The 48,144-nt window shown below is 69.8% G+C and carries 40 protein-coding genes; 26 read left to right on the forward strand and 14 right to left on the reverse strand.

Features of this window, described 5'->3' with window-relative positions; all coding sequences use genetic code 11:
* Positions 1–655 (reverse strand): haloacid dehalogenase-like hydrolase (locus ABZS66_RS31390; protein ID WP_354763971.1); only part of this gene is annotated, 655 nt, incomplete at its 3' end.
* Here ABZS66_RS31390 and ABZS66_RS31395 point away from each other — a divergent pair.
* The 7 genes from ABZS66_RS31395 (at position 621) to ABZS66_RS31425 (ending at position 6,947) form a co-directional block, all read left to right on the forward strand.
* Positions 621–1,829 carry a helix-turn-helix transcriptional regulator gene (locus ABZS66_RS31395; RefSeq protein WP_354763973.1) on the forward strand — a complete coding sequence of 403 codons (1,209 nt, stop codon included), beginning with the start codon at positions 621–623 and terminating at the stop codon, positions 1,827–1,829. The two genes, ABZS66_RS31390 and ABZS66_RS31395, sit on opposite strands and share 35 nt — an antisense overlap.
* Before the next feature lie 820 nt (positions 1,830–2,649).
* A complete protein-coding gene (locus ABZS66_RS31400) occupies positions 2,650–2,880 on the forward strand; it encodes a hypothetical protein (RefSeq protein ID WP_354763975.1) in 231 nt (76 codons plus the stop codon).
* Positions 2,877–3,539 carry a GPP34 family phosphoprotein gene (locus ABZS66_RS31405; protein WP_354763977.1) on the forward strand — a complete coding sequence of 221 codons (663 nt, stop codon included), beginning with the start codon at positions 2,877–2,879 and terminating at the stop codon, positions 3,537–3,539. The genes ABZS66_RS31400 and ABZS66_RS31405 overlap by 4 nt, the downstream gene beginning before the upstream one ends.
* A gap of 75 nt (positions 3,540–3,614) precedes the next feature.
* The gene (locus tag ABZS66_RS31410; protein ID WP_354763979.1) at positions 3,615–5,132 is read left to right on the forward strand and encodes an APC family permease; all 1,518 of its coding nucleotides are present in this window, start codon (positions 3,615–3,617) and stop codon (positions 5,130–5,132) included.
* On the forward strand, positions 5,129–5,764 hold the full coding sequence (locus ABZS66_RS31415; RefSeq protein ID WP_354763981.1) for a GNAT family N-acetyltransferase: 636 nt from the start codon (positions 5,129–5,131) through the stop codon (positions 5,762–5,764). The genes ABZS66_RS31410 and ABZS66_RS31415 overlap by 4 nt, the downstream gene beginning before the upstream one ends.
* Positions 5,765–6,068: 304 nt before the next feature.
* Positions 6,069–6,455: a winged helix-turn-helix domain-containing protein gene (locus tag ABZS66_RS31420; RefSeq protein WP_354763983.1), complete on the forward strand. Its 387-nt coding sequence runs from the start codon at positions 6,069–6,071 to the stop codon at positions 6,453–6,455.
* 150 nt (positions 6,456–6,605) lie between these two features.
* Positions 6,606–6,947 carry a hypothetical protein gene (locus tag ABZS66_RS31425; RefSeq protein ID WP_354763985.1) on the forward strand — a complete coding sequence of 114 codons (342 nt, stop codon included), beginning with the start codon at positions 6,606–6,608 and terminating at the stop codon, positions 6,945–6,947.
* A 325-nt stretch (positions 6,948–7,272) separates the two neighbouring features.
* On the opposite strand, the gene ABZS66_RS31430 is transcribed toward ABZS66_RS31425, so the two are convergent.
* The 4 genes from ABZS66_RS31430 to ABZS66_RS31445 form a co-directional block, all read right to left on the reverse strand.
* On the reverse strand, positions 7,273–8,850 hold the full coding sequence (locus tag ABZS66_RS31430) for a tyrosine-type recombinase/integrase (protein ID WP_354763987.1): 1,578 nt from the start codon (positions 8,848–8,850) through the stop codon (positions 7,273–7,275).
* Between the two features lie 61 nt (positions 8,851–8,911).
* Positions 8,912–9,229 carry a helix-turn-helix domain-containing protein gene (locus ABZS66_RS31435; protein ID WP_354763989.1) on the reverse strand — a complete coding sequence of 106 codons (318 nt, stop codon included), beginning with the start codon at positions 9,227–9,229 and terminating at the stop codon, positions 8,912–8,914.
* 593 nt (positions 9,230–9,822) lie between these two features.
* Positions 9,823–10,095: a hypothetical protein gene (locus ABZS66_RS31440; protein ID WP_354763993.1), complete on the reverse strand. Its 273-nt coding sequence runs from the start codon at positions 10,093–10,095 to the stop codon at positions 9,823–9,825.
* Positions 10,096–10,261: 166 nt separating this feature from the next.
* Entirely contained in the window at positions 10,262–11,425 is a 1,164-nt protein-coding gene (locus ABZS66_RS31445; protein ID WP_354763995.1) for a hypothetical protein, read from the reverse strand.
* 72 nt (positions 11,426–11,497) lie between these two features.
* Between ABZS66_RS31445 and ABZS66_RS31450 the strand changes: the two genes are divergently transcribed.
* A complete protein-coding gene (locus ABZS66_RS31450) occupies positions 11,498–12,826 on the forward strand; it encodes a hypothetical protein (RefSeq protein WP_354763997.1) in 1,329 nt (442 codons plus the stop codon).
* 662 nt (positions 12,827–13,488) lie between these two features.
* Here the strand turns inward: ABZS66_RS31450 and ABZS66_RS31455 are convergent.
* Positions 13,489–14,574, reverse strand: a complete 1,086-nt coding sequence (locus ABZS66_RS31455) for a DNA methyltransferase (RefSeq protein WP_354763999.1) — start codon at positions 14,572–14,574, stop codon at positions 13,489–13,491.
* The gene (locus ABZS66_RS31460) at positions 14,567–15,592 is read right to left on the reverse strand and encodes a hypothetical protein (protein ID WP_354764001.1); all 1,026 of its coding nucleotides are present in this window, start codon (positions 15,590–15,592) and stop codon (positions 14,567–14,569) included. The genes ABZS66_RS31455 and ABZS66_RS31460 overlap by 8 nt, the downstream gene beginning before the upstream one ends.
* A gap of 994 nt (positions 15,593–16,586) precedes the next feature.
* Here ABZS66_RS31460 and ABZS66_RS31465 point away from each other — a divergent pair.
* The 7 genes from ABZS66_RS31465 (at position 16,587) to ABZS66_RS31495 (ending at position 26,421) form a co-directional block, all read left to right on the forward strand.
* Complete coding sequence (locus ABZS66_RS31465) at positions 16,587–17,612, forward strand: hypothetical protein (protein ID WP_354764003.1); 1,026 nt, start codon at positions 16,587–16,589, stop codon at positions 17,610–17,612.
* An 850-nt stretch (positions 17,613–18,462) separates the two neighbouring features.
* On the forward strand, positions 18,463–18,786 hold the full coding sequence (locus ABZS66_RS31470; RefSeq protein WP_354764039.1) for a pilin: 324 nt from the start codon (positions 18,463–18,465) through the stop codon (positions 18,784–18,786).
* 7 nt (positions 18,787–18,793) lie between these two features.
* Positions 18,794–19,732, forward strand: a complete 939-nt coding sequence (locus ABZS66_RS31475) for a hypothetical protein (RefSeq protein ID WP_354764005.1) — start codon at positions 18,794–18,796, stop codon at positions 19,730–19,732.
* 65 nt (positions 19,733–19,797) lie between these two features.
* Complete coding sequence (locus ABZS66_RS31480; protein WP_354764040.1) at positions 19,798–20,748, forward strand: PrgI family protein; 951 nt, start codon at positions 19,798–19,800, stop codon at positions 20,746–20,748.
* Positions 20,749–20,873: 125 nt separating this feature from the next.
* Positions 20,874–22,601: a DUF87 domain-containing protein gene (locus ABZS66_RS31485; RefSeq protein ID WP_354764042.1), complete on the forward strand. Its 1,728-nt coding sequence runs from the start codon at positions 20,874–20,876 to the stop codon at positions 22,599–22,601.
* A gap of 119 nt (positions 22,602–22,720) precedes the next feature.
* Positions 22,721–25,147 carry a type VI secretion protein gene (locus tag ABZS66_RS31490; RefSeq protein WP_354764044.1) on the forward strand — a complete coding sequence of 809 codons (2,427 nt, stop codon included), beginning with the start codon at positions 22,721–22,723 and terminating at the stop codon, positions 25,145–25,147.
* A gap of 380 nt (positions 25,148–25,527) precedes the next feature.
* Entirely contained in the window at positions 25,528–26,421 is an 894-nt protein-coding gene (locus tag ABZS66_RS31495; RefSeq protein WP_354764006.1) for a replication-relaxation family protein, read from the forward strand.
* 512 nt (positions 26,422–26,933) lie between these two features.
* Here ABZS66_RS31495 and ABZS66_RS31500 read toward each other — a convergent pair.
* From ABZS66_RS31500 to ABZS66_RS31520, 5 genes are all read right to left on the reverse strand, one after another.
* Positions 26,934–27,338, reverse strand: coding sequence for a hypothetical protein (locus ABZS66_RS31500; protein ID WP_354764008.1), 405 nt, complete (start codon positions 27,336–27,338; stop codon positions 26,934–26,936).
* A gap of 377 nt (positions 27,339–27,715) precedes the next feature.
* Positions 27,716–28,111 (reverse strand): hypothetical protein, encoded by a 396-nt coding sequence (locus ABZS66_RS31505; RefSeq protein WP_354764010.1) that lies wholly within the window; start codon positions 28,109–28,111, stop codon positions 27,716–27,718.
* A gap of 32 nt (positions 28,112–28,143) precedes the next feature.
* Positions 28,144–30,153 carry a hypothetical protein gene (locus ABZS66_RS31510; protein WP_354764046.1) on the reverse strand — a complete coding sequence of 670 codons (2,010 nt, stop codon included), beginning with the start codon at positions 30,151–30,153 and terminating at the stop codon, positions 28,144–28,146.
* A gap of 605 nt (positions 30,154–30,758) precedes the next feature.
* Positions 30,759–32,012: a hypothetical protein gene (locus ABZS66_RS31515; RefSeq protein WP_354764012.1), complete on the reverse strand. Its 1,254-nt coding sequence runs from the start codon at positions 32,010–32,012 to the stop codon at positions 30,759–30,761.
* 683 nt (positions 32,013–32,695) lie between these two features.
* The gene (locus ABZS66_RS31520; RefSeq protein ID WP_354764014.1) at positions 32,696–33,832 is read right to left on the reverse strand and encodes an NAD(P)/FAD-dependent oxidoreductase; all 1,137 of its coding nucleotides are present in this window, start codon (positions 33,830–33,832) and stop codon (positions 32,696–32,698) included.
* Positions 33,833–33,913: 81 nt separating this feature from the next.
* Between ABZS66_RS31520 and ABZS66_RS31525 the strand changes: the two genes are divergently transcribed.
* The gene (locus ABZS66_RS31525) at positions 33,914–34,579 is read left to right on the forward strand and encodes a TetR/AcrR family transcriptional regulator (RefSeq protein ID WP_354764016.1); all 666 of its coding nucleotides are present in this window, start codon (positions 33,914–33,916) and stop codon (positions 34,577–34,579) included.
* Between the two features lie 153 nt (positions 34,580–34,732).
* On the opposite strand, the gene ABZS66_RS31530 is transcribed toward ABZS66_RS31525, so the two are convergent.
* Complete coding sequence (locus ABZS66_RS31530) at positions 34,733–35,092, reverse strand: MTH938/NDUFAF3 family protein (protein ID WP_354764018.1); 360 nt, start codon at positions 35,090–35,092, stop codon at positions 34,733–34,735.
* Positions 35,093–35,926: 834 nt separating this feature from the next.
* On the opposite strand from ABZS66_RS31530, the gene ABZS66_RS31535 reads away from it, so the two are divergent.
* The 9 genes from ABZS66_RS31535 (at position 35,927) to ABZS66_RS31575 (ending at position 45,592) form a co-directional block, all read left to right on the forward strand.
* Positions 35,927–36,565, forward strand: a complete 639-nt coding sequence (locus ABZS66_RS31535) for a hypothetical protein (RefSeq protein WP_354764020.1) — start codon at positions 35,927–35,929, stop codon at positions 36,563–36,565.
* A gap of 701 nt (positions 36,566–37,266) precedes the next feature.
* Positions 37,267–38,640: a hypothetical protein gene (locus ABZS66_RS31540; RefSeq protein WP_354764022.1), complete on the forward strand. Its 1,374-nt coding sequence runs from the start codon at positions 37,267–37,269 to the stop codon at positions 38,638–38,640.
* 151 nt (positions 38,641–38,791) lie between these two features.
* On the forward strand, positions 38,792–39,088 hold the full coding sequence (locus tag ABZS66_RS31545) for a hypothetical protein (RefSeq protein ID WP_354764024.1): 297 nt from the start codon (positions 38,792–38,794) through the stop codon (positions 39,086–39,088).
* An 886-nt stretch (positions 39,089–39,974) separates the two neighbouring features.
* Positions 39,975–40,340 carry an Lsr2 family protein gene (locus tag ABZS66_RS31550; protein ID WP_354764026.1) on the forward strand — a complete coding sequence of 122 codons (366 nt, stop codon included), beginning with the start codon at positions 39,975–39,977 and terminating at the stop codon, positions 40,338–40,340.
* A gap of 226 nt (positions 40,341–40,566) precedes the next feature.
* Positions 40,567–41,226, forward strand: a complete 660-nt coding sequence (locus ABZS66_RS31555) for a hypothetical protein (protein ID WP_354764028.1) — start codon at positions 40,567–40,569, stop codon at positions 41,224–41,226.
* A 245-nt stretch (positions 41,227–41,471) separates the two neighbouring features.
* A complete protein-coding gene (locus ABZS66_RS31560; protein WP_354764029.1) occupies positions 41,472–42,455 on the forward strand; it encodes a MarR family winged helix-turn-helix transcriptional regulator in 984 nt (327 codons plus the stop codon).
* Between the two features lie 112 nt (positions 42,456–42,567).
* The gene (locus tag ABZS66_RS31565) at positions 42,568–43,206 is read left to right on the forward strand and encodes a GGDEF domain-containing protein (RefSeq protein ID WP_354764031.1); all 639 of its coding nucleotides are present in this window, start codon (positions 42,568–42,570) and stop codon (positions 43,204–43,206) included.
* 115 nt (positions 43,207–43,321) lie between these two features.
* Positions 43,322–44,224: a hypothetical protein gene (locus ABZS66_RS31570; RefSeq protein WP_354764033.1), complete on the forward strand. Its 903-nt coding sequence runs from the start codon at positions 43,322–43,324 to the stop codon at positions 44,222–44,224.
* Positions 44,225–44,446: 222 nt separating this feature from the next.
* Positions 44,447–45,592, forward strand: coding sequence for a M23 family metallopeptidase (locus ABZS66_RS31575; RefSeq protein ID WP_354764035.1), 1,146 nt, complete (start codon positions 44,447–44,449; stop codon positions 45,590–45,592).
* Between the two features lie 365 nt (positions 45,593–45,957).
* On the opposite strand, the gene ABZS66_RS31580 is transcribed toward ABZS66_RS31575, so the two are convergent.
* Positions 45,958–46,539 carry a hypothetical protein gene (locus ABZS66_RS31580; protein WP_354764037.1) on the reverse strand — a complete coding sequence of 194 codons (582 nt, stop codon included), beginning with the start codon at positions 46,537–46,539 and terminating at the stop codon, positions 45,958–45,960.
* A gap of 326 nt (positions 46,540–46,865) precedes the next feature.
* Here ABZS66_RS31580 and ABZS66_RS31585 point away from each other — a divergent pair, with 326 nt between their 5' ends.
* Positions 46,866–47,918, forward strand: coding sequence for an IS110 family transposase (locus ABZS66_RS31585; RefSeq protein WP_354764038.1), 1,053 nt, complete (start codon positions 46,866–46,868; stop codon positions 47,916–47,918).
* The last annotated feature ends 226 nt before the right edge of the window (positions 47,919–48,144 follow it).

Here is a 48,144-nt window from a genome sequence, read left to right on the forward strand (position 1 = left end):
TGTCACCGATCACGATGGTGTTGTCACGGTCGAAGACCGTGCCGTACTTGGCCGCCGCCCGTTGCTGGGCGATGGCGACGAGTTTGGGCCGGTCGGTGTCGTCGTCGCCGTACGCGCCGACGTCGAGCTCGAGGTAACGGTCCAGGTCGAAGACTTCGAGCTTGATCTGGGCGACTTGGCGGAGGTTGCCGGTGAGCACTGATTGGACGATCTGCGGGTGGTTGGCGACCGCGGCGAGTGTTTCGATTGCACCGGGTAAGACCCTGCCGCGGCGGGCGAGTTCGTCGCGGTGCCGGTCATATTCGGCGGGCAGTTCGGCCTTGTACCGCGATAGGTACGGCTCGTCGGTGTCGATGCCGTGCAGCCGCAGCGTCGCGGTGAGGATCGACGGTTCGGTCTGCCCGGTCACATCGGCTTTGTGGACCATCTGGACCCCGGTGGCCGTGTGGAACGCGTTCGCGTACAGGTCGCCGCCCATCCCGCGCGTTTCGATGAGCGTATGGTCGACGTCCCACAGGACCAACCGGCGGATGGATCGAGGCAGGATCATCGTCTGAGTCTGCCAGGCGGAGCGTAGCCTGCTGAGAACAACCGGTCCCGATGCGTGCGGGGGTGACGGTATGGATTTTGACGAGTGGGCGATCGGGCAGCGCATCGCCCAGTACCGCCAGCGGCGCGGCCTCACTCAGGACGAGCTCGCCGGCCTTGTCGGGATCTCGCTGTCGATGATGAAGAAGATCGAAGCGGGTACCCGGACGGTGACCCGCTTCTCGCAGTTGGTGCTGTTCGCGCAGATCCTGCGCGTGTCCGACCTGCGCGACCTGACGGGGGTGCCGATGTCGCTGATGCCGGACGGCCGACGCGGTCATCCGGCGGCAGACGCTGTGCGCATGACGGTACTGGAACGCGGCCACGGCGCGGAACCGGTAGGTCTGGAGCGGCTACGGCGCCTGGCCCAACGCGCGTGGGGCACCTGGCAGGAGCCGTCGACCTTCCGCTACGACGCAGTCGGGCAATACCTCACCGAGGTGATCGGCCTGGCGCAAGCGCAGGTGGAGACGTCAACCGGTGAGGAGCGGCGGCAGGCGCTCGCCGTCGCCAGTTCGGTGTACCAGCTGGCCCGGACCTGGACCAAGCGGGTCGGCGAGTACGACTTGTCCTGGGTCGTCGCCGACCGGGCCGTCGCCTGCGCCATCGACGCCGACGATCCCGACCTGACTGCGGCGGCAGCATGGAATCTCGCCATGATCCTCTCGGCGCAAGGGAAGACGACGCAGGCCCGCAGTGTGGTCCGCCAAGCAATCAGCGAGCTCGGCCAGCTCCTCGGCGACCAGCCTGCGCCGGCGCGGCTAGCGGCCTACGGCGGCTTGCATCTGCTCGGGGCGACCGAGGCGGCTCGTGAAGACGACGCCCGGGACGCGTGGAACCTGCTCGACACGGCGGCGACGATCGCGGCGCGTACGGGCGAGACCAACCACCATCGGATGGTCTTCGGGCCAACCAACGTAGTTCTGCACCGCATCTCCACAGCGATCGAGCTCGGCCGCACCCGTGAGGCCGTCGAGCTCATCGAGCGCACCGACGCCCGTGACGCCGCGTCGGTGGAACGACGGCTGACCTTCCACATCGATGCGGCTCGGTGCTATACGCGACGGGACAACGTCGTGGCCGCCGTCCACATGATGGGGCGGGTGTTGCACGACTCGCGCGACGAGCTGCGTTACAACCTGATCGCCCGGGAGACCTTACGGCAGCTCGGCGCCCGCTGCACGCCGTCGATCCGGGCCGACCTTGACCCGCTGCTTGAAGCAGCCGGTCTGACACCGTAACTCCCTACACCGGGGCGCAGGGACACCGACAGTGTCCCTCCCCCGCAGTGCCTCCTCCGATCCGTCACCGCGCATACGGTCGTGTTCGTTCCGCGCAACAATCCCCGCCTGACAGTCGGCGGGGTCTGCCGCGGATCAACGGTCGTGAGGAGGCGGATGTCTTGAGCTCGACGGACTGCGCGGACCGGCCCGCCGGTCAGCCGGGAGCGACGTCGGTGCAGCCCGCCCGGGTGTTCATGCATTCGCGATCGCTGGCCAACACCCAGCGTCCGGCCGGATCGCACCTCCGAGACGGCAGAGGGCGGGTGCCGCCAATGTTGCCGCCCGCCCTCCGCCTGCACCTCACTGCCGGCGCCTGCGATCTCGGGCGAGAGGTCAACGGGCCCGGCCGAGTTGGCCTGCGGTACCAGTCGGGCGATTCCAAGTGGTTATCCTGCCGAGGAACGACCCTCTGGTCGATCTCCCGTCGCCCGATCGCGCCGCTGGCGCGCACCCCCGCGAGTGTCCGGGCTGGCGACCGCAGGTACCGCGGTGGCGTGCCGGTGGGCAGCCGGCACGCCACCGCCCCGCCGAGCCTCCACGTCCATCCGGAAAATGATGTGCTCATGCGCACGGCGGGTCCGACGCACCATCTGCAGGTCCACCCCCCACTGTCGCCGATGTGGCGTTGCGCTTCCACGGCACCGCGCAGACCGTGCGTCGTGTGCGGGCCGCTGCGGTGCGCGTCCTGTCTGGAGGCGTTCGACCGATTAGTGCGGGATGGTGGCCGTGTGTTACTCCAGCACCACTGGCTGTTGCCGGCGGTTCGGGGTGGTGGGTGATGCGGCCGGTGCAGGTTGGTGACCTTCTGCACTTGAAGGAGCCGGATTACTGCTACGGCACAGGGAACTTGACGCTGCGCGTGACCTCTGAGCCGGCAGCGCTGCCCGATCCGGAGTGGGTCGACGTCACCGGGGTCGAGATCTTCTGGAACGGTCAGCGCGGCACCGAACGACAAGTCCGCGTCCGCAGGAGCGCGCTGGATCATGCCCGCACGCGGAACGCCCCGTGAGGACGACGACGATGAGCCCGCTACGTCTGAAGATGCCGGTGGCCGACAGCTACTACTTTGTCGCCCACGACTACATGGCCGGTCGTCGCCGGCTTGACCGCCGTGTACTCGGGATCGGGTTGGCCGCTGCGTTGCTCGGCGAGCTGGTGGTTACCGGGGTCGTCGCGGTCAGCGGCGAGCGCCTGTATGTCCTGCACGAGTCACCGCCGGACAGGTTGCTGTACGACATCAACGTGCAGCTGCTTGGCCAGCCGCAGCACCGTGACCTACCGACCTGGCTGGCCTTCCTCGCAGTGACCGCCGAAGCCAAGGTGACCGAACGGATGCAGGCCAGTCGGAGGCTCGACGAGGTTGAGCTGCGCCGAGTGATCGGCAAGCGGCGGGCGCTAATGCCGGCCGACGTGAACGAGGCCGCCTGGCAGGCCCTCCGGCTGGAACGGGCACTCACCACAGCAGCCGACATGACCCACGCCGACCTGTTCCTGGCCGGCATCGTCCAGGCCACCGGCCTGCTGCCGCACGTGTTGTGGAACCCGGACACCAGCAACATCGGCAACCTTGTCCTGTCCCGCGTGCTGCCACTCATCGACCCCAGCCTGCTCGCCATCGTCCGGCAAACCGAAGCCGCCGTCGGCCGATCCGTGCTCGCCCCAAGGTAGGCGCCCCCTCGATCCCCTGCCACCGCACCAGTGCGCCTAAATAAATCGACAACTATCGATATAGGAGATCCTGAGATGCCTCGATCCAGACCGGGCACCCGACACGACATCATCGCCGCGACGCTCGCACAGAACCGGCTGGGCGTGCTCGCCGTCGTGTTCTTCGTCCTGGCCGCGGCCGCCCCGATGACCGTGGTGGCCGGCGGCGCGACCACCGGCTGGGCCGTCACCGGCGTGCTCGGCATCCCCATCGCCTACCTCGCCGTCGCGGTGGTCCTCGCGATCTTCTCCGTCGGCTACACCGCCATGAGCCGCAAGATCGTCAACGCCGGCGCGTTCTACTCCTACATTGCTCGCGGCCTCGGCCGGGTGGCCGGGGTGGCGGCGGCGTTCGTGGCCATGCTCGGCTACAACGCCATGCAGTTCGGCCTCTACGGCGGATTCGGCGCCGTCACCACCGGACTCATCGGCGAACGGCTCGGCTTCGACGCGCCGTGGTGGCTGTACGCGGTCATCGCCTGGGCCGTGATCGGCGTCCTCGGCGTGCTGCGCGTCGACGTCAACGGCAAAGTCCTCGCCGTCCTCCTGCTCGCCGAGATCGCCATCGCGCTCATCTACGGCGCCGTGGAAGTGACACACCCGGCCGGCGGCACCGTCACATACGACTCCCTCGCAATCTCGTGGCTGTGGAACGACACCATTGGCGCCGGCTTCGCCACCGCCATCGCAGGCTTCGTCGGCTTCGAAGCAACCGCCGTGTATGCCGAGGAAACCAAGGACCCGCGCCGCACGGTGCCTCGCGCCACCTATCTGGCACTCGTCACGATCGGCCTGCTGTACGCCGCGAGCAGCTGGGCAATGTCGGTCGCGGCCGGGCCGCACCAGATCATCGACCGGGCGAAGACCGACAGCACGGAGCTGATGTTCAATCTCGTCAGCCCATACCTGCACCGCGTGTGGCTGGACATCGGGCACATCCTGTTCGTCACGAGCCTGTTCGCCGCACTGCTCGCCTTCCACAACACCGTCGCCCGCTACTTCTTCGCCCTCGGCCGCGAACACGTCCTCCCGACATGGCTCGGAACAACCGGGGCCAACAACGCGCCGAAGTGGGGCTCGATCGCCCAGACGGTGCTCGCCGGCTTGGTGCTCGTCGTCTACGCCGCCGCCGGCCTCGACCCGATCGTGCACCTGTTCTTCTGGCTCACCGTCCTCGGCGGGCTCGGCGTCCTCATCCTCATGACCGCAACGTCGGTCGCCGTCATCGCCTACTTCGCACAGGCCGACAACCGGGGCGGCGTCGGCATCTGGAGCACCGCGTTCGCGCCAGCCCTCGCGGCCATCGGGCTCGGCTACATGCTCTGGCTAACCCTCACCCAGTTCGACGTGCTCCTCGGCGTCACCGACCCCCACTCGATCGTGCCGGTGATGCTGCCGTCGCTGTTCGGCATCGCCGCCATCGCCGGCGTCATCTGGGCGATCGTCCTCAAGATGACCCGCCCGGTCACGTATGAGCTCATCGGCATGGGCGCCACCAGCGCCACCGCCGAAGCACGCATCACCGCCGCGATCGCCTCGGAGCGTGTCAGATGATCGCCAGCCGCGCAGACTTCACCGTCCACGAGGCCCGACTCAAGAACATCGGCCCAGTGACAGGCACGCTGGCCGAAGCCTTCCTCGGCGGCGACCTCGCGCACTGGCTCATCGAAGACCGCGAGACGCGCCGGGCGGCATACGCCGACTACTTCTGGATGCTCGCCGAATTCTTCCTCCGCCACGGCCAGGTCGACGTCACCGCCGACATGGACGCCGTCGCCCTCTGGCTACCGGTGGAAAACCACGTCGACATCAATATCCCCGACTACGACGAGCGGCTCGCGAAGATCACCGGCGACGCGGTCGGACGCTTCGTGCTGCTCGACATGACGACACAGTCGCATCATCCCCAGTACCGGCCGCACCACTACCTGTCGCACATCGCCGTCCACCCCGACCGCCATGGCCAAGGACTCGCCAGCGCACTGCTGCGCCACCGGCTGGCACAACTCGACCAAGACGGCGTCCCGGCCTACCTCGAAGCCACCGGCATCCAGACCCGAGCGATCTACGAACACTTCGGGTTCCGCCTGATCTTCCCCGTCGACATCCCCAGCGGCCCGACCCTCTTCCCGATGTGGCGGGCGGCCGGAGGAGCGGCGCCACACCCGCAACACTCGGCGAGGTAATCCAACGGCCCTCCGCGGGAAGAGGCAGCCTGTTTACGGCTGGCTGCCTGCAGGGCCCCGCAGCCGGACCGTGTGGGAGCCGGAGCGGGAAGGGGGCGCCCGGTATATAGACCGGGCGCCCCGCCTCTGCCCAGCGTTAACCTTCGGCGCGGTCGCTTGTTGGAGGTCTTGGATTCGCTGCGAGAGGCGACCGTAGTAGCGGATGCAGGCACTCCGCGGAAGGGTCGCCTCAGGATACCGCCAGATGGCCTTGTGGCCGTATGATGAGAGGATGAGGCTCCGAGGTTTGGGTGAGGTGCGGTACTTGGCGGTCGCCGACGCCGTCCGGAAGGCGATCCTCTCCGGGGTTTACGCGCCTGGTTCGCCGCTGCCGTCCGAGCAGCGCCTGCTGGCCGAGTACAGGTGCGGCCGGGACACGGTTCGCGACGCGCTCGACGTCCTCCGCGGCGAGGGATTGATCATCAAGGAGCGCGGCTTCCCCACGCGAGTCACGCCGCTCACCGATCGGATTGTCGTGCCACTGCAGGCGGGGGCGGTAGTCGGCGCGCGGATGCCGCTGCGGTCGGAGACCGGCATCCTCGACTGCCGGCCTGAGGTGCCTTTGCTCACCGTGACGACCGACGACGGCGAGGAGTGTCTCCATCCGGCCGACCGGGTGCTGCTCGCCGCCGCGCCGGCAGCACAGAACTGAACCCCTGGCTGGGTGTGCGTCGGACACCGCACCGTAGTGAACGGAACAGAGGTCACGGCGAGGGTGGCGTGGCCGGAGGTGGCGGGCCACACCAGGCGGTCCGCCGTCGGTGGGCGGCAGCGTCGGGCGCGGTTGTGCCATGCTGCCGGTATGGCTCGGACGGTGTACCGCCCAGACCACACCGCACATATCCGCGCTGAGCTGGCGCGCTCGGCGTGGTACTTCGCGACCGGGCTGTTCGTAGTGCTGGCAGCGGCAGGGGCGACGTTCATGGTCGTTGAGGTGGCTGGTGTGTCATCGCGGCCGGTTTGGCTGGGCCAGTTGTGGATTGCCGGTACGTTCGCCGCCACGGTTTCCCTGGCCGGGCTGTTAGTGGTCCTGCTGCGCTGGTGGTGGTATCTGCGCCGCCGCACCGAGCTCGACGCCGCCGGGGCGGAGGCCGTCGGCGAGGTGTATGCCCGGTTGGCGAACCGGCGCCGCCGCGAGCCGTAGCGGTCAGGGCCGGCGACCGGACCTGGTGTGTCAGCGTTGAGTTGCGTGGGGGAGCTGCCCGCTCGAAGGTTTGGGGGGTGCGGGGATTTCCGGCTGTCCCGACGACGGGCGACCAGCCTTCGCGGCATGCCCGCTGACCGGTGTGCGTTGTCGGTGCCGGTCAGGCGGCAGGTAGCCGCCAAACGGCGACGGTCTTGTCGCCGCTGGCGGTAACCATCGTCTCGCCGGCCGTCGGACTGGACGCTGCCGAGGAGATGCTGTCGTTGGGCCGGTCGGCCGACAGTTTCCGCCAACGATGTTCGGCTCTCACCTGTCGGCTTTCGGGTTACGCGTTGGCTAGCCAACCAGCATGTGCGGGTCCGGTGGGCTGGTCGGGTGGGCTGTTGTGGTGGCGGCGTTTGTTTTTGACGCGTTCGGCGACGGCTCCGGCGGCTTCGTGGTGCAGGCGTTTGACGACGCTTTGGTAGGTGTCGCGGGTGAGGGTGGTGGTGGAGTGGCCGAGGAGTTCGGAGACGACTTTGATGTCGATGCCTGCGTCGAGGGCGATGGTGGCGGTGACGTGGCGTAGGTCGTGCAGGCGGATCGGGGGGAGGCCGGCGCGTTTGATGAGGCGGCGGAAGCGTTGGCTGACGGTGTTGGGGTTCCAGGCGTGACCGTCGGGTTGGACGAAGAACATGCCGGTGTCGGGCCAGTCGGGTCCGGCGGCGAGGCGCCAGGCGGCGCGGCGGGCTTTGTAGGCGGTGAGGACCGCGACGGTGTCGGGGTCGAGGATGACGTCGCGGTTACCGGCTTCGCTCTTGGGTGGTTTGCGGCGGTTGCCGTGGCCGGTGTCCTGGTTGACGATGCTGACCTCGCTGTTGCCGAGGCGGACCTCGGCGTCGAGGAGTCCGCAGGCTTCGCCGCGGCGGGGTCCGCGGTAGGCCATGAACTGGAACATGGGGTGCAGGTCGGGGGCGTGTTCGGCGGCGTAGTCGAGGAACTCGGCCAGGAGTGCGTCGGTCCAGACCATGACCTTGCTCGGTACCTCGCCGGTGGTCTTCCACCGTTGGACCCGTTCGGGTTCCCAGACCATCGGTTTGGGGCGCGGGTTGGGGGTCTTGACCAGCGCGGCCGGGTTCGGCACGCCGCTGATGACGCCTTTGGTGAGGGCGTCGTTGAATGCCTTGCGCAGTGTGCCGCGGATTCGGGAGATCATCGCCGGGCCGGTGGGGCGTACGCCGCGTACGGTGGCGCGCACGTCCGGGTCGGTGCTGGCCTTGGCGGCTTCGATGTCGGCGTTGCGGGCCTTGATCCAGGCTTTGAGTTCGTCGATGTGGTGCGGGCGCAGCCTGTCGAGCACGACCTCGCCCAGGCATGGGATGAGGTGGACCCGGACGTGTGACTCGTAGGTGCGTCTGGTGTTGTCGTCGATGTCGTGGGCCTGCAGCCAGCGGGGGAGCCATTCAGCGACGGTGGGCACACCGGTGAGCGGGTTGCCGGTGCGCAGCCGACGGCGGACCTCGTCGAGGTCGGGCAGCGGCAGTCGGGCACGGGCGGCGGCCTCCAGCAGGTCGGCGAGGGCCGTGCGGGCGCGCCGGTCGCGGCCGGCGAGGTCGAGCAGTTGCCGGGCGTGGTCGAGGTCGTCGACGGCGGCCTTGTGCGTGTCGAAGCCGGCGGGGCGTCGTTGGCGGCGGCGGCCTTCGGCTGTGGCTGGCAGTTCGAGTTGGTAGGCCCAAAGGCCGTGGTCGGGGTTCCAGGATCGGTTGGCGCGGCGCAGTTTCGGGCATGTGTTGCCCAGCGGCTTGCCGGTGGTGGTGTCGCGGCAGCCGCAGCGTTTGAACACGGATCCGGCGTGTTTCACGGTCGAGTACTCCAGGTTGAACGGGCGCGGTGCTCGGGTGTGCATCGGTTTGTCGATCGACATCCACGCTCGACCGGCCGTGACGATCAAGTCGTCACGGCCGGTCGATTGCGGGATTTTCTGGCTATGTGGGTGGGCTGTCGGCGGCGCCGGTGTTGTCGGCGGTCGGGGGAGGGCCGTGGTGGTCGACATGGTCGGGACGGAGTGCGGCGAGGAGCGCGGGAACCGGGACGCGGTACTTCGCCCCGGCTTTGATGACCGGTACGGGGAAGGTGCCGGTGCGGGCGAGGGTGTAGGCGGTGTTGCGGGACAGGCCGAGGATCTGTCCGGCGGTGACCACGTCGGTGGTCGCCCCGAGCGCCCGGATCGCCTCGTCGGTCCAGGCCGGAGGCGTTGCGGTGGTGGCGCGGTGAGGGGTACGGGTCCGTCGGCGATCGCGCATGGCAAAGCTCCAGGTGGATAGGCGTGGTGGTGGATTGTGCCGGTGCCCCTGCCCGGCAGCGGTTGCCCGGGGAGGGCAGTCTGAGCGGGCGGTGCTAGGGAGTGGTTATGGCACGCGGAGCATCCGGAATCAGGGCATCGGCGGGGGTGACGCACATGCTGCGCTGGCGGCCTGGGCGCTATCGGTATGGGTGTGCTGTAGGCGCTGCGGTTGCTGGTCGCCGTTGCGTTCGCGGCGTGGCCGCCGATACGGCACAGGCGGTCGGTGCGGTTTCGGTGGGGTGGCGGTGGCCGGTACGGTGGTGTGGGCAGTGTGGGCAGCGGCGGATCGCACGCCGACCCTGTCCCTTCTGAGGGGAGCTCGCTCTCGCGCGGCGACGGCGGTGACGCTGGGTGGGGTCATCTGCCGGTGGCCGCCCAGCCGTTGGCGCCGCTTCGGCGAGATGGCGACCGACCTGGGCCGACCAGCGATCCATCGTCACGCGGCGTGGCTGGCGTTTCGGCCGTCGCCCGCGTGCCGCACGGGCCCGATCCGCCGGTACGCGAACCCGGCCCGCGGCGCCGCACCAGGGCCCTGATTGAGCTCGGCGGAGCTCATGCTGGCACCACGTACCGGGCCGGGTCGATCAGCAGGCACAGCGCTGCGGCGGCCTGCTGCGGCAGCCCCATCAGCCATTCGACGAATGGCGGCGCGAGGATGGGTTTGCCGTGCCTGCCGGGCTGTGACGGGTCCGGGAAGGCCCGGCCGAGTAGCAGTTCCCAGCGGGTGACGGCGACGGCGTAGCCGCCCCAACGACTCTTGTCGGGCATGCCGAGTGCTGGCGCCGACGCCGCTCGCAGGTCCACCGCCCGGCGCGTGGCCGGCATGCGGGTCATGGCCGGGGCCGAGGGGTTGGCCGATGCGGACGGCGGCGGATGGCAGGGTCAGGTCGCCGTGGGAGCCGCGCTGGCCGGGGCCCTTCACACCGTCGGTGCGCGGGGTCTGAGAGCGGGCGCCCTCGCCGTCACGGGGCGGCGGGGGCGTCGCGTCGGGCTACCGTGTGCCTTGTAGGTCACGCAGCGCCCCGGAGATCTGGTCGCGGGTCTCCGCGTTGCGTCCCGGCAGCGCGAACACGGCCGCCACGACGAGCGTCAGCACCGGTACCATCAGCGGGTTGTCGGTGTATCTGGCGGTGAACGGCAACGCGACTGCCGTCAGAAGCAACGCTGCCGGGCGCGCGAAGGTCGCGGGCGAGCGCCACCCGGAGCGCTTCGGCACGGCCGCCCCGGCGGCCTCCAGCTCGGTCCAGTCGCCGCGGGCGACCGCGAGCATGTGCCGCCGCAGGTCGACGCACAGGTCTACGTAGTCGGCCCGGGTCCGGGCCGTCCCGAGCCGGGCGTGCGCCTGGTGGAGCACCGTGCCGATGCAGGCCGCCCGCTTCCGCGCGGCGGCCCGTTCGTCGCCGTCGACGGCGGCGACCGCCGGCATCGCTCGGTGCAGGTCGCGGGCGTAGCGCCGGCACAACGCGCGGAGCCTGCGCCGGACCGGTCGGCGGCGCCACGTCGGCGTGGCCGCTACGAGGCTCGCCAACAGCCAGCTGAGGTGGGTGACGGTGAGCTGCCCGGTGCGGAGCCGGCCCGCCGGCCCGTCGAAGCCGCGCAGTGTCAGCCGGCGGTGCACCCGGACCAGGATCAACGTGGCAGCGAGGTGGCTGAGGCCGGCCGCCAGCGCGGCGTACAGGGCCGCGTTGGTGATCTGCGGCCCCGGGCCGACGGTGCCCGCTGCCAGCTCGGCCGCGGAAAAGAAGACGATCGTTACCACCTGCACCGATGGGCGCAGGTTCGTCGTCGTCAGCAGCAGGAGGGGGGCGAGGAACGCTAGCGTGAGCGCGCCACACCAGAGCACGTCGGCGCGGTCATAGGGCTGCGGCAGCCAGCGCGGCAGCCCGAGCAGGCCTACCGCGACGAGCGCCGCGGCCGTCGCCACGGTGGTGCCCAGCACGGCGGCGTGGCGCCAGCCGGTGTGCGTCACGGCGGCGGTCAGGACCGCCTCACGGCGCAGCGACGGCCCGGCCAGACGTCGCCACGGCCAGTCGGGCCAGGGGATGTCCTCGGTGTTCTCCGCGTACTGACGCCGCGCCGTCCGCAGGATGCGGGCCAGGCGGTGCCGCCGCCGCAACCGGAGCCGGACATCCACCACCGACCAGGCAGGATTCACCACCGAATCGTGCGCGCTCGGCGGCGTCTCGGAGCATCCCCCCGACGACTCGTTCCGACTACCTTCGTCGGCATGGGTGCCTGGTACGGGTGGTCAGCGGGCTGGGACATGCGTTGGATGCGGGCGGTCGTCGCCATGCTCACGGCCTGCGGCGTGTTCGCCGGGCTGCTCGTGCGGGAACCGCGGTCCGGCTCGCCCGGGGCGGACGAGGTGGCATCGATCGAGTGGCGGGCGAGGCTGGCGTTGTCGTCGACGGTGCATCTCGTCGGCGACCTGGTCATCGTCGTCGAGCCGGTCGGCTCCAGCGGCCGCGTGACGTATGCCTACGACCTCGGTGCCGCAGCCGGATCCGCGGACGTGTGGCGCCGCCCGGGCTGGGTCGAGCCTGTCGAGACGCTCGACGGCACGCTGCTGGTGACGCGGTACGAGACCGGGTTCTCGCTGGTCGACCCCCAGACCGGGCTGGCGCGCTGGACGAACCTCGACGCCGACGAGGTCGACGAGTTCGGCGGCGTGCTGATCTGGAATTCCTGCGACGAGGAGACCGGGGCAGGGATGTGCGCCCTGTCCGGCCTCCGGCTCGCGGACCGTGCCGGTGAGGAGGTCCGCCGGGGCCTGCGGCCCGACTGGACGATACCGGTGGAGGCCGACTGGAGCCTGGACTGGCCGCTCGAGGGCGTCTGGCGGGCCCCTGGCACGCGGTTCGAGAGCCTCCGGGCAGAACCCGCCCCGGGTGGCACGCCTGTGCTGCTGCCGCTGCGGCAGGACGACCGGTTCGAGGTCGTCGACCCGGCGACCGGGCGGGTGGTCTTCGGTCCGGCCGTCGAGTCGCCGTGGGAGAGAATCCTGGTGCTCGGGCGCTCGGTGGTGCGGATCGCCACCCGCTGGGACGGCGTGCGGTGCGGGTACGAGGTGACCGCGACGAGCCTGGACGAGACAGCAGTCTCGTGGAGCCGGAACGACCTCGATCTCGGCACCGCGGGCGGCACGGGCTGCCAGCAGACCGTCAGGATTGTCGCCGCCGCCGGCGTGCTCTGGGCGCGGGTCGGCGGCCGTCCGGTGCTGCTGGACACCGCGGCCGGCCGGGAGCGATGGGTCGGGCAGCCGGATGAGCGGGTCGTCGCCTTGAGCCGGTCCTACGCGATCGTCGCTACGCCGGCTGGCCGCCTGCGGCTCGTGGGCCTCTTCACGGGCCACGTGCAGGCGGAGCTGCCCGGCACGGTCGACGAGTTGTCCGCCGTCGCCGTCGTCGCCGGGGGCGTGATCGTCGAGTCCGGGAACGGGATCTGGCGCTGTGATTTGCAGTGCTCGCGCGTCTTCACCGGTGGCTGGCTGCTGGCGACCGACTCGTCCAGGGCCGCTGTCCAGTGGGAACACGACGTCGTGGTGGTGCCGGTATGACGGCCGCGACGCGAGGAAGGCCATCGAACCCGTCCGTGAGAAACTGTGCACCGCCGCGGTTGCTGCTGCCCGGCCTGCACGCCGGGCTGGACTACCTGCAGGCCGGTGTCGCGGAGGTGTGACGTCGGCTGCTGCCCGACGATGACCCACAACGCGCGAAGGACGGCTGAAGATCTACTCGCCGACGAAAACATCGTGGCTGGCCAGCGCGGGCCGGTCGCAGCACCGCAGGGCGAAGGTGAGTCCGAGTGCACCGTGAACCGGCGGGCGTGGCTTGGTGCGGCCGATGCGCTCGTTTTACATCAAGGCGCCGCTCCCGTCGAGCCACGCGCGCGGCCCGTCAAGACACAGCCCGCTTTGCCAACTAGCGCGAAAATCCCATTCGCCGTTCGGTCCGAGGGTGTACAGCGGCATGGAGCGAAGTGGTGGGCGGGGTCGAGGGCGTCGGCGCGGATGTTCCCGGCCGACACCCGTACGATCGGGAAACGGCGTCAGCGGCGATCTCCTCTAGGCGTTGGAGGTGGCCGTAGACGGCGGTGGGTTCCCAGCCCGTGTCGGCGGCGGTCGCCGCGTCGAACCGGGGGATCTCACCGCGGGCGGTCAGGCCGCAGGCAGACCGAGCTCTACGCCGGCACCGAACGATAGATATCGGTGGGTGACCGTCATCGGCGCCTCCTAGAACCGTCCGATGTGGACGAGGCGCCAGGCGGACCGGCGTGCGTGTTTCGGCTCGGCTTGGTGAAGATGAGTACGTCCTCGTGCGCGATGAGGTGCATCGGGGTGCCGGCGGCGCGGGCCTTGCGGACCGACTGCAGCTGGAAGAACGACGGCCGGGCGACGAGTCGGCCGTGGCGGACCGCGGCGAGTAGGGCGACGCACCGCTCGGTCGGTACGAGCCCAGCGCGGACGCCGGCGCCGATGACTGCCGAGGGCAGGTCGACGAGTTCGCCGTTCTTGCGCCAGGGCCGGGCGGTGACCACGACGGTCCCGCCGGGGCGCAGCAAGGTGTGGCAGCCGCGCAGGATGTCGGCGAACCCGTCGGCGAGGCCGGTGAGGTCGCGGTAGGCGAGATTCCCGCGGTCGGTGCCGTCGTTGTAGCGGTTGTCGCGGATGTCGAGCTCGTCGCCGGTACGGACCAGGCCGTGGACGGTCGGCCCGTACGGCGGTGAGGTCACGACTAGCGCGACCTGCCCGGTCAGGGCGGCCGGGACGAGGGACACGATGTCGGTGGCGTCGCCGCGGATGACGCCGGCCCGGCCCGAAGCACCCTGGGTCCGGGCGTGGCGGAGGTTGGCGTCGGCGATGTCGGACCAGCGGGACTCGTACTCGATACCGAGGGCGTCCCGCCCGGCGTGGACGGCCTCGACGAGGGTGGTGCCGATCCCGCACATCGGGTCCAGGACGAGGTCGCCGGGCTGGGTGTAGGCGGCGATGGCGTGCGCGGCGATCGCGGGCAGCATCCGGGCGGGGTGCTGGACCGAGTCCGGCACGTACCGGCCGCGGCGCTGCACCGGCCCGGTCTGCTGCGCGGTCGCCCACACCGTCAGCCGCTCCGGGGCGGGATCCCCCCGGACATGCCCGTCGGGATCGGTGTCCGCGGCGGCGGACCTGGTCACGCGGTGCTGGCCGTCGTAGGTGCGGTGCCGGCCGGCGGGCGCCGGGTCGCTGGTGTGGTCGTTGGCCTGGCGGCCAGCGGTGTGGTCGGGCTCGTCGGGGCCGGTGGCCAGGGCGGTGCGGGGTTCAGCCATCGTGCACCTCCCCGTTGCGGGCGGTCCGGCGGGAACCGGTGCGACCGCGGCGCCGCGATGTTCCGCGGTGTGCGACCGGGGTCAGGACCAGGAGGTCGGCGTGGACCCGCAGGTGCGCGACCGACCAGGTCTGCCCGGCGGTGTCGGCGCGCGCCTTGGACAGGGCGAGGAGTTCCTCGTCGTCGAGGTGGTAGACGAACGCGTCGCCGGTCCCGTCGTCGCTGATGTCGGCGGCGACCGCCACGATGTGCTGTAGGTAGCCGAGGCCGACCCTGGCGGCGGCATTGACGATCGGGCTGAAGTCCTCCGGGGTCGCGGCGTACCCGGCTGGGACGGCCACGACGAGGACGAGGCAGCCGCCCGAACGCAGCAGCTCCCGGCAGACGGTGAGCAGCCAGGCCAGCCGGACCCGGTTAGGAGCCGAATCCGGGTCGAGGGGCCAGGTCGCGACCACGAGGCTGGTCAGGCCCGCGAGGGACGCGTCGTCGGGGATCGGGATGCCCGGCGGGCCGCCCGGCGGCAGGTCGGCGTCGGTGAGGTCGTCACCGAACCAGTCCGCGAGGACCAGGTTCAGTTCTTCGCCGTCGCTGTCCGGGACGTCGGTGTCGGCCTCGTCGTCGGCCAACATGGTCTCGTTGTCGGGCTTCGTGGTGGCCGGGCCGATGATCAGGCTGGCGACATCGGTGAACCAGGCCCGGTGGTGATGGCGCCCGCCGGTGAGGCTGGCAGCGGCGAGGGCGTGGTCGGCGGTCAGGTCGACGATCGCCTCGCCGGGGCGGCTGTAGGCGGCGACGAGGCGCCGGGCCAGCCGGGTGGGGATGGTCGCGTGGTGGTCGCCGCTGGTGCGGGCGGTGCGCCAGACGGTGATCGGGACCGGCGGGTCGCCGGCGACCAGGTCGATGGACGACTGTTCGGCGTCCGTGCTGGTGTCGGTGTTGCCGGCGCCGGTAGGCTCGGAAAGGTCGGCATGGGGGTCGGTGTTGGGGTGGGTGGGGTGGTGCGGCGGGTGCTTGCTCATATGGCTGTCGGCTCCGCGCCGCGCCGTGAAGCGCTGACATCCCCCTATCCGGATTTGTGAGCCGTGGCGAACGCCCCCTCCGCTCACAGCCGCTCACACGCGCGCGGCAGCCGCTCACAGCGGCGTACGGCCCGCTCTTGGCGACACTTGGTGGCCGGCGGTCGGTCGTCGGCCGCTCACAGCCGCCTCGGCTGTCAAGGCCCAACCGCTCACAGCCACTCACAGCCACTCACGGCGCCTGCCGGCAGCCAGGAGCGGCCCACTCCCAGCCGCTCACAGCACGCGCCATCCTGATCCCGACCGCTCACAGCGGCGGTCGGAAAGATGCATTCCGCGCCGTGACCTACGGGCGTCAGATGGCGGCCCGGTGCGCCCGCACTCCCGCCGGATCGGTCGGTGGCAGTGACGTCGGCGTCGGGCCCGTGCGGACGCGGCGCGCCGCGCTGTCACGGACGCTCAGATGCCCGCGCCGAGGCGATGCCATGAGCAGTCGCGAGTGTCATGCGACCCGTGTCAATCGACGATCTTCTGTGACACGCGCAGACTGTCAATCGATAGATGTCAGTGTCATCGGGCGGTGTCAACGTCGTTGCCGGTGACCGGCCGCCATGGTGTCATCGCGCCTGTGAGTCGCTGTGAGTGCCGGACAGCCTTGCTGTGCGTGTCCGGCGCGGCGCTGTGACCGTGTGTCCGGCGCGGCTGGACGCGCCGATCGGACATCCTGGGTTGGGCGTGTCACACCAGGGTTCGGCGTGTCAACGGGCAGCTCAATGGCTGTGACACGGACCGATGTCAACGATCACAATCGATGTCAAAGATCCTGTGACACGGTGGTTGCCGTCGTGGCCCGACGTCGATGTCACCCGCCGGATGCGCCGCTGGCCAGGACTGTGAGTGACGCGTGAGCGTGCCGTGGCGCAATGACACCCCGGACGTCGCCGTGACAACCCCGCGACGTCAGTCCACGAACTTCATTGTCATAGGAGCTTGTGACATGACCGTGTCCGCCACCCTGGACCGCCCCGGCACCGGTGTCACCACCCGTGGCACGGCCGCTGGCGCCGCCGTCGGTGACAGCCCGACACAGATGGGCCGTGCCGCCGCTGCCGGGTGCTCGTCAGCGCCTGCAGCGGCCGGCCTTGTCGCTGACGACGGGGGCTGGCCGTCCTCGCCGTTCGCCTGCGTCGACGCCGCGTTCGCCGCGCTGACCTGCGACCCGGACCCGTTGAGCATCGACCTGACCGGTCTGACCAGTCTGGCCGGTCAGGACCCCGGTCTCGGACTGCCGGAGGGTGTGGTGAACCTGGCCGTGCTGCGTACCTGGCTGGCCGAGCATCCCACCGACTGGGCTGGGCTGGACGTGGTGTGGAGGGAGCTGATCCGCCGGGCCCGCCTCGACGGCCCGGCCTGGGTCCTCGCCGCGACCGCGTGCGCCCTGCCGGCCCTGGTCCGCTACGCCGCCGGCCTGGTCGCCGGCGGCTGGCGCGGCGACCCCGACGACGTCGACGCGGAAGTCCTCGCCGGGTTCCTGGCCGCGCTGCGCGACCACGTCGACCTGGCCAGGCCCGCCCCGTACGCGGGCCTGTGCCGGGCGGCGCACCGCGCCGGGCTCGCCCTCGTCGCGCAGCAGCGCGACGTCGTCCTCGTCGACGACGTCGACGCCATCCCGGCCGGCCCCCGCACCCCGCTGCGACCGTGGGGCCATCCGGACCTGCTCGTGCGGCGCGCCGTGCACCTCGGGCTCCTCGACGCCTGCGACGAGCAGCCCTACATCGACGCCCGCCTCGGCCGCCGCGCGATCGAACCGATCGCGGCCCGTCTCGGTGTCACCGTCGACGCGCTGCGGATGCGGCTGCGCCGCATCGACGAGCGGCTCGCCCGAGCCCTCGCCGAGGGGCTGCTCACCGGGACCGCCTCGCCGGAGGCCGAGCAGGAGCTGAGCAGGCGGGCCGCGCACCGGCAGCAGACCCGGGCCGCGGTCGCGACCACCGCCGGTCGGCCCCTCGCGGCTGCCGTCTGAGCGGCAGCCCCGCGACGCCGCACGACCACCCCGACGTCCTTCCCGCAGCCAGACCGTTCAGGCCGTGCCGCCGACACCACCGGTGTCGGCGGCACGGCCCTTTCACATCATGGCGACGGCGGCGCTGAGCTGGGCTGTGAGCGGCGTCGGCCGGTCGCTGTGAGCGGCGCGCCGCCGCTGTGAGCCGGGTGCGGCCCTGGTGTGTGCGGCTGTGAGCCGCTGTGAGCGGAGGGGGCGTTCGCCACGGCTCACAAACCCGGATAGGGGAGTGCAGGAGTTCCCGGCCACGGCCACCGACGGCTGTACGCAGCCGGGCTCCTGCCCGCCGCCGGGCCAAACCCTCGTGCTGCGAGTGCCGCGCGGCTGCGCGCCTCGGGTGCCGCGCCATCGTGATGCGCTGACACCTCATCAACCAGCCGACCCCAAAAGGGAGGACGAGTTCCTCCCGAGCGCGTTCGCGGCTGCGTCCCTGCACTCGCCACGCGGGTTCCGGCTCGGCGGCGGCCGTTCTGTCCGCTGTTTTCGAGCATTCGCCCCGCCACCCGCCGACGACCCCACGCCCTGTGCGCGGGGTCGTCGGCGCTGCGGCGCGGGCGGGAGGTGACCCAACATGTCCCGCACCCTGCGGGCACGCCTGCGTGCCCTCATCCCACCCACCGGCACCCAGCCCACCGACGACCAATACACCGTCCACAGCCGCATCAGCGGCCCGAACCCGGGCACGTTCACGGTCCACCGGCCCCGCAACGGCTCGACGGCGACAGCCGAGCACCACACCGCTGCGCGGCAGACCACACCACCGCCTTCAGGCGGACGGTGCAGGCTTCAGTTCGCCACCCGTGCAGCGTTCATGCCCGCAGTCGTCGCGCTGCTGCTCGTCGTGGCGCCGGCGGCCGCGTCCGCCGACCCCGGCGCCCCAGTCGCCCCGGTCGTCCTGGCGGCCAACACACTGCCGGTCGTCATCGCCAACCTGCAGGCCTGGGTGATGGGAATTCTCGGCGCGATCGCGACCTTCTTCGGGGTGCTCGGCGGTGTCTACCGGGTCACCGCCGGTGGCGACCCCACCCGGGTCGAGCAGGCCAACGGCTATTTGAAGAATGCCCTGTTCGGCTACGGGTTGGCGGTCCTCGCGCCGATCCTGCTCGAGATCGTCAAGGGCATCGTCGGGGGCTGAGACGATCATGGGCTGGTTCCTCGACAACATCCTCGACTGGTTCGCCACCGCGATCCTGGCCTGCTTCGACGGGCTGATCGCCGCGATCACCAACGCGTTGCTGGTCACCCCGGACGTCACGACGTTGCCGCAGGTGGAGGCCCTGACCGGCCGATCCGTCCTCGTCGTCGACCTCGTCTACGTTCTGGTCTTCGTCGCCGCCGGCGTACTCACCATGACCGCCAGCGGCGACGAACGCTCCCGCTACACCGCCAAAGACCTGATCCCACGCTGCATCGTCGGGTTCGTCACCGCACACTTCAGCCAGCTGTGGTGCGCCAAGCTCATCGAACTGGCCAACGCGCTCACCGCCGCGCTGACCCAGGACGACCTCGACGGCGACGGTGAACTGCGACCCGCCGCACTTACGGCGATCAAGACCCACGTCATCGCGTCCCGCGACGCGACCGCAGGGCTGCTGTTCTGCGTCTGCGCGGTGATCATCCTGATCCTGCTCGGCTCGACGGCGCTGAGCATGATCACCCGCTTCGCGGTCGTGCTCGTGCTCACCGCGGCGGCGCCGCTCGCCCTGGCGTGTCACGCGTTGCCGCAGACCGACCCGGTCGCCCGGATGTGGTGGCGCGCCTACGTCGGCACCCTCGCGGTCCCGGTCGTGCAGGGCTTCACCCTCTACGCAGGGCAGTGGATGCTCACCGACAGCAGCCACATGCTGTTCGCGCTCGGGCTGCCCGGCGACGGCAGCGTGACGAACCTCTTCGTCGTCATGGTCATGCTCTGGACCACGGTGAAGGTCCCCAGCCTGATGGGTCGCCTCGTGTCGCAGGGCGGTGGCCGGCAACCGAACATCCTCGGCGCTGTCGTCCGTGTCGTCGTGGTCCAGCAACTGTCCCGCGCAGTCCCCGGCCTCGGCCGCGGCATCCGGGGCATCCGGGCGGTGACCCGATGAATCGGGACCAGCCCAGTGACCGGCGCTGGGACCAGCGCCGCGGCGAGGACGTCGTCCGCGCCCGGATGCACGCCGACGTCGACGCCCCTGACAAGGTCGTCTACGGGCTGACGTTCCGGCAGCTGGCGATCCTCGCCGTCGCCGCCGTCATCAGCTACGGCGCCTGGCGGGCGCTGCACACCGTGCTGCCGATGCCGGTCTTCATCGGCGGGTTCGCCGTGCTCGGCGGGCTGGTCTTCGGGCTCGCTGTCGGGCGCCGCGACGGGCTGCCCCTCGACGTGTGGCTCCTGGCCGGGCTGCGGCACTCCCGCGCCCCGCGAGCGCTCACCACCACGGCCACCACCGCCGAAACCCCCGACTGGATCGACGCATCCGCGGGCAGGATGCCCCTGCCGGCGCCGCTGCAACTGCCCGCCGACGCGATCGGCGACGACGGGCAGATCAGCCTCGGCGGAACCAAGGCGGCGGTGGTCGCCGCGACCAGCGTCAACCTCGCACTGCGCACCGCCGACGAGCAGGCCGCCCTGATCGACACGTTCGGGCGGTGGCTCAACTCCCTCTCAACGCCGACGCAGATCGTGGTGTCGGCGCAGCCGGTCGACCTGGCCTCCTCCGCCCGCACCCTCGCGCGGGCCGCCGACCGGCTGCCCCACGCCGCGCTCGCCTCGGCGTGCACGGACCACGCCGAGTTCCTCGCCGACCTGGCCGAGCGCCGCGACCCGCTGCGCCGGCAGGTCCTCATCGTTACCCGCACCAGCGGCGGGGAACGCGGCGAGCAGACCAGGCACGCGGCCCGCCGCCGCGCCGACGACACCGTCCGAGCCCTGTCCGGGCTCGGCATCACCACCCGCACCCTCGACGGCCCAGCCGTCACCGCCGCCCTCGCCGCGGCAGCCGACCCCTACCGGCCACCGCGGCCCGGCGGACTCGCCGCCCCCGACGCGGTGATCACCGGACCTGCGGCCGGCAGCCGGAAACCCCGATCAGACAGGGACAAGCCGAAGGAGAAACCATGAAACGCCACCCCAAACTCCGCCTGACAGGCCCGGCGACCCGCCGCCGCACGGACGCCGCGGCGCTGCCGCCCACCGCAGGTGTCGCCGCCGCCGTCGCCCCAGCATCCGTGGAGGTCACCCCACGGATGCTGCGGGTTGGCGACGGCTACACCGCCACTCTCGTCGTCACCGGCTACCCCGCCGAAGTCGGCCCGGCCTGGCTGGAACCGCTGCTGTCCTGGCCCGGCCGCCTCGACCTGGCCCTGCACATCGACCCGCTCCCGGCGCCGATCGCTGCGAAACGGCTGCGCACCCAACGCGCCCGCTTCGAATCCAGCCGCCGCGCCGACGTCGAGAAGGGCAAGCTCACCGACCCCACCGTTGAGGCGGCGGCCGACGACGCCGCCGACCTCGCCGAACGCCTCGCCCGCGGCGCCGCGAAGCTGTTCCGCGTCGGCCTGTACTTGACGGTCCATGCCCGGACCGGGGTCGAGCTCCTCGACGCCTGCGCCCAGGTGAAGGCCGCCGCCGCGTCCACGATGATCGAGGTCCAGCCGGCGACGTGGCGGCACCTGCCCGGCTGGACCACCACCCTGCCCCTGGCCTCCGACAGCCTGCAGATGCTGCGCACCATGGACACCCAGGCACTCGCCGCCGCGTTCCCGCTCGCCTCGGCGGACCTGCCGGCGCCACTGCCTGGCGACCCGGCCACCACCGGCGGCGTGCTGTATGGGATCAACCCCGATTCCTCCGGCATCGTGTGGTGGGACCGGTGGACGCAGGAGAACCACAACTGCGTCGTCCTGGCCCGAAGCGGCGCGGGCAAGTCGTACTTCGTCAAGCTCGACGTCCTGCGCAACCTGTACCAGGGCGTGCAGGTGTCCATCGTGGACCCCGAGGACGAATACCTCCGCCTCGCCGACGCCGTCGGCGGCACCGTCGTACGGCTCGGCCAGACCGGCGTGAAGATCAACCCCCTCGACCCGCCGGCCGGGGACACCCGCCCCGACGCCCTCACCCGCCGTGGCCTGTTCCTGCACACCCTGGTCAGCGTGCTGCTCGGGCAGCAGCCGCCACCGACCGAACGCGCCGCCCTCGACCGGGCGATCCTGGCCACCTACCGCCAGGCCGGCATCACCGCCGACCCGGCCACCCACACCCGGGCAGCCCCACTCCTGGCTGATCTCGCCGCCACGCTGCGCGGCGACGACGACCCGGCCGCCGGGCAGCTCGCCGCTCGGCTCGCGCCCTGGGTCGACGGGTCGTTCGCCGACCTGTTCAACGGCCCCTCTACGACCCGCCCCGACGGGCACCTCGTGGTGTGGTCGCTGCGGCACCTGCCCGACGAGCTGCGCGCCGTCGGCACGCTCCTCGCCCTGGACTGGATCTGGCGCAGCATCGACGCCCCTGGCACCCCCGAGGCCCACCGTCTCGCCACCCGACGTCTCGTCGTGGTCGACGAGGCGTGGCTGCTCATGCGCGACGGTGAAGGCGCCCGGTTCCTGTTCACCATGTCCAAGGCCGGCCGCAAGCGCAACGCCGGCTTGACAGTCATCACCCAGGACGTCGCCGACTTGCTCGGCACCGACCTTGGCCTCGCTGTCGTGTCGAACGCGGCGACGCAGATCCTGCTCAAGCAGGCACCGCAGGCCATCGACGCGGTCGGTGATGCGTTCGGGCTGACGGTCGGGGAACGGCGGATGCTCCTCGCAGCCCGCACCGGCCACGGCCTGTTGATCTCCGGCACCAACCGGACCGCGTTCGAATCGATCGCCTCGACAGCGGAGCACGCCCTCGCGACGACGAAGCCGAGCGACCTGCTCGAGCTCGACAACTCAGACGACCCAGACGTCGAGGGGGAGGAGCTGTTGTGAGCCCGCCGGACCCCGGCGGGACCACAGCGTGGATCCTCGCCGGTCCCACCCCCGCGCCGCCGGCGCCCAGCCCATCCGGGCCGGGCGCCGGTGTCGTTTCCCCACCCCCGACACCATCGCTGTCACCGGTCGCCGGGTGGCTGATCGACGCCGTGCACTGGGCGGTCGACCGGCCGTGGCTGCTTGCCGTGGCCGCTGCGCTGCTCGTGGTGTGGGTCGCCGGTCGCAACCTCCTGGACGGGTGCCGGCACGCCCACCACACCGACGGGGCACGGCTCGTCAGCATTGCCCCACCACCCGAGGTCGACGAACACAGTGCTGCCGCGCTGTGGGCCAACCTGCACGGCACGCTCACCCCGTCGCGGCGGCGCCGGCTGCTGTACGGGTCGCCGCACGTCGTGTGGCAGTACACCTGGACCGGCCGGCAGCTGCTGATCTCGGTGTGGGTGCCGGGCACCGTGCCGCGCGGCGCGGTCGAGGCAGCGATCCGGGCCGCCTGGCCCGGCGCGGCCACCACCACCGACGACACCCCGCCACCACCGCTCCCTCTCGACACCGCCGCGGCGGTCGGTGGGCACCTGCTGCCCCAGGCGGCGGAGTGGCTGCCGTTCAACACCGACCACGACGCCGACCCGCTGCGTGCCCTGATGTCCGCGGGTGCCCAGCTGCGGCCCGGCGAGTACGCGACGGTGCAGATCCTCGCCCGGCCCGCGCCGCCGCGCCGGACGGCCCGGGCCCGCCGCGCCGCCGGCCGGCTCCGCGACGGCAGGACCGCCGTCCCGGCGGTCAACCCGGCCACGCCGGTGCTGTGGCTGCTCGAGGTCTTCCAGACCGGACCCTCCGCCCGGCGCGGCACCACGTCCGGCGGCGTGCAGCGCCGCGATCCCCAGGTCGAACGCGACGTCCGCGCGATCCTCGACAAGACCGCGCAACCGCTGTGGACCACCGGCATCCGCTACGCCGTCGCGGACACCAGCCACCGTGGAGGTTCCCGCCCGGAGAGCCGGCTGCGGGGGATTGCTGACGCGGTTGCGTCCAGTTTCGCTGTCTACGCCGCCCGGAACCGGCTCGCGCACCGGGCCCGGATGCCGCGACCCGTGGCGGTGCTCGCCGCCCGGCGGCTCGGCGCCGGGTTCCTCGTGTCCAGGGATGAGCTCGCGGTGCTGGCGGCGTTGCCGCTGGATCTGGCGGTGCCGGGGCTGGACCGGGCCCGGGCCAAGTCGATGCCGGCGCCGGTCGCGGTGCCCAGCGGCGGCCGCGGCGTGAAGGTCCTCGGCGACGCGGAGGTCGGCGGCCATGGCGTCGGGCTATCCGTGCCCGACGCGCGGTACCACGTGCACATGGTCGGCTCGACCGGCTCGGGCAAAACCACGCTGCTGGTGAACATGGCCGTCGATGACATCAAGGCCGGCCGCGGCACGGTGGTCATCGACCCGCACGGCGACATGGTCCTGGACATCCTGGACCGGCTCCCGGCGAACGTCGCCGGGAGGGTGGTGCTGTTCGACCCAGACCAGCCCAACCCGCCCACCCTCAACCCCCTCGAAGGCGACGATCCGGACCTGGTCGTGGACAACCTCGTCTCCATCTTCGGCAACATCTTCGCCAAAGCGTGGGGACCCCGGATGGACGACGTCATGCGGGTCGCCTGCCTGACCCTGCTGCGGCACGCGAACGTGACCCTGCAGCACATCCCGCCCCTGTTGAACTCGGCACAATTCCGCTCGGAGATGACCGTCGACCTCGACGACCCGGCCGGCCTGTCCGGGTTCTGGCAGTGGTACGACGAGCTCAACCCGGCCCTGCGCTCCCAGGTCATCGGCCCCGTCCTCGCGAGGCTGCGCGCGTTCCTGCTGCGGGACTTCGTCAAACGCACCATGCGCTACCCGAAGTCGAGCTTCGACATGGGCCAGGTTTTGGACGGCGGTGCCCTGCTCGTCCGTATCCCGAAGGGTCAGCTGGGGGAGGACACCACCCGGCTGCTCGGCTCGCTCGTCCTGGCGCAGGTGTGGCAGGCCGCCACAGCCCGCGCCACCATCGCCCCCGACAAACGCCGCGACGCCACCCTGATCATCGACGAGGCGCAGAACTTCCTGACCCTGGCCAACTCGCTGGATACGATGCTTGCCGAGGCCCGCAAGTACCGGCTATCCCTGGTCTTGTCCCACCAGGACCTGGCTCAGTTCCCCAAGGACCTCCTCGCCGCGGCGAGCTCCAACGCGCGGAACAAGGTGTACTTCACCTGCGCTCCCGAAGACGCGCGGGTTCTGGGCCGGCACACCCTGCCCGAGCTCGACGAGCACGACCTGTCCCACCTCGACGCCTACACCGCCGCCGCTCGCCTCGTCGTGGCCGGCCGGCAGACCCCGGCGTTCACCCTCAAGACCAGGCCACCGAAGCCGGTCGTAGGTGAGGCCCTCGCCATCCGGCAGGCCGCCGCCGCAGCGGTCCCGCCGCAGGACACCAGTGCCATCGACGACCTCGTCGAACGACTGACCCGCAAACCCGACGACGGGCGCCGCCGGCCCAAGCAGCCCAAGCGGTGAAATGACTGTCAGCGCGTGTCGCGCACCGGCTCGTCGACCGGTTCGTCCCGCGGCTCATCACCCCTCACCGCCGTGACCTGGCAAACCATGCCTGACCTGCGCTGTCACTGCAGGACGTGGCCCTGACAACGGCCGATCTGACCGTCCTCGCCGGCCAGACACCCCTCCCAACGAGGGGTCCCCCTTCCCCCAAGGAGACCAACACCGATGTCCTCGTCCGACGCTCGACTCCTCAGTTCCGGTCCTGCCTCACCCCTCACTCCTCGGCTTCGCTCCTCCACTGCTCCGTCCCGGTCCGCCTCAGCTGCCCGTGCCCGGCCAGCTTCCCGTTCCCGGTCCCGTTCTGGATCTGGTTCCCGCTTCTGCTCTGGTGGTGCTCGATGACCGTCTCCCGCGTTCCGCCCGCCTCCACCCGGCCCGACCCGTTCGCCGTGTTCCGTCGTATCGTCCCGCGTGACCGTGCCCTGCTCGCACTGCTCGCCGAGCACTACCTGCTGTCGACCCCGCAGATCGCGGCCGCGTTCTTCGACGGCCTGCGTACCGCCCAACGGCGGCTGACCGTCCTGCACCGCCTCGACGTGCTGCACCGCTTCGCCCTGGCCAACCCCGGCCACACCGCCGTGCCCTACCTGTATGCGCTCGGACCGGTCGGGCTGCAGATGTTCCCAACCGTCTACAACGACCCCGACCTCGCCCACACCAAAGCACCCCGAACCTCCCTGGAACGGGCCCGGCGCATCGCCGCCAGCAACAAGGCCGCCCACCTGATCGGCGCCAACCAGTTCTTCATCGACCTCATCACCGCCACCCGCCACCAGCCCGGCGCTGAACTGCTGCGCTGGTGGTCCGAACAGCACGCCACCAACGTCTACAGCCACGCCGGCATCCGCCCAGACGGGCACGGCATCTGGCAGGCCGAAGGCCGCACCGTCGGCTTCTTCGTCGAACACGACAACAGCACCGAGAACCTCGCCCGGGTCATCGCGAAACTCCGCGGCTACGCCCGCCTCGCCACCTTCGGGCCCCGCTACCCGGTCCTGCTGTGGGTACCCAGCCCCGACCGCGAGACCAACCTCCTGCGAGTCCTCGCCGGAATCGACACCGCCATGCCGATCGCCACCGCCGTACACAACCCCGACCCCGCCGGCCGGGTCTGGACCCTCGCCGCTGATCTGCCGTCAAGCCCCGGCCGCCGCTACCGGCTGCACGAACTGCCGTCCGATCACGGCCCACACTCGGCGACGAACCCCGGCCGGTACCTCGACGACGACTGACCACCGCCGAAGCCGCCTGTGACTGACCGCTGTGGTTGGCCGGGTTGAGCGCGGTAGTTGGCCGCCGAGGCTACTGCCGAACAGCAGCAGCATGGCGGCTCCCACTGTGTTGGTCAGCTGTGGTCCGGTGAGACGTTGTGCGATAGATGGCACTTGTGCGCGATAGATGGCACTGTCTGTCGGGTCGTGGGGTCACATCCCGAGCTAGGTGTCCGGTCCCCGCGAGGGCGGCGGAATCTCAGGCAGCCGGCAGGCTACTCGTCGTAATCTCGTACGGCATGGCGACTACGGTCCAAGATGTGCGCCTATGCAGGGAATGGCGTCACAGGAGACCTGGCGATTCTCAATGGATCACTGGTTGTCGGACGGGCTTGCTTGCTCACGGGTGCCGATGAGAGGTCGGCCTTAACCCAGGACTCGCGGTCACGCTGTGTAGCGCCGATGGTGATGTTCCCGACCGCTGCGCTTCCGGAGCTGGCCGATGAGCGGGTGCGGCCAGGGAGGGTGCTGGATCAGCCGGCGTCGGGGGCCTTGTGGTGACGGCCTCTGCGGTGGCGCAATGCCGCACGGCCCAAGCCAGCCACAACCAGCACTAGCGGCAGCACCACGAGGCCGATGCCGTTGAACGGACTGTCCGGCCAGGCCTCCGTGGCATGCGCCGAGCTGACCCGTGCGCGGACGTACCTGGGCTGCTTGGCGATGCTATTGAGTCGCACATCGACAATGCGAGTGCCGTCATCACCAACAAAGTCCGCACGACACTCGCTGAGCTCCGTACATCGGACATTCTCCACACGACCTGGGATGCCGCGGTGCGAGGCCCGGACGCCATCGAGCTCATGCGGGACGAAACCGACGGCCAGCGCCACAACAAGGCCACCGACCAGCAGCCCGACCAGCCCGACGAGAAACCACATGGCAACGACATCAACCCTGGTCTCGGACCACCCGTGTTTCCCCACGCCACCATCATGCGACCTCGACACTCGCGGCCCCCGCGGCCCCTTCTCCGAAGGGCGACGACCAGACGCGACTCTGCAAAGTCCTCTGGTGCATCACCTTCTGCCGCCGACTGAGCGCGCCAAGCTGCCCGATGCCATTACGATCCGTGACCAGCATCCGGGGCTAACCGCACCCTGATCTGGCCGATGAGAGGGCGTCGCGCCCGCTGTCGTGCCGATGTGAGTTCGCCGAGAAGTGGCCGTGGGCGCCGGCCTGGTCGCGCAAGTCTTGCATGGCGACCGTACTTCTCGGCGATGTGCGGGCCTGCTGGCAGACGCTGATTGTAGGCGGGCTACAGGTTGTTGATTCGGGCCAGCAGCTCTGCCTCGGTCAGGTTTTCCAGGACCGCGTCCTGCTTGCGGCCCAGGACTGCCAGCAGCTTTTCCTTCTCCAGTTTCTTGGCTGCCGCTGCCTTCGCCGCCTCGTCCTCCGCGAGGCGGACGGCGATGACGTGCTTGACGACCTCCAGCTTGGTCTCCAGGGTTGCCTTGGCCGGGTTGGTCTCGGTGGCCACGAACGACTCGGTGTCGATGGCCTTGAGTTCGGTGTTGACCGCCTTGGCCACGTCATCGAGGCTGAAGCCGGACTTGGCGGTCAGTGGAAGCTCCCACAGCTGTTCCGTGGTCAGCAGTCCCTTGGCCGACGGGTAGCGGAACTTCTCCCGCGTGGCCTTTTCGAAAATGGTCACGATGGCCTCTCTCCGGTTTTCGGGGTCGGGAATCAGAACTGGATACTGATGAGGTGGCGTCGGCCGCCGGTCATGGTCACCTTGGCGAGCACAGAGCTGCGGACCGTGGAGCTGAAGCCCAGGCCGGACAGCTGATCCGGCGACGGCTCGCACTTGGTGCGATCGCCGAGAACCTCGAACACCTTGCGGTGCGGTTGCAGGTCGCCGCGGAGGAACTCGTTGTAAATTCCCCGGGTCGGCTGGTCGTTCGCGCACCCTTTCAGGATGAAGAAGTAGTGGCGGTTGCCGACCTCGCCGTCGTCGAAGTAGTTCGGCGAGTACATGATGGTGGACACCGGCACGAACTGTTCGGTGGTGATTCCCCACAGTTCCTTGCCTGCACTGCCCGCCTGCATGTCCTTCCCAGGCCGGAAAGCGGCGATCACCTCGCCGGCGACCGTCATCCGGCCCACCTCGACGGTCTCCTTGTGACCGACCGCCCGCTCGTGGCTGTAATGCTCGATCTTCCCGTTACTCTCGGTCTCGATCACGAAGCCGAACGCGGTGTTGTCCCGCTTACTGAACTGGTTCACCTCGATCCGGTACTCGCCGTCGGGGACGTTGCCGGTCCAGGTGACGTTCTCCACCGGCTCGCGGGAGAACGGCCCGCTCGCGTTCATGTCGACGTCCAGCTTGTTGCGCTTGTCCTTGTACCAGATGTGGTCGCCGTTGGGTTCGAACACGTGCAGGTCGAGGTCGTCGTGGTTGAACCAGGACAGGCTCACCCGCAGCTTGCCGGTGACGTTGCCGCCGGCCCGCTTGACCTTCTCCTTGATCGAGTCGGTGACATTGCCGTTGTAGGACCAGCCGAAATCGTTGTCCCAGGTGAACAGCCGCGGGGCGGCCGGGTGCCGGCCGGTGGTGAGACTGACGAAATTCGGTTCGTGGCTGTTGGCCACCCACAGGTCGATGGTCGCAGCGCCGGGCAGGATGTCTTTCATGAAGGTGACCACGGGAATCTCCTCCGGCTTCGCGTCACGAAGGCGCGCACCTGCCGGTCCCGTGGTGGCCGCCTGCATGAGCAGCCCTTCGATGCCGTCCTTCATCCGCGACTGTGTGTCGTTGTCGACCCACAGCACGTTGGTGACCGACACGTCGGACAGTCGGGCGAACCGTCGCTGCAACGACTCCTCGATGCCCAACTCGTCGATGGTCTTCATCGCAGCCTTGACCATGGCCGGGGTGATCAACGCCGTGGAGCGCCGGTAATTCTGCGGTGCCACCTTCGACTCGAACGACCGGACCGCCTGCTCCAGGTCGACGCCCGCGGACAGATCCTGGACGAGGGTGCCGATCACCGTGTTGCGGAACCGGGCCGCCGGGTTCATGGCGTTGGCGAAAATGAACGCCTGTCCGTCGGTCGCCTTCGTCCACCGGTTCTGCAATGACCGGAACTCGGTCACCGCCCGACGATGCTCCGTGCCGCGGTAGAGGGCGTTGTCGTCGATGAGGTCGACGACGGTGTCCAGAGCGTGCTGGGTCAGCTCGGCCAGGCCACGCTGGAACACCTGCACCGCGGCGTCGAAGGTGCCCCGTGCCGCGCCGACGTCTGTGATGCGATGCCGCTTCTCCACCCGGCCGTGCAGGTGGTGCCACACCTCGACCTGGCCGTCGCGCAGCGTCCGGGTCGTCCTCGTCCCGTACTGCGCCTCGGTGGACCGGAAAATGGTGGACAACGGCAGCGTGCTGACGAATTCGTCCATTGCGGCGGCGACGACGGAGAAGACCGGGTCAGATACAGACACCCCGGACCAGACGGAGCGGACCTGTCCGTTGTGGATCTCGACGACGTTGCCGAAGTTCTTGATGAACCCGCGGCAGGTCGAGCAGTCGTACTCGGACCGCTCGCGGAACCGGAGATTGGTGCCGGCAGGGAAGGAATCGAGAAAGGTGAGCCAGAGTGAGTCCCGGTCGAGACCGTCGCCGACGACGTACAACTCGCCCCTGGACATCGCGGACAGACGTGAAGTCACATCCGTCACGAACTGCTGGAAATCGCCCACTGCGCCAACCTCCTTGATCACCGGAGATCCTACGAAGTGCCCGCAATCGGAGAAACGCATTTCCGGCTGTCCGCACGGTCACGGACGGACAGCCGGTGGCCGGCCGTCAGTCGAACGGATTCGCGTACGGCGGCAGGGTGCCGAGCCGGCGGTCAGCAGTTCCGCCAGTTGGCCGGTGGCACCGTTGAGCAGATCCCGGCTCACGCCATGGTTGCCTTCCCGGGCACCGGCAGGCCTGGGTGGTCGGGGCATGCTCCGCATGATGATTTTCCTCGTCACCAACAACTCCGCCGACTCTGCGAGGAGACCGGTGTCCTCGCGCCCGAACTACGTGCCGAGATCGAGCGGGTCGCCTGAGACCTGACCCGAGTAGCGGATCTCGAACAACTTCTCAAGCACTCCGGGCTCGCACCGAGGGACCGTGTGAACGCGCGCTTGATCAGGTGCTCGCTCAGCCGCAGGTCACGCGCGTCGGCCCTTGGCGAGTTCGTGACTTTCGGTAGCCGACCACCCAGCCCTCATCGGCGGTGGGAGACGCACCATCATGCCGATGTGCGTGCGTTGCGCGGGTACCGCGCCATACGATTCGCTGTCCAGTTTGGTGCTTACGGGCGCATCACCGCGACAGCCTCCTCGGGGCGCCCCTGGCGGATGAGTAGCTTCGCGAGCTGAAATCGCACCCACCTCTCTCGGGCCGGCAGGAGCACGGCAACCGCCTCGTCCAATTGCCCGGCGTCGGCCAGCAGTCCGGCCAGGCGGACACGTGCGTACCCGGTAAGTGCGTCCGAATCGGCCCGCAGGTCGGCGATTGCCTGCTCGGTCCGGCCGCACGCTACGAGCACCTCGACCCGCTCCGCCCGCTGGTCGGACGGGTCCAGTCTGCCCTGCGCGGCGACGTCCTCGATGACCGCGAGCGCATCGTCCGGCCGGCCCTGCCCGACCAGCAACATGCACAGCGGACGGATGAGGCATTCGGGGTCTGCCATCGCGGCCGGGCGCAACACCGTGATCGCCTCGTCGGCCCGGCCGTGCCGGGCCAGCAGGTCTGCGAGGGTCGCCGCCACATTCGTGTCGCCTGCTGCGGCGAAGGGCGACAGCACCGCCACGGCCTCCTCGACCCGTCCCTGCTCCTCGAACAGTTCAGCCAGGCGGTAGGCTCCGTACTCTTCGCCGTCACCAGCAACGAAGCCGGCCAGCCCGGCCGGGTCGTGCCGGGCCAGGATGTCGGCCACCTGCTCCGCGTGGTTGACGTAGTACGCGTAGCCACCGCGAAGGCTCGACAGCAGCAGGGTCACCGCCTCGTTCGCCCGGCCCTGCCGCTCCAGCACAGTGGCCAGGAAGCCCTCGAACTGCTGGTCCCCGGCATCGGCGAACGGCCGCAGCAACTCCGCCACCTCGTCATCGCGGCCCAGGCCCGCGGTCAGCTCCACCAACGCCCCGGCGAGATACCAGTCGGCGAGGCCCGGACGCAGCACCGTGAACATCTCGTCGATGCGCCCCTGCCCCGCCAGCAACTCCGCGAGCCGTACCACCGCGAGCCGCTCACCGGCATCGGCAAGCGGGCGAACGAGTTCGATCGCCGCGTCGACCGTCCCCCGCTCCGCGAGGATGTCGGCGATCCGCTCTACTGCGACCCACCAACTGGTCCCGGCGAACGGACGGTATGCCTCGACGGCCGCGTCCCCATGACCGCGCGCCCACAGCAGTCGACCCAACGCGTCAGCACAGTGGAAGTCGCCGCGCTCAGCCTCCTGTCGTACCAACTCGATGTGACCGTGCCCGACCAATGCGGCTGCCAGGTCCGACGGAAGCCATCCGTCATCGGTCCGGTAACGGCGACCAAGCTCCTCGGCATCCATGAGGACGCACTCTAGTGATCACGACGATAAGGAAGCCCCACCTGGACCTTGCCGATCCGCTCGCAGGTCGCCGACAGAGATCACGTGCACGCTCATGCCGCGATCCGGTGCGCCCAGGTTCAGACCAAACGGCGGTGCGGCCAAGGTGGTGACTCACGGTCACGGCCGCGCAGGCAGGTGACCTGTGGGTGGGTCCGATTATGGGCTCCGCCGGCAGCGGTCGATGCATCGAATCCGCCAGCATCACCGAGAATCCTGACCAGCCAAGTCTCGCTGTACTGTCGAAGTCCAGCTCACGGGCACCGACCGATGACATGCTCCTCGGGACATCGAGCCACGTTGCATCTTGTTGACGCGACAGCCGGAGCCGGGACCGCCTTGTTCGTCTCCATCTACTTGCCGCAGGCCAGCTCGCCGCATGGTTATCCGACATGGTTTCTGAGACCGGGCAGTCGGTACGCCACTGCGTCCAGAAAGTCGGCTGGTAGCCGACGCACAGCCGGGCCGGGTTGTCAGTCACGTTCAGTGGCAGCCGATTGTCGGTCGGCACGCGTATGGTGTGCGCCTACGGCGGCAAATGGGCGCAACTCGCGGGGTACGGGCCTGAGCTTCACGAGCGGGTTCTACGCGGCTCGTGGTTCTACGTACGCGACCGGCGAGCGTTCAGGGCGGCGCTGACGGAGTCAATGGGCGTCTTGGTCGGTGCCGTTGAGCAGGTTGACGAGTCCGTTGGGTGCGTTGTCGCCGAAGATGAGGTCGATGGTCTCGTGCGCGGCGACCGCTTCGGCCTCGCTGCGGGTGAACATCACTTCTTCGTACGCGGCGAGGGCGGCCTCGACGTCGCCGGGGTGTGCGGCGATCGCCTGGCCGAGTTCGGCTCCGTCGAGCATGGCGATGTTCGCGCCTTCGCCGCCGGGGACGGTCACGTGTGCGGCGTCGCCGAGCAGTGTCACGCCGGGGATGCGGGCCCATCGGTGGCGGTCGGGGAGCTGGTGGATGCTGCGCAGGGTCGGTGTCGTGTCGGCGTCGGTGATCAGGGCGGTCAGTTCGGGTGCCCATCCTTCGAACTCGGCCGCGATCCGCGTCTTCGTGGTGTCGGCGTCGGTGAAGTCGATGTCGGCGAACCATTCGACCGGCCGGTTGAGCACGACGTAGGTGTGGATGGTGTTGTTGGCTTCGCGGTGGGCGAGGAATCCCTTGCCGGGGATGAGCGCGTACATGGCGCCGTCGCCGACCGCCTTGGCCGCGTCGGGGTGGCGGTCGTCGACGTCGTGCAGGTAGGTGTCGATGTAGCTCATGCCCGCGTACGTCGGTTTCTCGTCCGACAGCAGTGCTCGTACCCGCGACCAGGTCCCCTCGGCGCCTACGAGAATCTCGGTGGTGACTGTCGAGCCGTCCGCGAAGGCGAGCTCGTGTTGGCCCCCGCCGAGGGCAGTGGCCGCGACGAGCTTCTTGCCCCACTGCACGGTGCCGGGCGGCAGTGACTCGAGCAGGATGCGCCGGATGTCGCCGCGCAGCGCTTCGGGCCGGGTCATGGAACCGTCGTCGGGGACCTCGGCGAGCAGCGTGCCCTGTTGGTCGAGGATTCGCTGTGCTGCACCGCCTGCGTGGATGATCGCGCGGTATTCCTGGGTGAGCCCGGCGATCGCGAGGGCGCGCTGGCCGTTGTGTTCGTGCAGGTCGAGCTGGCCGCCCTGGGTGCGAGCCTGGGCTGAGGCCTCAGCGTCGTAGACGGTGACCGGGACGTCGTGCAGGTGCAGGACGCGGGCGAGTGTGAGGCCGCCGAGGCCGGCGCCGACGATCGTGACGGGAGTGGTCATGTCGGTCCTTTCGAAGAAGTTTGGACCGTCGGTCCAATTCCAAGATTGGACCGCTGGTCCAGCTGTGTCAAGATGGTGGACATGACCGTCCCCGCGCCGCGAAACACCAGGCGTAGCGATGCGCTGTCCCGGGACCGCATCGTCGAGGCGACCGTTGCGGTGCTCGACGCGACGGGAGAGGCGGGCCTGACGGTCCGCGCGCTGACGGCTCACCTCTCGACCGGCCGCGGCGCGATCTATCACCACGTTGCCAACAAGGAGGAGCTGCTCGCCGCGGCCGCGGACGACATCGTGGGACGGGTGACGGCGGGAGCCGGCGACGACGAAGACCCCGAGCGGGCCATCCGTGCCCTGGCGCTCGGGATCTTCGACGCGATCGACGCGCACCCGTGGGTCGGGACCCAGCTCTCCCGCGAACCATGGCAACCCGCGGTCTTGCGGATCTGGAAGAGTGTCGGGTCGCAGCTGCAGCGCCTCGGCGTGCCCGGGCCGGCCCGGGCGGACGCCGGAGCAGCGTTGGTCAACTACGTCCTCGGCGCGGCAGCGCAGTACGCCGCCGGGGCCCGGCGGGTGACCAGCGACGCGGATCGCAAGGCATACCTGGAGACTCTGGCGGCACAATGGGCGCAACACGACCCGGACCCGATCGTGCAGGACGCAGCCTCGCAACTGCACGAACATGACGACCGTGAGCAATTCCTCGCCGGAGTGGACATCTTCCTGACCGGCATCACCACCCGCAGATAAGCGTCGCGTTCCAGATCCCACATCCAATGCCTCGGCCGCCACCCTCCGTCGGTCTGTCTCTTTGTGGCTGTCCCTGGAGATCAGCCCGCGCTGTTGTTCCCACCTCGGGGTACCGCAGCCATATGCGGGGACGTCGATCCAGGCTTTGGCAGGTCACGTGGAACAACCCGATCGCTTACCCTTTGTCTGGTTCCATATCTTGATCACCTCGGGCGTCGGCATGAGCACCACGCGGCACTTGCGCCGCTTCAGGTAGGCGGCTACCTCGGCCGAGAGTGCTACGTTGCCGCGCTGGGCGCTGCCGATGATCAGGCGTCCTGATCCCGCTGCCTGCTCGCACACGTACCTGGCCTCCTGAACCGAGATTATGTGCGAGGTGCCGTAGACCGCCTTTGAGAGCTTCTTCTTCCGCTTCGTCACCTGCCGTCGAGGGCGGATGACGACGTCGTGCTCGACGATGGTTCCGTCGATCGTGATCGAGCCGAACGCGGTTGTGTCGATGCGCGCCGTCATCGCTGACCTCCAGGACAAGCGGCTGACCACCCTGCCCCTGATACGAACAGCGCACGTTGGCGAGGATCGGCGCTACCTGTCGGCCAACCACAGGGCTCAGCCGGGGCAAACCATCGCGCTCAGTCCCAGCCGGCGCGTAAGCCGCCGGAGTGGCAGGCTCACAGGGCAGGTCGGCGCCAGGACGCGCGGCGTCCACCACGCTGCGGGGTCGCACCCACGACAGTCGCCGTCAGCGATCGCCACGTACAAGATCATTTGTGAGCGTGCTGTCGTCTCACCGCGACATCACGCACTGCCCGGCCTGACCGCTCACCGCCGCTCACAGCGCAGGTCAACGCCCACATCGGGGTGATCAGACGCTGCCGCGTGCTGTGAGCGCAGGCCGCTACCGTTCACGGCACAACATCACACCCATATATCGCTCCACCCGGTTCGGTCCCACCTGAGGGACACTCGCCGCACCTCCCGGTGCCTGTCACCCACCCGCCCTCACGGGCCGGTCGGTACCCGCACCGCGCGGCGACCTCCCAGGTCGCATCGACCGCCAGCACAAGCCGCACCACCCGGCACCACCCCACCGGCGCAGTCCGGTCCCAGCTTCGCGCCCGCGCGAGCGCCACCCACGTTCGCTGAACCGACCCATGCACCCGGTGGGCCGGTCGCTGCTGCGTGCGCGTAGGCGCCCACAACCGAGGAGGTCCTCTCATGGCCATGAACCGCATCAAGCTGGTCGCGAACCCGGCCACCAGTTCGAGCCGGAGCTCCAGCCCCAACGGTGCCACCCCGGCCGCGACCACTCAGCCGGTTCCAACGGTCCGCGTCATGATCGTCTGTGTGCCGGACGGTCTGCCTGGTGAGGCACTCACCAGCCGTCAGCTCGACAAGCACTTCGGTGTCTCCGGCACTCTCTCACCGCGCTTCTGGGCCACGCCCAGCATGTGGATGTGGCAGCGCAGCCAACTGGTCGACCCCCGCAAGGGCCACCCGACCTACTGCGCCGGAGGTCCGGTGAAGCTGCTCGACCTGGTCGGGATGCGTCACGCCGCTGGCGTCGGCGCTGGCGTGCGGTATCAGGTGTGGTCGCGCGTCGTGCAGGGCACCCGCCCGGCCACGCCGTGGCCGCAGCTGCTGCACCAGCACCTCACCGACCCGGCGAAGCTGTCCCTGCCCGATGCGATCGCCCGGTACAACAACCAGCCCCGCGTCATCGCGATGCGGATGCACAACGCCGTCACCTACGGCTCCGGCCGACTCGACCTCCGCGAACTGGAGATGTTCCAAGCCGGACCGGTGGCCTACCAGCACTACAGCGCCACCACGGCGCTCGCCGCTGACACCGTCATCACCGCCGACGGCAGCCGGCTGGCACCGGCCAGCGACGCGTTCGCCCACCGGGTGACCTACCTCGAGCAGGCCACCCGCTACCTCGAAAACATCGACGAGGAACAGCGGCTGCTCGCCGTCGCCCTCTGACACCACCGGCACCACCCACCGGAACCGGTCGGGGACAGCCACTGCCCACATCCCTGTACCCGGGGGACCTCGCAGTGTGCTGCCCGACCGGCTCCACCACGCACCAGCGCCAGGGCCGGCGCCGGTGCCCGCCACGTTGGACGGTCCACCCCAACGTGGCCAGCAGCCCGGCCTCCAGGCCAGAGTCCTGTCCGACCGGCTCCACCACGTTCCTGTGCCCGGTTGGGCGGTCCACTCCAACGGGACGCGCACCAGCCGGCCAGAGTCCCAGCCGATCCCCGGCCGCCCGGCGCCCCGGGCTGGGGCGCCGAACCAAGCCCGGCCAGCGCATCGGCCACCCTCTCCCTCTTTGCCCAGGCTTAGCGCCAGCACGGCGGTGACCCAGCAGCCCGGCCAGTGGGGTTCGTCGACGTCAACACCGTCAACACCGTCGACCCCGACGAGGCGGCACAGGCCGTCATCGCCGCGATGCGGGCCACCGCAACCAGCTGACCCCGCCGCGACCTGACCGGCTCAGCACCGACGCCGACCAGGTCGGCGATCTGTCCACCTGGGACTGGTAGCGCCAGGCCCAGCCACCCAACCATTTGACCCTTCCGGGGAATGCGCCAGCCGTGTGCCGCAACCATCCCCGGGGCTCCCGGGATGGGTGCGCGGCCCGGCACGCGATGCCCTGGAATCCGAGGAAAGGATGCGGGGCCATGTTCGAGCCATCCGCGCAGATCGAATCCCTGCTCACCGCCGTCGCCTTGAAGCCTCCTGCCGCTGAGGGAATGCGGGCGATGATGCAACGGGAGTCGGAGTTCCCGAGCCCGTCGCAAGCAAGACTCACCGGTATTGCCCTGGACCCGTACGGCCGCGAGTTCGCTGACCAGGTGATGGACGCCTACTGGTCGGACGAGACGCGTCAGCAGAACACGCTGAACTCCAGCGGCACCGACCGCGAGGTCATCATCGGCAGCGGCTTCCACGCCGCAGCCTACGCAGCGGTCCGCGTCCTCAGCGGATACCCGAGGCCGCTGGTCCTGGAACGCAACGAGCGGGTCGGTGGCACGTTCGCGATGACCGCGCGGCCGACGTTCTACCTCAACTCCCGCAACCGTGCGGGAAGGGCAGGACTGGCCGGCGACCAGGGGGCAAGCCTGAACTACCTGCCGGGCGCACCGATCCAAGCAGCGAACGTGTCCATGGTGGAGTACCAGACGAACACCGACATGGCGTTCGTGATCCGCCTCGCGTTGGCGCAGTTCGCTGACGTGGTGACCAACGCCAACGTCCTGTCAGTCGCACGTGACGGAACTGGTGACGGAACTCGTGTCGGAACCGGGGTCGTGATCGAGATTGCCGATCGTGGCTCGCTGCCCGCCGGGCGGGTCATCGACGCCCGAGGGTTGGGCGATCCGGACGACCGGGACGTTGCCAACGGCACCACGATCCTCACCTTCCCGCAGTTCATGCAGCGCATGGCCGGCATGTGGCCACTGCGCGGTGTGCGTCGTGTTGCGATGATCGGTGGCGGTGACTCCGCCAAATGCGCCGTCGAGTCATGCCTGGGCATCGCGCCGCAGCCGTTCATGGCCGCTACCGCGCTGGACCGTGTCGACCGTATCGACTGGTACGCCGACGCACTGCCGACGACGTGCGAAGCGTGGCAGCAGAACATTCGTGGCAGGTATCAGGCCATCGGTCGCTATCTGCGGCCGGACCGATTCGGCGTCCGGCGACTCAACGTGCTGAATCGCCGAGCACAGCCCGTGGCACTACCCGGCGCAGGCCTCATCGACGGCCGCACGTACGACCTCGTGGTCCTCTGCACCGGCAACCGGGAGACGGACATCGACGGACTCGGCCTCGGGTCTTTCGAGGAGTACACGACTGCCGACGAGAATGTCGTTGCCCTCCTGCACTACAACCTGCCCGTGTTTCGCGTCGGCCCGCACGCGAGATTGCCCTTCACCCGGCAGGAGCGAGAGGACGGCATCGCCGACATCGCCGCCAACGCTGTCTCGCTCTTCCGAACCGCGAACAAGACAGCCGCATTGGCCGCAACACTTCGCGCAACGAAACGCGCCTAGCGCACGGACGGCCGTTACACCGTCGGCGGGTACGGCTGGCCCTGGCACCTGCCCTCCGACTGGGCACCGTCAATCCAGACGACCCACGCGCAGCCAAGAATCCCCACCCCCAGACATCCGACCGGCAGAGAAACCTTCCGAAAGGTTGCCCATGACCACATCACACCAACCCGGACGCCCGGACGAGGCGCGCGACGACGATCGGACACTCGATCCCGGTGAGATCGTCACCGTGAACTCCGACCACGACGCCCACCGGAACACCCCACGCAATCAGGCGTTCGTCATCATCGACAGCTTCTGGCATCCGAAGTACGCCATGGCCGCCCTCGGGGGTGACGGCCTTGAGTGGCGCAACCAACCCCGTGCATGGCTCCAGCCGGTGTCCCCGACGCAGTTGCGCCAAGCTCGCAACCCCGACGGCGACATCATCTACGTCGTCGACTGATCCGCTCACCATCGCTCGTCCACACGCAACCCTCCAGCTATCCACTGTGGACGGCATTGGCTGACCGCAGCTATTGCGCTGCCCGATCAACCTGGTGCGGCTTTGCCGACTGCTGGCGCAGCTTGTCCCACCGGAGGACGGCCATCCTGCCTGTGCGGGACGCGACGTCGCTGAACAGGTGCACAGCACCGGCCTGGGCCAGCTCAACCGCGATTCCGGACAGCGATGCCATGGGGTGAGGAAGACCCGACAGTCCTGATGGTCCTGACAGTTCTGACAGGTCGTAGTTGATCTGTCGCACGCGCGCCGACGACCGCTGAGCCGGCGCCCCGACACCGCACGACCCCTGGCCGATGCCCGGCCACCCGCGCACCTGCGCACCCATTCCGGGCACGGCCGCACGGCCGTGCCCGGATGCCGATCCCGGCCTGCCTGGGCCGCTACCGAACGGGAATCCGCACCTAGCCACCCCAGCACCGAGCCCGCCATGCAGTCGAACAGGCCGGTCACCGACCTGGACACGTCGACCTACGCCGGCCGGTTCCTGCGGCCCCCGGCGGTTGCTGGTGCCGAGGTATCGCAGCTGCTCGTCCGGCTCGCGCCGGAGCAGTGCCGCGCCATCCAGTTGCGGTTCCTCGACGAGGGCACCCGCGCAGCGACGTCGCCGCGCAGATGTGCCGCACGGTCGACGCCGTGCGCTGGCTCGAGCGCCGCGCCTGCGCCGCCTGCACGAACTGTGCACCGCCTGACAGTACCCATCCCGGGCTCACCCCGGGTCCAGTTACTCGGCCCGATCCGCCACCCCGACACGTCCTGACCGCGGTGTCCCGCTGCCGGATCGGCGACGGGGCACCGCGGTCTCCTACCAACGAGGAGCCCCAGCACCATGGCGAAACTGGTCCGCACGATCGTCACCGACGACCTCGACGCCAGCACCGACAGCGTCGGCACCTACCGCTTCGCCCTCGACGGCGTCGACTACGAGATCGACCTGTCCGAAGGCAACCTGGGCCGGCTCCGCGCCGCCCTCGCCCCGTTCATCGCCGCCGGCCGGCGCCTGCCCAAGCAGCAGCGCACGGCCACGCGCGGTCACGCCGCCGCCGGCGGCAGCACCGCGGCTGACGCGGCCACCGTGCGCACCTGGTGGGCCGCCAACGCGGGCCGGGCCGACCTGCCCGCCTTCCACGACCGCGGCGCCATCCCGCGGCGAGTCCGCCTCGCCCACGCCGCCGAACGGCACGCGAACCCATAGACCGGGAACCGCTGACGCACACCCCCGCGCGCCTCGATCCGGCCGGTCCGCACCTCCGTGGACCGGCCAGCATCGCCGTGTGCGGTGCACGGGCGCAGGCGCACCAATCCCTGCTTCGGAAAGGACCACGTACGTATGCGCAACCTGAACCATCCAGCCCCGCGCCAGCCGCTGCTGGCCTGCCGCGCCGGATACACCGCCGTCGGTCTGAAGGCGAGGTACTGACATGGGCCATTGGCTGATCGCTGTCCTCGTCCGCGCCGACGCGCACGCCGAGTTCATCCGCCCCCAACTCGCCCTGCCGCTGCGGCCCCTCATCGCCGCTGGCCGTATCGACGGCTACCGCCTCGGTGGGCAGGTCACCGGCGCCTGGGACCCCGGCTACGACCCCGCCGCCGACCCGGCCAACTGGCGGCCGTGCGAGCACTGCGGCAGCGCTACCCGCACCGGCCACGGCACCTGCACCAGCTGCGCCGACGCGGTCGCCGCCGGCCGCCCGCCGGGCACCGTCGTGGCCTGGTGGCACGGCGACTGGGCACCGCACCAGGGCGACATCGTGCCCTTGGCCCGGCTCATGGCCCCGAACTGGCGGTTCCCGAAGAACCGCACCCCGATCGCCTGGGCCGACCTTGCCGGCGTGGAATTCCTCGACACCGAGCACGCCCTGCTCACCGGCACCGACACCGGCGAGATCCCGCCCCGCCTCGCGCAGATCTTCGACGACCTGCACACCGGCCACCGCGACCCGCACCAGCGTCCCGCCCAGCGTCCCGGCCAGCCTAACGGCCGGCGCTCGGGGCAACGACGCGACTGGCACCGCCCGGCCGACGAGACCAGGTTCGACCCGAACCGCTACGCCGTCGCCGTCGTCGACACCCACCACTGACCCGACCCGAACCGTCGGCGGTTCCGGCCATGCCATCACCGTGCCACCACCGTGCCACCACCGCGCCGCCGGCGCGGGCCGAGTCCAGTCGAACCGACTTGCCTTCACGCGCCAGCCAAGCGTGCATCAGTGCACGCCTCACCACGAAACCCCTGCCAGCGCAGGGAGAAAAGGGGGCTGACATGCCCAACCGAACCAACCCAGCAACCGACACCACCACCGACCCGGGGACCGCCGCAGCCGGTGTGCCGCCGCTGGACGACAAGTCGCAGCAGATCATCGGCGCGCTCGCCGAACTCCGCGAGGAGACCGCCGGCAACCTCGCCACACACCTCGGCATCGCCTATCCCACGATCACCCCGAAACTGCGCAAGCTCAACGCCGCCGGGCTCGCCGAATCCACCAAGGCCGACAACCGCCAGACCGTATGGCGTCTGACCGACACCGGCCAGGAACTCGCTGCCACCCTCAACGCACCGGCCGCCGGCAGCGACACCGAAGCCATCACCGCGACAGCGGTCGGCGCCGCAGTACCGACACCGCCGGCTGGCACCGACCAGAACACCGCCGCCGGCACCGACCCGCAGATCAACAGCGAGGCCCCCGACCAGCCGGACATGCCGGTGCAGGAGCAGCACCCGTCGGCCGGCGGCACCGACACGCTCACCATCGGCACCGACGCCGATGGCGCCGGGCCGGACGACCAGCCGCCCGCAGCAGCCGACATCTCCGCTGCTGCGGGCACCTCCAGCAGCGACCTGACCAATGCGGCAGCCGCCGATGGCTCGGACACCGCTGCAACCGCGCAGGCAGACGCGAATGCGGCGACCCGCGCCGGCGCGGCGGCCGGAGACGACTCGGGCGACGCGGGCGGCGCCGACGCAGCACCCGGCTCGCTGCCCGGCCCCCGCCTGAAGCGGCGCGCGCCAGGCGACCTCGACCGCAGCATCCTGGCCATCCTGCAACCGAACCCAGGCCAGGTGTACAAGGTCGGCGAGCTGTGCAAGCTGATCAACAACGCGGAGCGGGGGACCGGCCTACCGAAGGCCAGCCCCGGAGCGGTCGTCCTCGCCGCGCAGCGGCTTGTCGCCCGCAAGCAGGTCGTCCTGGCGGTCGAAAAGCCCGCCAGCTTCCAACTGCTCGCCGACCCGGCCGACCCGGCTAACCCAGCCGCGGCACCTGCACCAGCGGCGGCCGCTGCGTTGGCGCCGGTCGCCGCGTCCGTCTGACCCCTGACACCGGATTGCCCGAGGGCGGGCGCTGGAAGTTGGCCCGACCGCGCCCGCCCTCGGCGCTCCCACATACGAAGGAGCGTCCCCATTGTCCCATGTCCTTGCATCAGTGCTTACCGCCGCCGGTGGCGTGCTCGCCGGTGCGGCGGTCATGACCGTGCCGCTGCTACGGCTGCGGCGCGCCGTACGGCTCGCCCGCTACCAGGCCGGTCACGACGACACCACCGGCCTGCCCAACCGCCGTACCCTGCTCACCGCCCTACGCCGAGCCGTCATCGACGGCCCGCCGTTCGGGCTGATCCTGCTCGACCTCGACGGCTTCAAGACAGTCAACGACACCCACGGCCACGAGGCGGGCAACGACCTGCTCACCGTCGTCGGGCAACGGCTCACCGACCTGCCCGACCCGGTGTGGCTGGCCGCCCGGCTCTCCGGCGACGAGTTCGCGGTTCTCGTCAACGGCGGCCCGGACGAGGTCGGCACCACCGCGCACCTGGCCGCGGCGATGATCGAGTCCGAACCCGTCACCGTCGACGGCGGCGGGCAGCTGGCCATCCGCGTCAGCGTCGGCTACACCACCGGCCGGCCCGGCATCACCGCCCGCACCCTGCTGCGGGAGGCGGACGAGGCCATGTACCACGCCAAAACCTACGCCATCGGCGTCAGCCGCTACCGCCCCACCGGCGCCGCCACCGTCGGGCCGCTGAACGGGGACAGGCCCACCCATCGCTGCCGTGACCGCCGCTGACGCACAAGACGACAACCAGTCCCACTCCGGCCGCCGGTGCCACCGCTCCTGCGGGGCACCGGCGGTTCCCACGACATACCCACGAAACACCATGCATACAGGAGGAGCACCGTCCATGTTGTCCCATCACCGCACCGACACCACGCACCGGACAAACTGCCTCAGCATCCACCCGATCGGCGCCACCGGCTGCGCCGCCACATCCCGACAGCACCGCACCGCCGCCGAGACCCGCGACGTGGCAATCACCTCTGCCGGGTTCGCGGCGGACCTGCTGCCACCGGACTGGACCGCCCACGCCGCCCCAGTTCCCGACGGCAGCATCTACCTGCTCATCCTCACGCCGCCGGCCGGGACCGCACAGGCGCACCTGGTCGCTCCGCACGCCGGCTGCGGCTGGGCCATCGGCATCACCGACCCCGCCGACGGCACCGACACCGTCCTGCGCACCGCCGGCGGCGACATCGCCTACCAGGCCACCCTCGCCGACGCTGTCCACGCCGCCCGCACGGCCCTGCACGCCGAGACAAGGCCAACGCCCGACATCAACGCACGCCAGCCGGCGCGGCCGGTCGGCCGGTACGTCGACAGCATCTGCCTGATCGGCGTCACCGACCACCGCTACCCGCATCTGGTGCACGCCCGCACCGTCGAGCGCGGCGGCCACCCCCACGTCATGCTGCCGACGCTGCGCCGGATCTGGGCAGCGAACGGTCACGACAGTGCCCTGCTCGCTGCCCTGCTGCTCGCCAACGACTGGAGCTACCTCGATCCCGGCACCGCCACCACGCACGGCAACGTCGCCGCCCGCCGGCTCATCGCCGGGATCGGACTGGTCCACGCCGCGAGCGGACAGGACGGTGCCGACGTCGAGCCTGAACCGGTCGCTGTCGTCCCGCTCACCACCGTCGGTGAACTCGACGCCGCCTGGCTGTACCTGCTCGACCCCGCCGAGGACACCGTCACCGTGCACACCGGCGACGGCCACCCGATCGGCCGGCACCGCCTCGAGCATTAACCCCCTCCGCGCCGCACGAGCGCGCCGGTCCACCAACCAGGCCGCCCCGCCGGGGGCGGCCGCGGCAGCACGCCACCCCCGCGCTCCGCCTGCCCAGCACGGAAGGACCAACCCGCCCGTGGACCGCCTCGCCCACACCGCCCAGCTGCAGACGCACACCAGCTGGCACAGGCCGGCACGCTTGGCTGGCGCCGCCGAACCACCAGACCGGGCGGGGCGACCATGACCAGCCGGGCCCTCGCGCTCATCGCCTGCCTCGTCTGCGCCGTCATCCTCATCTGCGGCGGCCTGACCGGCATGCTGTTGACCCACGGCGCCGCCGCCAGCTGCGCCCCGACCGCCGGTGCCACGCCCCAACCCGACACCAGCCTCACCGCACCGAGCGGGACGTTCCCGGCGATCGGCCGGTGGGACAGCACCCAGATCGGCAACGCCGCCGCGGTCATCACCGTCGGCGCCACCCGACACCTGCCCGCCCGCGCCTGGGTGATCGCCACGGCCACCGCCATGCAGGAATCCAGCCTGCGCAACATCCACTACGGCGACCGCGACTCCGTCGGCCTGTTCCAACAACGCCCCTCCCAAGGCTGGGGCAGCGTCGAACAACTCATGGACCCCGCCTACACGGCCGGCAAGTTCTACGACAAGCTCGTCACGATCGACAGCTGGCAGACCCTGCCACTGACCGAGGCCGCGCAAGCCGTGCAGATCAGCGCCACCCCTGACGCCTACGCCCAGTGGGAGCCCGACGCGGTCACCATCGTGCAGACCGTCGTCTCCAGCGAAAACCGTGCAAGGTCGGTCATGTCACTCGATCTTGAGCAGTGTCCGAACAGTTGTCCGGAGATCGTGAGCAGTCCGGGCCCCCAGGGTTCGGACGCGGGACCGTCGGGCGACGCTGCCCGCTGCGAGTGGGTGACGCCAGTGCACGCGCCGATCGTGTCGGGGTTCCGGACCGCCGAGCGACCGGGGCATGACGGTGTCGACCTGGGAGCGGCGCGGGGCACACCGATTCATGTTGCATCTTCGGGGACGGTCGTGGTGGTGCGGTGCAATGTCGTGCCGGCAAGCCACGGCTGTGACCAAGACGGGTCACCGTCGACACCCGGCTGTGGCTGGTACGTCGATGTCCGCCACACAGGCAATGTCGTGACCCGGTACTGCCACATGCTCACCCGCCCGACGGTGGTCGAGGGGCAGCAGGTGCTGGCCGGGCAAGTGATCGGCAAGGTCGGATCGTCGGGGCACAGTTCGGGACCGCATTTGCATTTCGAGGTGCATGTCAACGGGGACCGGGGCCCGAGCGGGGCGGTGGATCCGGTGAGCTTCATGCACGCGAAGGGCGTGCGCTTGGGCTCGCAGCAGTGATGTAGGTTCCTATGCCCGGTGACGGATTCGCGCGATCTTGGCGGGCGGTTTGACGGATCCGCCAAGACCGCGCGAACGGCGACTCCGCCGCCGCTTCCAACACCTCACCACTCACCCCAGCATCAACGCAGCCGATAACGCCCTCGGTCTCCACCAACAGAACCTCTTCCTGCAACTCGACTGGCTCGCACACGACATTGGCGCCACGCCGGCCTTGTTCGTCGCTTTCGGCACCACGCTGGTGCATCGACTGTTGGTTGCTGATGATCGAGCCTCACGGTTACGCATGGTGACGGGCAGCCAAGACCCACCGCGCGATGTCTGCGGCATGAGAGGGCACGTGATCTGTGCACTTGTCCAGTGGTTCAATCCCGTTTCAGCGTGATCTCGCGGCCGAGCGCTTCCACGCCGTGGCGAATGTTAGCTGCAATCTTCGCCAGTACATGCGGTGCGTATTGCGCAACATCATCGAAGGGTGAATCTACTGAGAGGTCTTTGACGCCCGATTTCCCGCCATGGTAATGATCAAGGTACTCGACGATCGCCTTCCGATCAACCTCTGGAAGCGCTAGAAACGGATCGCGCTCGGTATAGTTGTGCGCCTCGGTCAGGTGAACAAACCTATTCCCAAAGTCGTATACCCGTTGCTCCCACCCGCCTCTCGGGACCATAACTGAATCCGGGATTCGTTTGATCCCAGCTCCGTCCTGCTTCGGAATGCCGAATCCGAGACCGGCGGCGCAGGCAAACAGGATCTGCGCCCTGTCATTCGAGTGGGCGCGGAGATAACTTACCCGAATGAGCGAGTCGAGCTCCATGCGCAAAAGTGAGCCGGCGATCGACCACCACTTGTTTCCCACTGCGGTGGTAATCGCCTTCCGATGCTCGGCCGAGCGTTCCTCCGTTGCTTTTGCAAAGAAGGCGAACTCCTCTTCGAGGTTTGTCATCACCGTATGGTAAGGCAGAACGCGAGTTCGGCGCCGCCGCAGTAGGACCAAGACCACATGCACTGTCATCGGCTTCTTGTTTCATTGCGGTAGGACCGAGGCCCGGCCAGGCTTCTGTCTAGGCGTCCGGGCTGTCGCTCTCACATCGGCTGCCCACTCTGGTGTGGCTCTCATTTGGCCTGCGCAGTCCCGGGCGTCGCCTATGGGCGGGGAGAGGCTCAAGAGGGGATTGCCCAGCTCGAAGAAGCGTTGCCCTCCCGGCTCGACACGTTGTCGGATCGAGCATCGGAGGACCTGTGAGTCTATCGGACCGGGTAATCATCGGCATGGACCCGCACAAGCGCTCAGCCACGGTCGAGGTGATGGCCGGCGACGAGACTGTTCTCGGCGGTGGCCGGTTCGGCACCGACCGGGCTGGCTTCGCGGCGATGGTCACCTACGTGCAGCGGTGGCCGAATCGGGTCTGGGCGATCGAGGGATGCGAAGGCATCGGCCGGCACATCGCCACCCGGTTACTCGCCGATGGTGAGCAGGTCGTCGACGTGCCGCCCAAACTGTCCGCCCGGGCGCGGGTCTTCGTCACCGGTCAAGGCCGCAAGACCGACGCCACGGACGCCCACTCCGTCGCCCTGGCCGGCACGCGGATGCGTGGGCTGCGGCCGTTGGTCAACGACGAACAGCTCGCCGTGTTGCGGCTGCTCGTTGACCGTCGTCGCTCGCTCGGCCAGGACCACACGCGGATGGTCTGCCAGTTGCACCAACTGCTGCTGGAGCTCATCCCGGGCGGGGCGAAGAAGAGCCTGTCCGCGGCCCAGGCCAAAGCGCTGTTGGCCACCGTCCGGCCGCGCGACGCCGTCGGCAAGGCCCGCCGGCGGGTGGCCGCCGAACTGATCGCCGACCTTGAACGGGTCTACCAGCGGTCCAAGCAGGCCGACAAGGAACTCAAAGAACTCGTCGCTGCCACCGGCACCACACTCATGGACCTGCACGGCATCGGACCCTCCGGCGCCGCCCGGCTGCTGGTCGAGGTCGGCGACGTCACCCGCTTCCCGAACCGGGCCCACTTCGCGTCATGGAACGGCACCGCACCCATCGACGCCTCCTCCGGCGACCAGGTACGCCACCGGCTATCACGCGCGGGCAACCGACAGATCAACCGCGTGCTGCACATCATGGCCACCGTCCAGCTGCGTAACGCCACCCTCGGCCGCGCCTACTTCGACCGCAGGAAGGCGGCCGGGAAGACGTCGATGGAAGCGATGCGAAGCCTGAAACGGCGGCTGTCGGACATCGTCTATCGGCGGATGATCGACGACTCCGTCGCCGCTGCGGCGACGGGCCCGGGAGGACACCGGGACACGTCTACAAGTCCTGCGTGACCAGCTCTCATCCCCACACCGGCTCTTCGGAAAAGTCACTTCCCGGGCCCGCCGACACCAAGCCTAAACCGCAACCCCTGCCAAGTCTTGACACAGAGGGGAGCCAGATCAGGGACCTTCGCGCCGCCCGTCACCGACCGTAGCCAACTTGGAAGTCACCGCGCACGATCGGCGGCAGATGAGGATGCCGGCAGTGGCCAGCCGCCTCTTGTTTGATCCTGCCGGG

The sequence above is a fragment of the Dactylosporangium sp. NPDC005572 genome (assembly GCF_040605515.1).
Taxonomy (GTDB): Bacteria; Actinomycetota; Actinomycetes; order Mycobacteriales; family Micromonosporaceae; genus Dactylosporangium.

Bases quoted from the DNA above. Each gene is read 5' to 3' on its own strand.
- ABZS66_RS31395 (WP_354763973.1), top strand. From the start codon at position 621: ATGGATTTTGACGAGTGGGCGATCGGGCAGCGCATCGCCCAGTACCGC.
- ABZS66_RS31400 (WP_354763975.1), top strand. From the start codon at position 2,650: ATGCGGCCGGTGCAGGTTGGTGACCTTCTGCACTTGAAGGAGCCGGAT.
- ABZS66_RS31410 (WP_354763979.1), top strand. From the start codon at position 3,615: ATGCCTCGATCCAGACCGGGCACCCGACACGACATCATCGCCGCGACG.
- ABZS66_RS31415 (WP_354763981.1), top strand. From the start codon at position 5,129: ATGATCGCCAGCCGCGCAGACTTCACCGTCCACGAGGCCCGACTCAAG.
- ABZS66_RS31425 (WP_354763985.1), top strand. From the start codon at position 6,606: ATGGCTCGGACGGTGTACCGCCCAGACCACACCGCACATATCCGCGCT.
- ABZS66_RS31430 (WP_354763987.1), bottom strand. From the start codon at position 8,850: ATGTCGATCGACAAACCGATGCACACCCGAGCACCGCGCCCGTTCAAC.
- ABZS66_RS31435 (WP_354763989.1), bottom strand. From the start codon at position 9,229: ATGCGCGATCGCCGACGGACCCGTACCCCTCACCGCGCCACCACCGCA.
- ABZS66_RS31440 (WP_354763993.1), bottom strand. From the start codon at position 10,095: ATGCCGGCCACGCGCCGGGCGGTGGACCTGCGAGCGGCGTCGGCGCCA.
- ABZS66_RS31450 (WP_354763997.1), top strand. From the start codon at position 11,498: ATGGGTGCCTGGTACGGGTGGTCAGCGGGCTGGGACATGCGTTGGATG.
- ABZS66_RS31455 (WP_354763999.1), bottom strand. From the start codon at position 14,574: ATGGCTGAACCCCGCACCGCCCTGGCCACCGGCCCCGACGAGCCCGAC.
- ABZS66_RS31460 (WP_354764001.1), bottom strand. From the start codon at position 15,592: ATGAGCAAGCACCCGCCGCACCACCCCACCCACCCCAACACCGACCCC.
- ABZS66_RS31465 (WP_354764003.1), top strand. From the start codon at position 16,587: ATGACCGTGTCCGCCACCCTGGACCGCCCCGGCACCGGTGTCACCACC.
- ABZS66_RS31470 (WP_354764039.1), top strand. From the start codon at position 18,463: ATGCCCGCAGTCGTCGCGCTGCTGCTCGTCGTGGCGCCGGCGGCCGCG.
- ABZS66_RS31475 (WP_354764005.1), top strand. From the start codon at position 18,794: ATGGGCTGGTTCCTCGACAACATCCTCGACTGGTTCGCCACCGCGATC.
- ABZS66_RS31480 (WP_354764040.1), top strand. From the start codon at position 19,798: ATGCACGCCGACGTCGACGCCCCTGACAAGGTCGTCTACGGGCTGACG.
- ABZS66_RS31485 (WP_354764042.1), top strand. From the start codon at position 20,874: ATGCTGCGGGTTGGCGACGGCTACACCGCCACTCTCGTCGTCACCGGC.
- ABZS66_RS31495 (WP_354764006.1), top strand. From the start codon at position 25,528: ATGACCGTCTCCCGCGTTCCGCCCGCCTCCACCCGGCCCGACCCGTTC.
- ABZS66_RS31500 (WP_354764008.1), bottom strand. From the start codon at position 27,338: ATGTGGTTTCTCGTCGGGCTGGTCGGGCTGCTGGTCGGTGGCCTTGTT.
- ABZS66_RS31515 (WP_354764012.1), bottom strand. From the start codon at position 32,012: ATGGATGCCGAGGAGCTTGGTCGCCGTTACCGGACCGATGACGGATGG.
- ABZS66_RS31520 (WP_354764014.1), bottom strand. From the start codon at position 33,832: ATGACCACTCCCGTCACGATCGTCGGCGCCGGCCTCGGCGGCCTCACA.
- ABZS66_RS31525 (WP_354764016.1), top strand. From the start codon at position 33,914: ATGACCGTCCCCGCGCCGCGAAACACCAGGCGTAGCGATGCGCTGTCC.
- ABZS66_RS31530 (WP_354764018.1), bottom strand. From the start codon at position 35,092: ATGACGGCGCGCATCGACACAACCGCGTTCGGCTCGATCACGATCGAC.
- ABZS66_RS31540 (WP_354764022.1), top strand. From the start codon at position 37,267: ATGTTCGAGCCATCCGCGCAGATCGAATCCCTGCTCACCGCCGTCGCC.
- ABZS66_RS31545 (WP_354764024.1), top strand. From the start codon at position 38,792: ATGACCACATCACACCAACCCGGACGCCCGGACGAGGCGCGCGACGAC.
- ABZS66_RS31550 (WP_354764026.1), top strand. From the start codon at position 39,975: ATGGCGAAACTGGTCCGCACGATCGTCACCGACGACCTCGACGCCAGC.
- ABZS66_RS31555 (WP_354764028.1), top strand. From the start codon at position 40,567: ATGGGCCATTGGCTGATCGCTGTCCTCGTCCGCGCCGACGCGCACGCC.
- ABZS66_RS31570 (WP_354764033.1), top strand. From the start codon at position 43,322: ATGTTGTCCCATCACCGCACCGACACCACGCACCGGACAAACTGCCTC.
- ABZS66_RS31575 (WP_354764035.1), top strand. From the start codon at position 44,447: ATGACCAGCCGGGCCCTCGCGCTCATCGCCTGCCTCGTCTGCGCCGTC.
- ABZS66_RS31580 (WP_354764037.1), bottom strand. From the start codon at position 46,539: ATGACAAACCTCGAAGAGGAGTTCGCCTTCTTTGCAAAAGCAACGGAG.
- ABZS66_RS31585 (WP_354764038.1), top strand. From the start codon at position 46,866: ATGGACCCGCACAAGCGCTCAGCCACGGTCGAGGTGATGGCCGGCGAC.